Origin of the sequence: Neorhizobium petrolearium, assembly GCF_017873175.1 — a bacterium.
Taxonomy (GTDB): Bacteria; Pseudomonadota; Alphaproteobacteria; order Rhizobiales; family Rhizobiaceae; genus Neorhizobium; species Neorhizobium petrolearium.
Genome location: NZ_JAGGJW010000022.1, coordinates 1 through 54,461, shown reverse-complemented (window position 1 = coordinate 54,461; position 54,461 = coordinate 1). Strand labels below are relative to the sequence as shown.

The following is a 54,461-nucleotide window of genomic DNA, read 5'->3' as shown; positions in this document are numbered from 1 at the left end:
CGATCGAACATGCGACTATCGCTATCGACTGGAATGACGAAGCGGAAGCATGCAGCCTGTCCCAATTCCCTGTCCCGACGGGCCACGCGCATGGGGATGGACACGACCATGACAATGGCCATGAGCACGTCCACGCCTAACAGGAGCATGAGCATTGAAACAAGCCCCATCCTTGACGCAGCACGACGTAACCGTATTGGCAGAGACTTTCCGCCTGCTGGGCGATCCCACAAGACTGAGAATTCTGCTCTTTTGCCTGCCAGGTCCAAGGTCTGTTGGCGAGATTGTTGAGAATCTGGAGCTATCGCAGACGTTGGTCAGCCATCATTTGCGGCTGCTCAGAGGTGCAAGGCTCGTCAGAGGGGAGCGTCGGTCAAAGCAGGTCTTCTACGAAGTGGCGGACAGCCATGTAAGCGACATGCTGATCGACATGGCGTTCCATATCCACGAAGACCATGCTGATGACTAGGTAGAAATCAGCGGAGCCATCCGAAACACGATGTGAATTCGGCACCTGCGTCCTTGGCTCCGCACGGCTAACTCATCGCCTCGCTTCGTGTCTGAGCCGTACTACGAAGATTGAACTCGCCGCGTTCAGTCCGGCGCGCGAGCTTGGGTCGGCTTGCCGGGAATCAGATGAAATCGGGTCTTGACCTTCCAACCATTGGAGACCGCACAGTTCTGTCTGAGGCCCGATTGACGAAGGTAAGGAGACGGTAATGCACGCTTTGGTGAAGAACAACTTGTCGGTTGAAACGAAATCCGGCCCGCCGGTCGAAGGCACGACCTGCGTGCGCTTCGACGCGGTCCAATTTGGGCCGGCCGAGCGCGAATTTTTCACCAGCCAATAGGATCGCCATGGTTTCGATCCTCGTCAACCGGACATATCGTAATCTCTTCGCCGCGCAGGTCCTTTCCCTGATCGGCACGGGTCTCACCACGGTCGCCCTCGGCCTCCTCGCCTATGATCTGGCTGGCACCGACGCCGGTCAAGTGCTGGGCATCTCCCTCGCCGTCAAAATGATCGCCTATGTCGGCGTCTCGCCCTTCGCGGGCGCGTTGGCGGGCCGGGTGCCGCGCCGCGCCTTTTTGGTGACGCTCAATGTCCTGCGTGCCGGTATGGTGCTGCTACTGCCGTTCGTCACGGAGGTCTGGCAAATCTATGCGCTGGTCTTCCTGTTCCAGTCCTGTTCGGCTGCCTTCACGCCGACTTTCCAGGCGACCATTCCCGACGTTCTTCCCGACGAAAAGGAATATACCGCCGCGCTTTCCATGTCGCGGCTGGCCTATGAACTCGAATCCCTGCTCAGCCCACTGCTGGCCGCCCTTCTGCTCACGCTCATCAGCTTTCATTGGCTGTTCCTCGGCAATGCCATCGGCTTCATCGCCTCGGGCCTGCTGGTCCTTTCGGTCGCCCTGCCGGTCGCCAAGACGGTGCAGCGCCCCTTCCTTGAACGGCTGACACGCGGAAGCCGGATCTATTTCGCGACGCCGCGCCTGCGCGGGTTGCTAGCCCTCAGCTTTGCCTCGTCGGCGGCGGGCGCGATGGTGATCGTGAACACGGTGGTCATCGTTCGCGCAGGCTTCGGGGGCACGGAAGGCGATGTTGCATGGTTCTTTGCTACTTATGGGGCGGGTTCCATGGTCGTCGCCTTCGCCTTGCTCAAACTCCTCGAAGGCAGATCACCGCGCAGCGTCATGATCACGGGCTCAGTAGCTTTGCCGGTGTTGCTCGCGATTGCCGCGTTTTACCAGAGCTGGTGGTCCATTCTGGTTCTCTGGTTCTTGCTGGGCGCCGCCGGTTCCGCTGTCATGACGCCAGGTGGAATCCTGCAGCGTCGCTCCGCACACCCGGAGGATCGGCCGTCGCTCTTCGCCGCGCAATTCGCGCTGTCGCATGCTGGATGGCTCGTGACCTATCCGCTGGCGGGTTGGCTCGGAGCAGGTTTCGGGATGACGACGGCTTTCGCGGTGCTGGCCATCGCGGCTGGGGCTGGCGCGATTGCTGCCGTGCGACTCTGGCCCGCACATGATCCCGATATCATCGAGCACGATCACCACGAAATCGAGCACAGCCATCCGCTTGAAGCCGGGGTCGATCATGCGCCGCCTCTCTCCGGCGAGGCCGACGCGAAGCGCGGCCATCGCCATGGGCCGGTCCGTCACGCCCACCCTTTTGTCATCGATGACCATCATCCAATCTGGCCAAAGGGGTAGGAACGATGTGGCGGTGGAAGCACAAACATGTCTCCCCCGGCCGGTCGCCTCACCTGACCGGAGACCGGACTCCTATGGCCGCCTTGATCCCAGCGCTCCCGGTCGCCAAGCGCCAGCGACGGCGAGCCTTCCGAACGGACCACGCGGCTCCGAGCTGTCTTCGCTCGGCCATCGCCCAGCCGTCATGGTGCAAGGAGGGTGTGTGATGCGGGAGGTGACGAAGTATCCCGATTCAATAGAACTTCGCCACCTCCGCTATTTCGTGGCTGCGGCCGAGCACGGCAGCTTCCGCAAGGCGGGAACTGCCCTCGGGCGATCGCAGGCGGCAATCAGCCGATGCATCGCCGACCTCGAGGACCAAATCGGCGCGTCCCTGTTTCATCGGCATACATGGGGCGTATCGGCGACCTATGCCGGACAGCGCTTCCTGCGGCGAGCGCGCAAGGCCATCAGGACCATCGGCGAAGGTGCATATGACGTGGCCTCGGCGGGCCGATCCGAGAACGGGCGCGTCCGGATCGGCATCTACTCTTCCATCGCCTCGGGCTTCCTGGCCGACCTGCTGCGTGACTACAGCGAACGACATGGCACGGTCCGGATCGAACTGATCGACGGCAACCCCGACGAGCACGTCGCGGCCATCCGGCAATTGCGCCTCGACGTCGCCTTCATCACGGGGACGAGGGATTGGCTGGCCTGCGAACGCGCGGCGTTGTGGTCGGAGCGGATCTTTGCGGTGCTGCCGGATCACCACCACCTCACGGCTCGCTCCGAGCTCGCCTGGCAGGATTTGATGGATGAGCCCTTCATCGTGACTGAGGCGGCGCCGGGTCAGGAGATCCATGACTATCTGGTGCGGGAGCTGGCCGGGCTCGGCCAGCATCCCGAGATCCAGGTGCAATCGGTCGGTCGGGACAATCTCCTGCCGCTGGTGGCGATCGGGCGGGGTTTGACGCTGGTGAGCGAGGCGATGACCGTCGCACGGTTCCCAGGTGTGGCCTACCGGCCGATCAGCAACGAGGATCTTCCCTTCTCCGCGGTCTGGTCCGCCAGCAACGACAATCCCGCCTTCAGGCGATTCCTCTCCATGGCGAGAGCAATGGCCGTCAGACTTGCGCCGTCGACGATTGCGTGGAGCGCCGAGCTTTCGCAAAGCCCCGATCTGTCGAGATGAACCTCTCCAGCATGGGCACGATGAGCCTCACGGGATCGGCGACGGGCTGGCCGGTCTCTCGGGCCAGGATTTCGGCATAGGCCACAAGGTTACGATGCAGTTGTGCAGGTAGGTCTACCGTCACCTTGACGGGCCTGTCGTCGACGATCGGTCCGAGTTTCAGCTTTGCCATGGTCAGCCTCTATAGGGTTCGAGGACAAGATCGCGGGTGACCATAACGCGGACGGGGAAGCCCGGTCGGATGGTCAATGTCGGCGCAACCTGCAACTGGCGCCGGACGATCTGCTGGCCGGCGTCGTTGATGGTGTCCTGTGCTCCATCACGGATGGCGCGCACCAAGCGGTCCTCGTCGCTGACCGCCAGTTCTGTGCCGACCGCGAGCAGCGTGGACAATCCCGCCGCCTTGGCCAGATCCCACCAGTGGTAATCGACGCCATCTTCAAGGCCAGCATAGCCCTGGGTATCGGCGCCCGGCTGACGTTCGAGCACGATGGAACGGCCGTTCGGGAAGATCAGCCGGTTCCAGACCAACAGCGCTCGTCTCTGCCCGAACTGCACGTTGTTGTCGTACTGGCCGATAATCCGGGTGCCCTGCGGGATCAGAAGCAATCTTCCGGTCGGGCTGTCATAGATGTTTTCCGTCACCTGCGCCGTGATCTGGCCAGGCAGATCGGAACGGATGCCGGTGATAAGCGCGGCGGGGATCACCGCTCCTGCCTGAAGGATGAACGGCGAAGCCGGAGCCACGACCCGATCCGACGATGTGGTCCGGCGATCGGCGGGCGCATTCAGAAACGCAAGCTGCCGATCCTGCGCGGTCTGCTGTCCGAGTTGCCCGGTCAAGCCGGCGAGATCGAAGCCGGAAACGTTTGGCGTGGTCGCGCCACCGGGCGTCCCGGGTGTCGCACTTGGCTGGGTCTGGAAGAAGACGCGGCTGGTGCGGGCCGCCTCTTCTTCGGCTCGACGGCGTTGTTCGGCTTCGTCGACGGTCGGCGTCGCGATCGTCGGCGGAACAACGGGCTGGCCCCTGTTCTGGGCGTCAAGAATCGGTCGCCCAAGATCACCGGGCAGCGGCGGACCTAGCACAGGTCCGGTATAATCGCGCGGCAGGCCGGCGAGGCCATCTGCGGTCTGGCGGTTGTTGGTCGAGTAAAGTTCCTCTCCGCCCTGACCTCCGCCGCGGGTCTGGAGGGCGTAGATCAGCGCGCCGCCGATGCCGACGAGCCCGACGGCCGCAACGCTTGCCAGCACTTTCCGCGAAAGGCGGGTAACGCCCGGTGCCTCGGCGCGCAGACGCATGGAAGATGCAGTGTTAGTTTTGTCCTCACTCATGATGCGGGTCTCCGGTCGGTGCGGACAATTCTGACGACCTGCTGACGGTCGCCGCCGCCGAGCCGCAGCTCCGCCGCGCCGAACAAGCGATCGACGATCAGGATGTGTTGGTGGATACGACTGTTGACGAGCTGCGCTTCGCCGTCCGGACCGATGACGAAGATCGGCGGCATTTCGCCCTGGACGATCCCGCGCGGGAACTCGACGTAAACCCTGCGGCCGTCATCATAGACGGAGACGGGTTTCCAGGGCGGATTCCCGCCGGTCAAACCGTAGCGGTAGTTGCGCGCCGCGACGACCGGGATGACCGGCGTCGCCGGGATGCTCTGGCCTTGTCGGGCGCGCGGCCGCGGATAGGACCATGCGACGGAGGGCATATAGGGCTTCGCTCCGGAACGCAGCTCGATCATGTAAACGCGCCGGTCGGTGGTCACGACGAGATTGGTCGTGATGTCCGGCCTTGAAGGCTTCACGAGGATGTGGACGCGCCGCGTTGTGCCGGTGCCGCTCTCGGTGTCCCCGATGATCCATCGTGCGGTATCGCCAGCCGCAATCGGCCCGGCCCCTGTCAGCGACTCGCCGGGTTCTAGCGCGATATCGGTGATCTGCCCGGGAGCTGCATAGACCTGATAGAGCGCCCCTTCCGACCAGGGGTAGATCTGGATCGCATTGAAGTACCCCTCCCGGCGCGGCTGCACGCGAGCGGCAGCGTTGGCGTTCTCGACGCGAGCGATTGGTGTGCTGGCCGCCGTGCCGCCCTTTGCCGGCGTCCAGGCCGGAGGGATGTGGATCGGACGGGGCCGATCGTCCGTCACCGATACGGGAACGGCAGGCAAAGCCGGAACATCTCGATCGTAGCTGATCTCGGGCGGCTTTTGCGGCGTGGCACAACCAGCCAACGCGGTGGCGGAAAACAGCAGAACCGGAAGTACGGATTTACGGAAAACCGGAATGGCGGGGTTACGGAAAGCCGATCTCATTGGCTCATCTCCCGCGACCAATTGATGGCGTTGATGTAAATTCCGAGCGGATTGACCTTCAGCCGCTCGGCATCGCGCGGAGGCTGGATGACGATGGTCAGGATCGCGGTCCATCGCTCGGTCGCACCGAGCTGACCGTTCTCGAAATGCCGTTCCGTCCACGCGACGCGGAAGCTGTCTGGAGAAGCGCGGATGACGCTGGAGACTTCGACAGCAACCTGCTGCTTGCCGACCTTGGTGAAGGGATCGTTCGCGCGAGCATAGTCGTTGAGGGCAGTCGCGCCCCGATCAGTCGTCCATTCATAGGCCCTGAGCCAGTTCTGACGGACGATGATCGGGTCGGCGGGAATGCTTCTCGTCTGCTCGATGAAGCGCGCGAGATGCCAGGCCACCTGCGGATCGGTCGGTCGATAATCGGCAGCGGCCGGCGCAACGGCCTGCGCCTGACCGAGATTGTCCACCTGGACAACCCACGGCACGACCGTCCCACGAGCGGACTGATAGACCAGCGCTGAGGCGAAGCCCGCCGACAATATCAGCGAGCCAAAGGCCATGTAGCGCCAGTTCCTGGCTTGCACCCGAGCGGAGCCGAGGCGTTCGTCCCAGACCTGTGCGGCCTTCTGGTAGGGTGTTTCAGGCTCAGGGGTCTTGCCGTAATGCACGGCCGGTCGTTTGAAGAGGTTCATGAGCGGTCACTTTCAGAGAGATTGACGGATGCGCCGGACCCATGGCTGTCGCCAGAGCGCACGGCATGGGCGGCGGCGCTGACGCCGTGGGAGACATTCCGGCCGCGCTTGATGCGCTGCGCCCATGCCGGAGGTTGGTCGGATGTGGCTGCGGGACCAACAGAAGCGCGTTCGGATTCGCCGACGTCTGCGCTGGCCGTGAAGGAACCGCCGGTGGCGCTGACGCCTGCGCGCGCGCCGTTGGAGAAGCTGGACTTCATGCTTTCGGAGGCGCGGGAAGCGGCACGGCGCAACGGGGAAATGGAGGCTGATCCGGCGGCGCGCGCTACGCCTCCCAGGCCGGACGCGACGCCGGATGCTCCCGACTGGCCCATGGAGCCAAGGGTGTAGGCGGATGATGCTGCGCCGGCCGCCGCAGCTCCACCACGCGCGGCAGCGGCGCCGCCGGAAAGAAGAGCAGCTCCGCCCTTGGCAGCCAGCATTGCGCCACCGCCGGCGGCAAGTGCCGCACCGCCGACAGCAAGGCCGGTGCCAACCGCGGCGCCTGCGCCAAGTTGGGGACCGCCGCTGACAAGACCCGAGGCAATGCCGGGACCGAAAATGCCGAGGCCGACGAGTGAAAGTGCCGCAAGGACGATGGCCATGGCGTCGTCGATGCTCGGGGTCTGACCGCCGAAGCCCTGCGTAAACTGGCTGAACAATGTTGAGCCGATGCCGACGATGACCGCCAGGACCAGCACCTTGATGCCGCTGGAAATCACGTTACCAAGCACGCGCTCGGCCATGAAGGCGGTTTTGCCGAACAGGCCGAAGGGGATCAGTACGAAGCCGGCGAGCGTGCTCAACTTGAACTCGATCAGCGTCACGAAGAGCTGGATCGCGAGAATGAAGAAAGCAAGGATGACCAGCGCCCAGGCAAAGAGCAGGCAGACGATCTGGATCAGGTTCTCGAAAACCGCGATCCAGCCCATCAGGGGCGATATCGCGTCGAGCAAGGGACGCGCGGCATCGAGGCCGGTTTGCGCAACCTTACCTGGACGGAGGAGATCCTGAGCGGTGAAGCCGGTGCCTGCGGCCTTCAATCCGAGACCGGAGAAGCTGTCGAAGACGATCTTGGCGAGGTTGTTCCAATTGGAAATCAGGTAGGCGAAGACGCCGACAAACAGGGTTTTCTTCACCAGCCGCGCGATGATGTCGTCATCGGCGCCCCAGCTCCAGAAGAGAGCCGCCAGCGTCACGTCGATGACGATGAGCGTGGTCGCGATAAATGCCACCTCGCCACCGAGTAGGCCGAACCCGCTGTCAATATAGCGGGTGAAGGTTCCGAGGAATGTATCGATAACGCCGGAGCCACCCACGGTTCACCGCCCTTCGCTGGAGGATGGCGACGCCGGCGCAGCCGGGCGGCCGAGGAACCGATCGCGCGTTTCCGCCCAGACGCGCAGGCACTCGGCATCGCTCGCGGCCTGCTGGCCAAGCTGCTGGCACCGGCGCTGTCTCTCGCGCAGCGGATCGCGCTGGGGTTCGATAATGCGCGTGGAGAAATCCTCTGACGGCTCCTCCTTTCGGGTCAGTTCGACGACCGCCGCCGTGATGGCGACGGCGACGAACACGACAGCGCCCAGTCGGGCCAGCATCTTGCCGTCCATAAGCCCGCCCTCAGTTGCCGTTGAACATCTGCGCGTTGCCCGGCTGGTAGCCCGCGCCCGGCGTCAGGAAGCGGCGGCGCTGTTCCCGTCCCTGCTCGGCCGCAGCCGTGCGCTCGGCTTCGGTCAGCGCGCCGGCACGCCCGTTAGCCGCAAGTAAGGCCACCAGATCGGAGAGCTGCTGCGACTGGAGCGCGAGGAGCTGGTTGCCGGCCTGCGTCGCCTGGAGTGCGCCGGTCGCGCCCTGGCTCTGGTTCACCAGTTCGCTCATTTGCGTGCGATTGGTGTCGATATTGCTGACGACACCGGCCTGGACGCGCATGGCGTCCTGCAGGCCGCCGACCGTGTTCTGCCAGCGCGAGCGCGCGTCGGAGACGAGCTGCTGATCCGTGGCCGACATCGAGACGTTGCCGTACTGCTGCTGGAACGCCTGATCGATCCGCTGCACGTCGAAGGCGATGTTCTGAGCCTGGGTCAGAAGCTGCTGCGTGCGCTGAACGTTCTGCTGAAGCGTCTGGAGCGAGGAGAACGGAAGGCTCGCAAGGTTGCGCGCCTGATTGATCAGCATCGTCGCCTCGTTCTGAAGTGAGGTGATCTGATGGTTGATCTGTTCGAGCGTGCGCGCCGCCGTGAGCACGTTCTGCGCGTAGTTGCTCGGATCGAAGACGATTCTCCAGGCGTAGGCAGGCGTGGTCACCACCGGCGAGACCGCCAGCGGCATGGCAAGCATGGTCGCCGCGAGAAGGACGGCAGGAGAGCGGACAGAACGGGTCGTCATGATTCAGTTTCCTTTTCGGCTTCGGGGACGAGGGTCGGAAAAGTCGAGATGAGATCGGCGGCCCAGCCGGCATCACGAGCCTTGAGCCAGGCCGCGAGAAAGCCTTCGCGGCCATGCTCAGCGACGAGGTTGGCGATCAGGGTCTGGTCGGATTTCGAGGAAGCGGCGCAGAGCGCGAGCCCGACTTCGGACAGGCCCAATTCGAACAGGCGATTGCCGCGCCGCGACTGGCAGTAGTAGTCGCGCTTGGGTGTCGCCCGCGCGAGGATCTCGATCTGACGGTCGTTGAGGCCGAAGCGGCGATAGATGGCCGTGATCTGCGGCTCGATCGCGCGCTCGTTCGGCAGAAGCAGTCGCGTCGGGCAGCTTTCGATGATTGCCGGCGCGATGTCCGAATTGTCGATATCGCTGAGCGACTGGGTGGCGAAGATGACCGAGGCGTTTTTCTTACGGAGCGTCTTCAGCCATTCGCGGAGCTGGCTGGCGAAGCCTTCGTCATCGAGCGCGAGCCAGCCCTCGTCAATGATGAGCAGCGTCGGTCGCCCGTCGAGCCTGTCGCCGATGCGATGAAAGAGATAGGCGAGTACAGCCGGGGCCGCGCCCGTCCCGACCAGCCCCTCGATCTCGAATGCCTGTACGTCCGCCGAGCCGAGATGTTCAGCTTCGGCATCCAGCAGCCGACCGTAGGGGCCGCCGACGCAGTAAGGCCGGAGCGCCTGCTTGAGATCGTTGGACTGAAGAAGAACGCTGAGGCCAGTGATCGTGCGCTCGCCGACCGGCGCCGAGGCAAGCGAGGTGAGCGCCGTCCAGATATGCTCCTTTGCCTCCGGCGTGATCTTGATGCCTTCCCGCATCAGGATCGCGACGATCCAGTCGGCGGCCCAGGCACGTTCATAGGTATCGTGAATGCGGGCCAACGGCTGGAGCGATACCGAGGCGTCCGATCCTTCGGTCAGTCCGCCGCCGAGATCGTGCCAGTCACCGCCCATGGCGAGCGCGGCGGCGCGGATCGAGCCGCCGAAGTCGAAGGCGAAGACCTGGCTGCGGAGGTAACGGCGGAACTGCAAAGCCATGAGCGCGAGCAGCACGGATTTGCCCGCGCCCGTCGGGCCGACAACGAGCGTGTGGCCGACGTCGCCCACATGCAAAGACAACCGGAACGGGGTCGAACCTTCGGTTCTACCGTAAAGCAGCGGGGGCGCATCGAAGTGTTCGTCCCGTTCCGGCCCCGCCCACACGGCAGAGAGGGGGATCATGTGGGCGAGATTGAGCGTCGAGATCGGCGGCTGTCGCACATTCGCGTAGACATGGCCGGGCAGACTGCCGAGCCAGGCGTCGACGGCGTTCACCGTCTCGATCATGGCGGTGAAGTCGCGGCCCTGGATGACCTTCTCGACCAGCCGCAGCTTTTCGTCGGCAAGGCGCGGGTCGGCGTCCCAGACCGTGATGGTCGCGGTGACATAGGCCATGCCGGCGACATCCGCGCCGAGTTCCTGCAAGGCCATGTCCGCGTCGGCTGCCTTGTTCGCGGCGTCAGTGTCCACGAGCACCGATTGCTCGTTGGTCATCACCTCCTTGAGGATCGCGGCAATCGACTTTCGCTTGGCGAACCACTGCCGCCTGATTTTGGTCAGCAGCTTCGTCGCGTCGGTCTTGTCGAGCAGGATCGCGCGCGTCGACCAGCGATACGGGAAAGCTAGCCGGTTCAGCTCGTCGAGCAGGCCCGGTGTGGTCGCCGTCGGGAAGCCGACGATAGTCAGCACACGCAGATTCTGGTCGCCAAGACGCGGCTCCAAACCGCCGGTGAGTGGCTGGTCGGCGAGCAGCGCGTCGAGATAGACCGGCGTTTCCGGCACGCGGACGCGGTGGCGCTTTGTCGACACGCAGGAATGCAGGTAGGTCAGCGTCTCGCTGTCATCGAGCCAACCGCAGGACGGCATGAAGCCGTCGAGCAGCGCCAGCACGCGGTCGGTGCGATCGGTGAAGGCGCGCAGGATCTCGTGGGGGTCGACGCCCGAGCGCTCACGGCCTTCGTAAAGCCAGGACTCGATGCGCGCGGCTTCCTCCGCCGGCGGAAGAAACAGGAAGGTGAGGAAATAGCTCGATACGAAATGTGCGCCCGCCTCTTCGAAGTCGGCCTTGCGCTCGGCATCGACCAGACCTGAAGCCGGATCGGGAAAGACGCTATCCGGATAGGTGGCGGCCTCGTGCCGCTGTGCTTCGACAAATATGCTCCAGCCCAGGCCAAGGCGGCGGAAAGCGTTGTTGATGCGGCTCGCAACGGCAACCAGCTCGGCCGCGACGGAGGAATCCAGATCCGGACCCCGAAAGCGGGCCGTGCGCTGGAAAGAGCCATCCTTGTTCAGCACGATGCCGGGCGCGACCAGAGCGACCCAGGGCAGATAGTCGGCGAGGCGAGCGGTAGTGCGACGATATTCGGCGAGATTCATCATGGCGGCCTCCTCACACCGCGAGGAAAGCCGGAATGCGCAGATGCCTGCGCCCGACCTCGACAAAGAGCGGATCGCGACGTGCCGCCCAGACGGCCACGAAATGACCGATTGCCCAGATGGCGAGGCCGACGAGCCAGAGGCGCAGGCCGAGGCCCACGGCCCCGGCCAGCGTGCCGTTCATGATCGCGATGGAGCGCGGCGCACCGCCGAGCAGGATGTGCTCGGTCAAGGCGCGATGGACGGGCACCGAAAAGCCCGGCACCGCGTCGAGCTGTTCGAGGACGGCCGCCATCAGACAAGCACCCCGCCGCCGAAGCTGAAGAAACTGAGGAAGAACGAGCTGGCCGCGAAGGCGATCGACAGACCGAATACGATCTGAATCAGGCGGCGGAAGCCGCCGCTGGTGTCGCCGAAGGCGAGTGCCAGGCCGGTGGCGATGATGATGATCACCGCCACGATCTTGGCGACCGGCCCCTCGATCGACTGGAGGATCTGCTGAAGCGGCTGCTCCCACGGCATGGAGGAGCCGGAGGCATGGGCCGGCGGCGTGGCGGCCAGCATCATGATGGTGAAAAGCGCGGTCGAACTGGCGAGACGCTTGTAGCTGCCGCGCATGATGAAGCCGGTGGGCAGCTCCGGATCGACGGGCACCGTCGTCAGGACGGGCGGATTGGTCACATTCGGAATGATGGGCGAATTCATTCAGCTTCTCCGTTCGGGGTGGTTGTTGGGGGTGATGCGGTAGTCGCCGGTGGCGGGGTCGATGCCGTCGACGTGCGCGAGTTCGGCCAGCCGGCGCGACGAGCCCCGGCCGGAGAGAACCGCGACGAGATTGATCGTCTCGGCGATCAGTGCGCGCGGGACGGTGACGACAGCTTCCTGGATGAGTTGCTCGAGACGGCGCAGGGCGCCGATGCCGGAGCCGGCGTGGATGGTGCCGATGCCGCCCGGGTGGCCGGTGCCCCAGGCTTTGAGGAGGTCGAGGGCTTCTGAGCCGCGGACCTCGCCGATGGGAATGCGGTCGGGCCGGAGGCGAAGCGAGGAGCGGACGAGATCGGAAAGCGTGGCAACGCCATCCTTGGTCCGCATCGCGACAAGGTTCGGGGCTGCACATTGCAGCTCGCGGGTATCCTCGATGATGACGACGCGATCCTGCGTCTTCGCCACCTCGGCGAGCAGCGCGTTGGTCAGCGTTGTCTTGCCGGTGGAAGTGCCCCCAGCAACGAGTATGTTGGCGCGGGACTGGACCGCTGCGCGCAGCTTCACCGCCTGGTCGCCCGTCATGATGCCGGCGGCTACATAGTCGTCGAGCGTGAACACCGCGACGGCGGGTTTGCGGATGGCGAAGGTCGGCGCGGCGACCACGGGCGGCAACAGCCCCTCGAACCGCTCGCCGCTCTCCGGCAACTCGGCCGAGACGCGCGGGCTGCGGGCGTGAACCTCCGCACCGACATGATGCGCGACCAGGCGCACGATGCGCTCGCCGTCGGCGGCTGTCATCGTCTCGCCGGTGTCGGCCAGACCTTCGGAAAGCCGATCTACCCAAATGCGGCCATCGGGGTTCAGCATCACCTCGACCACGGCCGGGTCTTCCAGAAACCGGGCGATAGCCGCTCCGAGCGCGGTGCGCAGCATGCGCGCGCCGCGCTGGATCGCTTCCTGCCTGTGGTGAGTGGATGCCATGTTGTCCCCGTTTCTCGTGGGGACGCGACAGATGATCCCCGGATCGGGGATGATTAAAAGAGCCCTAAATCAGGCCGATTCAACAAGTTTCGGTCGTAGTAGTAGTGTGGCGTGCAAATACAGGAAAATGGCGGTGGCGTTGTTCATTCAGTATGCGAGGAAGCGGCCTGCAAACACCACCCCTGTCCAGGTGGATGCTGACAGTACTGAGGCAATTTTCGCCCGAATCGGAGTGGGTGTTGCGAGATCCCATTGCCGCACGGTTCGATAGATCCCGCCGTGAAAGGCTGCGATGTTCAGCCCGGCCAGGATGATGAGGCCGAGTTTCCACGGCGCGGCCGCGCTCATTCCGACTGTGAGGGCGACGCCCGAAAACATCGTCAGGCCGGTCAGGGCGACCACCGCGAAGCCGACGTGTGAGATCGGCAGGAGATAGCGCGTGACGACCGTGACGGGAACAACGTTTCTGGCCACGCCCAGCAGCCGCAGGTCGACGGCGATAGCCGGCCCGACAAGCAGAGCGATGCCGACGACATGCAGGCTCATCAGGATCGGGTACAGGTGCGGCGTCAGCCGCACCCATTCCCCGAATCCCGACCGTTCAATCGTGGTCAGAAGGTCCGGAAACCAGCTCGTGTCCATCATTCCGTCACCGGCTCCGGTCGGTCGGGAAAGGCCGTGAGCTGCTGCCAGACGCCCTGGCCGTTTTCGAGCCAGAACATAACCGGGCGAAGCTGTACACTTTCCGCCGTGCTGAGAAAGCCGACTGCTTCAATCTTCTCGCCGACGCGCAATTGGCGGTCCAGTCCCCAACGTGCCATCCAACTCGGCCCAGCCAGGACGAGGTGCAGTTCCTTGTTTTCGCCGCCATAGGGACGGGCCGATTGCATGGTCGCGCGGCCGTCTTCCTCGTTGCCACCTTGCGGAAGCGGTCGTTCCTTCCAGTTAGCCGGCAACGCGGTCTGTTCGACGCGGATATGGACCTCGCTATGCGGGTTGCCCCATCGAACATAGGTGACAGTACCGGCAGCGAAATAGGCATGCCGCGTATCGAACGATGCCCATCCGTGGTGAGCAAAGGCGGGACTACCCGCGATGTTAGCCATCAGAGCGACAGCGGCCAGACTGGTTCCTTGTAGCAGCACTTTGCGGCGTGCCGGCGAGAATGGCACATTTCGTGAGGGAACAGGCATGGCTTTCCTTTCTCTGTTTCACTTGGTCATGCGGGGACGGAACGTTGCATCAGTCGAACAGCGATCCCGGCCGTGCAGAAGACAACGATGGCGCTGGCAAGGAAGACCGCGCCCAGTCCGACGTGGTCTGCAATCCAGCCGAGTACCGGGCTTCCGACCGCCATCGCGACGTCAAGGAACGCGGTATAGATGCCCATGGCGAGGCCGCGATTTTCAGGGGCCGTACCGCGCACGGCTTCGACGCCAAGGCCAGGATAGACGAGCGAATAGCCGAAGCCGGCAACGGCCGCTCCGACCGAGGCGAACATGACATTGCGCGACAGCCAGATCAGCAGGAGACCGCCGGTCTGGACGAGCACGAAGATCAGCGCCACCCTGGCGCCGCCGAACTTGTCGGGCAGATGGCCGGCAATCAGGCGCGCGACGATCAGAGCCACGCCGAAGGCGGTGAATGCCAGCCAGATGGGATGCCAGTTCTGTTGCGAATAGAACAGGGAGCTGAAGGCAAGGATCGCACAATAGCCAATGCTGGCGGTAGCCGCCCCAAGTCCTGGCAGCCATACCGAGCCCAACACAGATTTCAAGGCAGAATGCGCCCTGGGAGGCAATGGTGCGACGGCAGGCATTCGGAGAATGGCAATAAGCACCAAGAACGGAAATGCGACTGTCGCCACCGCAATCGAGGCGAAACCATATGAGTTGAACATCGTGGTTCCGAAGGGGCCTCCGAGAGCCATTGCGGCGAACATGGCGGTTCCGACCCAAGCGATCACCTTGCCAGCATGCTCCCTGTCAACGAGACCAAGCCCCCAACTCACGCCGGCTGTGATGATGAAGCTTTCCGCACCGCCAAGGATGGCACGGCCAACGAGCAGGAAGGCGACCGACAGGACCGGAGCGTTGATGAAAGCGAGCGAAAGCAGATAAAGCAGCCCGGACATGACGGCTGCGATCAGGCCGACGATGACACCCTGCTTTGCGCCATGCTTGTCCGAGAACGAACCTGCCCACACGCGAGACACCAAAGAGGCGGCGAACTGCGCCCCGGCGACCAGACCGACAACGAAGGTTCCAAAACCGAGATCGTTTTTGACGTGCAGCGGCAGGACGGGGAGCGCGAGGCCGATAATCAGAAAGCCGGCGAGCACCGCCACCATGATCGGCAGCAGCGTGATGGCGGCGGATTGCCCGGATTGCGATGAGCGAGCAGCTTGCGGCATGTTATCCGTTCTCGTGTGGTCTGCGTCCACCGCTATTGCTGTGGACGTTTCTCAAAAACGGAGCGGACAACGGAGGACGCCGAAAAGGCGTTCGGCCAGCCGGCATAGTAAGCCAGATGGCTGACCATCTCGGCCGCTTCCTCACGCTTCAGACCGTTATCCATGGCCTTGTTCAGATGGAAGGGAATTTGCTCGACTTGCGCCGTTGCGATCAAAGCAGTGACGGTCACGAGACTGCGATCGCGTGGAGCGAGATCGGGGCGAAGCCACAAATCCTTAAACAGCACGTCCCCCGTGTCGCGCACCAGACCGGGCGACGCCGGCCCGGTCGATTCTTCGACCCGCGCAGCCCGGTCTGCTTCCGCCTTCTCATCGAGCGGCAGCAATTCGACGGATGCCTTGGGAAGCTGGTCCGGGCCGATCCCGCGCTCGGCGAACACGTCTTTCGTGATCGCCGTGGCGGCGATGGCGTTGCCCCATCCGGCATAGAAAGCCAGATGCGTTATAATCTCCGAAATCTCGGCAGGCTTCACGCCATTGTCGAGGGCGAGCTGCAGTTGCTCCGGCAGCAACACCGTCTGATTGCGTGCAACGACGGCCGCCACGGTGATGATGCTGCGATCACGCGGTGCAAGGCCGGGACGTTTCCACAGGCCATTTGCCAGCGTATCCGTTGCGTATCCTTCGAGGGCCGGAGAAACAGCCTGCACGTCTTCACGAGACAGGCTGCCGGTCTGTGAACCAGTTTGCGCAGTGGCGTCAACGGCCCCCATGGTAAGTGCGAGGGCAAGAAAGGTGGAAGTTTTCATGAAGAAGCCTTTCGATCTGATGTCCTGTTAGCGGTATTGCTCATCGGAGACCGGCTCCAGCCAATCGACGTTCTTGCCATCCACGACGTAGGTCATGGCGATGTGGGCCATCGGGCTTGTCGCGGTCGCGCCATGCCAATGCTTCACACCGGCCGCGAACCATACGACATCGCCAGCATTGACGGTGCGGCGCTCCTTGCCCTCCTCCTGGACCCAGCCCTGTCCCGACGTGATGAACAGCAACTGCCCGGCTGGATGTGTATGCCAGGTGGTGCGCGCACCCGGCGCGAAGGTTACAAGGCCGGCATTGGCGCGCGTCGTGTCATTCGGCGGGAACAAGGGCGTGATGACGGTATGGCCGGTGAAATTGTCAGGGGTCTTGCCGATCACTGAAGGCGTGGCGCCGTTGGGACGGATTTCGATGCCTTCCGCGCCGGCCGACACCGCGCCCATCGTGCTCATGGCTGCGGCTGCAAGTATCTTCTTCATGTGACTGCTCCTGTTTTTGGCGTCCGAGAGTTTTTCCTGCCTAATCGGATCGATGTTCGCGCGGCTTCGAACATCCGCGCTGCTTAGGCAAACCCTGCACAATCAAGATAGTGCAGGACAGACTGTGCTATTAGATGCTAGAACGCGATTGAACCAATAAGGAAAACTTCTAAATGGCTGGCGAAAGCCTGAACGATCTTTCGGCCTTCATGGTCGTCGCGGAGGAGCGCAATTTTACGCGGGCCGCCAAGCGTCTTGGTGTTTCCCAGTCCGCATTGAGCCAAACTGTCCGCGCTCTTGAAGCCCGGCTCGGCCTGCGGCTACTCACACGTACGACCCGCCGTGTCGTGCCGACGGAGGCCGGGGAACGGCTCATTCGCAGCATTGGACCGCGGATCGCCGAGATTCGCCGGGAACTCGACGGCTTGAGTGAACTGCGTGAGAAGCCCTCTGGCACAATTCGGCTGACAGCATCCGAGCACGCGGCCGAATCCATCCTGTGGCCAGCGGTCGCCGGACTCGTCGACGCCTATCCGGACATCAAGGTGGAGATCGTGATCGATTACGGCTTGACCGATATCGTCGGGGAACGCTTCGACGCGGGCGTGCGGCCGGGCGAGACAGTCGCCAAGGATATGATCGCGGTTCCGATCGGACCGGCCTTGCGAATGGCGGTGACAGGTGCGCCTTCCTATTTTGCAAGACGTCCACCACCGAAGACACCGCAGGATCTGACCGGTCACAACTGCATCAATCTGCGCCTGCCGGTCCATGGCGGCCTTTATGCCTGGGAATTCGAGAAGAAAGATCGTGCGCTCAACGTGCGCGTGGACGGGCAGCTCGTTTTCAACACATCAAGCCTCATGCTAAAAGCCGCGCTGGAGGGACATGGCCTGGTCTACCTGACAGAGGGTCAGGTGGCGCCCTACCTTGCCGATGGGCGTCTCGTTCGCGTCCTTGCCGACTGGTGCGAGCCGTTCTCCGGCTATCACCTCTATTATCCCAGCCGCCGTCAACCGACGCCGGCCTTTGCTCTTCTGGTGGAGGCTTTGCGCTACAAAGCGAAACAGTAAGACGGTGGGCCAACCGCCGAATCTCTTGTGCGTCTAGTCGTTCGTAACAGTGGGTTCCACATCTTCCGAAATCTCCTGACGGAGTTTCGGCCCCTGCGCCAGGCGCCGTCCGAGGGCGGTGATGAACGCCTCGTAACGCTCGCTCGCCTTGGCACGCGCTGCCTGCGCGGCAGGCTCCGGCAAGGCGGGCGTCGTGGTGATCCAGAAGCGGATGAACACCGCAAGGGTCTCGACGGCGATTCCCACGTCCCGTTCAAGCCGCGTCATCCGACGGTCAAGCTGATCGAGGCGTTTGGCAACAACCGCCTCGCGCCGCTCAGCATCATCCGGCGAGAGAAACGACGCGATGGCCGCCTCCGCGATCATGGACTGCGACTGGTCGCGGCGCGCGGCGAAATCCGCCAGCGTCTTCTCGACGTCAGGGTCCAGATAGATCGTGGTCTTTATCTTCTTTCGGCGAGTGGTCATGGCGCCTACAGCTCCATGCCGTCATTCGGATCGAGTGCGACCTGCCGTGCGACACCCTGCATCTGGCGGATCATGCGCCGATTGCGAATGGCGTCCTCATCGACATCGTCCGGCGGCTCGAACTCGAATTCATTCTCAATCGGCGCCTTCTTCTCCACCGGCTTCGCACGGCTGAGTTCGGGTTGCAGCCGCCGTTCGGATTCGGTCGGGTCTTCATCATCGGAGCGGCCCGCCGGCGGCGCGTCGAGCGCTTCCGGCCGCGCCGGGATCGGCAGGCTGCTCCAGTCATCCGCGCGAACCTGATCCGGGCGTTTCAGGTCAGGCGGGGACAGCAGGCGTTCACGGAAGCGGGCATCCTCATAGTAGCGTGCCTTCTTTGCCCGGATCGGCGGAATGCCGGCGACCATGACGATCTCGTCGGTCGGCGGGAGCTGCATGATCTCGCCCGGCGTGAGGAGCTGGCGGGCGGTCTCCGAGCGCGACACCATCAGATGTCCGAGCCAGGGCGACAGCCGGTGCCCGGCATAGTTCTTCATGGCCTTCATTTCGGTCGCGGTGCCAAGCGCATCGCTCACCCTCTTCGCCGTTCGCTCGTCGTTGGTCGCGAAACTCACGCGAACGTGGCAATTGTCGAGGATCGAATTATTCGGCCCATAGGCTTTCTCGATCTGGTTCAGCGATTGCGCGATCAGGAAGGACTTCAGGCCGTACCCGGCCATGAAGGCCAATGCACTCTCGAAAAAATCGAGCCTTCCGAGCGCGGGAAACTCGTCCAGCATCAATAGCAGGCGATGCCGGCCGCCGCCCGATTGCAGATCCTCGGTCAGGCGCCGACCGATCTGGTTCAGCAGGAGACGGATCAGCGGCTTCGTACGATTGATGTCCGACGGCGGCACCACGAGATAGAGCGTGGTCGGGCGCTCGCCGCCTACAATATCGCGGATCCGCCAGTCGCAGCGCCGCGTCACCTCGGCGATGACGGGATCGCGGTACAAGCCCAGAAACGACATGGCGGTCGAGAGAACGCCGGAGCGCTCATTGTCGGATTTGTTGAGCAGCTCGCGGGCTGCACTGGCGACGACGGGGTGCGGTCCGGCCTCGCCGAGATGGGCGGTCTTCATCATGGCGCGCAATGTCGATTCCACCGGGCGCTTCGGATCGGAAAGGAAGTTGGCGACGCCGGCCAGCGTCTTTTCCGGCTCGGCATAGAGGACATGCAGGATCGCGCCGACGAGAAGTGAGTGGCTGGTTTTTTCCCAGTGACTCCTTTTGTCCAAAGACCCTTCGGGATCGACGAGGATATCGGCGATATTCTGGACGTCGCGGACCTCCCATTCGCCGCGGCGGACCTCGATCAGCGGATTGTAGGCCGAGGATTTCGGATTGGTGGGGTCGAACAACAGCACGCAGCCATGGTGTGATCGGAAGCCGGAGGTGAGCTGCCAGTTCTCGCCCTTGATATCATGCACGATGGCCGAGCCCGGCCAGGTCAGAAGCGAAGGTACGACCAACCCGACACCCTTGCCCGAGCGTGTCGGTGCGAAGCACAGTACATGCTCCGGTCCGTCATGGCGCAGATACTCATGTTCGTATCGACCGAGCACCACACCGTCGGGGTCGAGCAGCCCGGCGGCCTTGACTTCGGCCTTTTCTGCCCAGCGGGCGGAACCATAGGTCGCAACGTTCTTCGCCTCGCGTGCGCGCCAGACAGACATGCCGATGGCGACCGCAATGGCGATGAAGCCGCCCGAGGCGGCGATCATCCCGCCCGTCGCGAAAATGCCTGGCGCATAGGCGTCGTAGAAATACCACCACCACATGATGGCGGCCGGAAAGTAGATCGGCACGCCGAGCAGCGTGAACCACGGCTCGCCGAGCTGCGCCTGGTAGCCGAGGCTCCATGCGACATACTGCGTTGCGCCCCAGGTGGTCGTGAGGACGATGAGGAAGATGATCAGGATCTGTCCCCAGAGGATTTTGGTCGCGGACATGGGCGAAGCTCCTTTCTGATTGCGCCTAGAGGCCGAGCCCGCGCTTGCGCCCGAAATCCCAGTCAATGCCGCCGTCGTCGCGCGCGACGCCGGAGACGTGACGACCGATCTGCTTTTCGAGAGAGGGCGACCAGGGGACGAGCTGGAAGCCGAGGCCGTCGTCGATCATGGCGAAGCGGCCGGAGGCGAGCGTGAAGCGCTGGCGATAGGAACCGGCGACATATTCCCCGCCGCCGGCATGATTGAATGGCAGGCCGGTCTCGGCGGCAAGCTTCTCGCCGAGCGCACCGACCTCGCGCTGGCGAAGCGTGTTGAGGAGCCGCCGTGCGAAGACGACACGCCCGCCCTGCCGCTCGGCTAGACCCTCGCCGATGAGGTGCTCGGCCCGTTGGTCAAGAGCCTGCTGCACCTCGGCGCCGAAGCCACCCTCCGACAGCGCGATGGGCTCGCGGGCAACCGCCTGCCGGTCGAGCCAGGTCGCGCCCGTTGCGTTGACCTGCGCGTGGATATCCAGATCGGAGCGGACGGCGAGCGCGACACGGCGCTGGCCTTGCGAATCCTCGTAGGCGCGCAGCTCGACGATCGATCCGGGCGGGCTGTCGCCGGCGGCGTCGAGATGCGGCAGCTTGATATGATGGGTGCGGCCGTCCACGCCGTCGACCACGGCGAAGGCCGTCCCCTTCAGCTCATCATCGAGACCGCGTTCGAGCAGACGGCCGACAACGGGCACGTCGAGGCTTTCGCCGGCCAGCACATAACTCGCCGAGCCGCGCTCGATGCCGCGTTCGGCGAGCGCGCGGTGCATGCGCTTGATGATGTCGCCGCGCTCGCCAAGTTCGCGCAGGACGCTCTCCGCCTCGGGCCTGATGAACCACTGCGAATGACCGACCTGTCCCGCGACGCCAAGAATTTCCAGCGTCCGCAGCCGGCCCACCTTCAGCGCATGGAATTCGTCTGGTTGGCGGTCGGCGTGCGGCGCAAGGTCGATGATGCCGGACTTGCCGGCATCACGGACAAGCTGGCGGTCGAGCTGCGTCCAACGTTCGGTCTCGATCTGGCTTTCGAGCGAGCGGCGGATGTCGAGGTCGGTGCGCGGCCCCAGTTCTTGGGTGATGAGATCGCGTGCCCGGTCGCGCATACCTTCCTTGATGTAGTCGCGCGAGATCACGAGATCCTGGCCGTCATCGCGCACGCCACGCACGATCAGGTGGATATGGGGATGCTCGGTGTTCCAGTGATCGACGGCCACCCAGTCGAGCCTCGTGCCGAGATCCTTTTCCATCTGGCCGACGAGATCGCGGGTGAAGGATCTGAGGTCCGCCATGTCGGGCGCGTCGTCAGGCGAGACAATGAAACGGAAATGATGCCGGTCGTCGCCGCAGCGTTCGGCGAAGGCGCGGGCATCGGCATTCTCGGTTCCCGGCCCGAACAGCCGCGCCTTTTCCCCGTCACGGGTCACGCCGTCACGGCGCAGATAGTCGAGATGGGTTCCGAGCGGCGCGGATCGTGGGGAGTGGCGGACCACGCGCACCTTGACGACAGCGCCGCGCGTGCGCGACGTGATGAGGCGGTTGGCCTGAATGCTGGCGCGTTGACCGCGCCCGAATCGTGAGCGGTTGCCGGAGGTGACGCGGCCCGATCGCGAGACGCCGCCGCCTGCCTTCTTCGCAGCGGCGAGCGCCTGTGCGACGAAAGGCCGGGCCTGCTGCGCGCGGGTTGATCGGATGCGCCCCGGACGGATGCGGAACTCGCTGTCATCGGACATGACGTGACCCCGCACCGTGCAAAACTCGAAGGCAAATCAGGAGGATGGACGCGGAGCGCACGGTGCGCGCCAGCGCTGCACGGTGCGGAACGCGCCGAAAACATGAACAAAAACAACCGACCGACCGAAGCGCACCGTGCGCCTTTTTATCCTGCCATCGTCCGGTTGCTGCGCCTGCCGCCACCCCCGGCGCTCTCCATGACACGCCAGCGCACGATGGGATGCGAAGTACCGCAGGGCCGCTCATGGCCGGTCCCCAGCGGCATTCCGGGCGACGAACAGCCCTTCTGGCTGTGCGGCGACAAGCATCTGCGGTGTCGCCGTGACGGGTGAATGGACGTCGTCCGGCGAGCGGTCCGCGGCCGCGGGATCGGCGCTGGAAGTGCCGCCATCGCGCGCGACGAAGATCGCCGCCTCGCGCCAGTCAAGCGGCCGAGTGATCGCCGAACCGCTCTTCGAAGGGCGCTCGCCGCGCAGCGCGGGCGCGAGCGAAGCGACGTAAGCGCGCGTCTCGGCGGGCAGCGGGCGACCCTTCGCACGATGCTCGTCGTAGCGTGCGGGTCCGGCATTGTAGGCCGCGAGCATGGCGGTGATGTCGCCATAGCGATCCCACATTTCGCGCAGGTACGCAGTACCCGCGAGGATGTTATCGCGCGGATCGTAGGGATTGCGGCCGAGGCCGTGGCGGATGCGAAGCTCGGCCCAGGTGTCCGGCATGACCTGCATCAGCCCCATCGCACCGGCCGAGGAGACGGCCCGCACGTCGCCCGCGCTCTCGGCGCGCATGACGGCGACGATCCATGCTGGCGGAATGCCGAAGCGGCGCGATGCCTCGGCGATATGCGCCGCATGCGGATGGGCGGCGACGGTGCTCGTAGGCGACACGCTTTGCGCCAAAACCGTCGGCGTTGCGGCCAGGGTGAAGAGCAGGCCGGAAAGGAGAAGGAGCGCTGAGCGCCGGACGGTGGAAAAACGTCCGGCGCAGGCGCGGTCTCGGGGCGCCGCCATTCAGTCCTCCTGCCGCTTCTTGGAGGGCTGGACGGTGGTGAGCACCCAGGCAGAACCGTCGTCACCGGCGCGGAAGAGATTTGCGCGAAACGTGCCGCCGAGTAGCGGGCTGTAGATCGTGATCGAGACGAACTCGCCGGCCCGTTCGCCGACATGTATCCAGCCCGCGCCGATATCGAGGCCGTCTTCGTCACCGAGCAGGACGCGGTATTTCGGGGCGTTCTCGGCTTCCGACGGCTCGGCGGGAACGAGGGTCATTTCCTCGTCGATGCCAAGCGTCCTGAACCGTCCCTCGAATCCGGATTCTGTGCGGGTGAAATGTCCAATCTGGGCCATGGTGATGGTCTCCTGTGCTGCGGTGGGATTGCGAAGGATGCGCGCTCACCGCGTCGGCGCGCGCCAGACGAAGCGGCCGTCGCCGTCCTCGTCGGTGAAAAGCGGGGTGGCCCGGCCGATCACCGCGGAGGCGGGAAACGGGCCGAAGTACCGGCCGTCGAGGCTGTCGGCGGCTTCGAGGTTCATGAGGAAAAGTTCGCCGCCGCCGATCACGCGGCAGCCCCGCCAGGCCGGCAGGTCGCGGCCACGGCTGTCGCGGTCGCGGGCCTCGCCGAGCGGAACGTCGTCGACCGTGATGGCGCGGCCATCGCGGCACACGCGCTGCCCCGGCAGGCCGACGATGTGCTTGAGGATCGGGACGTCGCGGCCGACATAGCCGCGTCCGACCATGAAGGAGGCGAACGGCTCCGGCGGCATGACGGCAACGAGAGCCGGCACTTCGATCCGCCCGGCCGGCGATACCGTGTAGAAGCCGACCGGCGCGCTCGCCGTCGCGTTCCAGATGAGTTTCATCGGCATGGCGCTGGCTGCGGCGATGCCGAGCACGGCGACGGATGTCGCCGCGAGGTAGCCGAGCCGCATCATCGCCGGATCTCCCGCCGCCGGAGCCACGCCTGATGGCGCTCGGCTGTGTATGGGCGCGGCGTCTCGCCGGCATTCATCCAATGCGCGACGTGCCGCCAGTGATCGGGATCGGCGTCCGCGGCATCGATGCCGAGGGCCTCGATGCCGTCGACGTGACGAAGCACCTCCTCGACCTTCGGCCAGCTCTCGACCTTCAGCAGGATTTCGCCGCCGGGGCGCACGAAGGGTAGTGTCTGGAACAGCTCACCACGGTCGACGGCGCGCACGATATCGAGGCGCGAGATGATCGTTCCGTAATCGTTTGCCGCCCAACGGACGAGGCAAAAGATCGTGCCGGGCGCGAAGCCGACGACCCTGTGACGGCGGTCGAGTTTCTGCTCGTAGCTTTCGCGCCCGAACCTGATCCAGTTCTCGATGCGCTTCTCGATCCATGTGAGTTCAACGAGCGTGGTGAAGGCGGCGGGACCGTCCGGCAACGGACGGCCGCCGATGCGGAGCGCCGCATTGCCGGTCATGGTGTGTCTCCTTGGGTGTCGGGGAATTCGCGCTCGAACAGCTCGCGCAGCATGTCGGCGACGGTGACGCCGCGACCGTAGGCGGCGATCTTGATCCGGCCGCGCAGCTCAGGCGTGATGTCGATGGTGAGGCGGGCCGTGAAGGTCACGGCTGCGCCATTGCGTGGCGGAGGCGTGTCGGCGGCCTTGATCCATCCATCGGGATCGGCGGGGCGCTGCGCGAAGCCGCGCCTTTCGGTGCGCGCCGTCATGACGGACCTCCGTCATGGAACGGCAGCACAGTGGCGATACGCGCGCGGGCGCGCTCGGCCATGTCCGCGTCGATCTCGCAGCCGAGGTAGCGACGGCCGGAGAGCCGGCAGGCTTCCCCGGCCGCGCCCGATCCGGCAAACCAGTCACCGACCAGACCGCCCGCCGGGCAGCTTGTGCGGATCAGGATTTCGAGGAGCGACGACGGCTTTTCGGTCGGGTGGATCGCGCGGCCGTGGCAGTTGCGCACGTAGATGACCGAGCGCATGAGGCGCGGCCCGCCGTCGTGGCTGACGTAGTGGCCGGCGTCGATCTGGCCGGTATGGGGAGGACGCTGCTTGCGCCGCACGGTGCGGACCGTCGCATCGGGCGTGGTTTGGACGTCATTGTAGATGTCGCGCCACGGCGTCTCGGCCGGGTAAAATTGAACGGCGAGTTCATGCACGCGCTTGAAGCGGTCGGCATGGAAGCCTGTGCCGTTCTGCTTCTCCCAGACGATCTCCTGGGCGATCCGGAAGCCCGCATCTGCGAACCGGATTGCCGTTACCATGAAGCTGCGCAAAGAGCCGAAGACCCACAGCGAGCCGGTCGGCTTGAGGGCGGCCCGCGCGAGCGGAAGCCAGCCCTCGACGCGGCGGTCCCAGGCGAGCGATGTGCCGCCGTAAGGCGGATCGGCGAGGATCATGTCGAATGGGCCGCGATGCGGCATCAACTCGCGGCAGTCGCCGGTGAGGACCATCATGTCGCAGTCCTCCCCGCACGGAGGCGCTCGATCTCGGTGGCCAGCGCCGCGATCTCGCGCGCGGCGGGCGAACGGCGGTCGATGTCCGAGGCGAGCCGCCCGGTCTGCGCGGCGTCGGCAAAGACGACGCGCTGGCCAATCGTTGTGGCGAGCAGCGGCGGATCGTGGTCGGCCAGGGTCTCGGCCGTCTCGCGAGCAATGACGGTGCGGGCACCGCAGCGGTTCAGCACGAAACGGGCGGCGAGCTGGGGCCGGTAGATGCGCGCCTCCGTCAGGAGCGCAAGCATCTCGGCGGAGGCCCAGCCGTCGAGCGGCGACGGCTGCACAGGGATCAGCACGAGGTCGGCGGCGAGCAGCGCGGAGCGCATGAGGCCGGCGACACGCGGCGGGCCATCGATGACAACATGATCGACGTCGCGCGCGAGTTCGGGTGCCTCGCGATGCAGCGTATCCCGTGCCAAGCCGACGACGCCGAAGGCGCGCGGCAGGCCCTCACGCGAACGTCGCTGCGACCAGTCGAGCGCCGAGCCCTGCGGGTCGGCGTCGATCAGGGTGACGCGTTTGCCGCGCATCGCCAGCTCGCCGGCGAGATGCAGCGCGAGCGTCGTCTTTCCGACGCCGCCTTTCTGGTTGAGAACCGCGACGATCATCGGCGTCCTCCCGGTGGATCGAGAGGAAGCCCAGGCATCGCCGAGTCGGTGGAAACGGAGGAGCCCGCGCGATCGTGCGTTTCTGTGCGAAGGGGCTTGGCTGGTTGGACCGGCGCGCTCTTCTTCGCCGTTACGCTGAGGCTTCTGGCGGCGTCGCGGACGAGGTTTTCCACATCGCGCGCGCGCTCTTCAAGGTTAGAGTCTATGTTAGACTCTAAGTTAAGGGCGCGATTTCGTGTGGAGTTTCCGTGTCTTACACCGTGTTTGGGTTCCTGATAGCACGAGCCTCGGGTTCCCGATAGCACGATAGTCCGGGTTCCCGATAGCACGAGGCCGTCCACAGCTTGTCCACAGGCGGGCATCGGCTCGAACGCGAGCAGCAAACGCCCGCCGATCTCGGCTTCGAGAAAGAGCCTGTAGCCTGGCAGCGGCTGGCGCCGAATGATGTCGCGCAGTTCGAAGGCGAAGCGTTTGAATGGCGACAGGCTGCCGGATTTCTGGTGAAGGTGACGGAAGTCGAAGCGCCAGCCATCGCGCTGGCGGCCGCCATGCTTGCGCACCAGGCGGTAAAGCCAGCGGTCGAGGCCGCCCGTCAGGTTGAAATAGGTCCGGTCGATGGTGAGCACGAGCGCATCGTCGAGGACGGCCTGGTAGAACCAGTCCGGCACGATCAACTCGATGCCCTCCGGGCGGCCGTTGCGGTCGGTGCGCTCCTGCCATTCGTTTATCCACGAGAAGCGATGACGGCGGCCTTCAGAAGGTTGTCGGATCGAGGTGGAAACGGTGGTCGATTGCAGGCGGTCGAGCGCAGCTTTCAGGCGCTGATAGTCGCGCGAGCTGGTGCCCCGGCCGACATAGGTGAGAATTTCATAGGGCGTGGCGGCCATCAGCCGCGAGGTGCGAAGCCCGTTGTCGCGGGCTTCGACGATCTGGCTTGCCGCCCAGATCAGGATGTCGGCATCCCATATCGTGGCCATGCCATGATCGGGAACCGCCTCGACCCGGATCGTCACGTTGCCGGCGACGAAATCGATCGGGGCGACGCGATGGGTCTTGGATAAGGAGAAGAAGGGATAGGCCATGAGATCCTGCGCGTCTCGTGGCGCGAAGTCGCCGGGAAGCGCTCGGAACAGATCGAGTTGCCCGCGCTCCGAAAGGGATCGACGCCGCACCGCCATGAAGGAAGCCGGCCGCGGTCAGCGGGCGTAGCGGGCGTAGCGGGCGTAGCGGCCGGCGTGGACCGGCTGGGCTGGCGTGTGGCGCTTCGCCGGCAGCACGGAGCCGCGCGGATCGGACGTCGACGTCACCGCGCCGCGAGCAGCCCAGGTTTCGAGATCGTCGATGGCATAGACGACGCGGCCGCCAAGCTTTCGGTAGGCCGGGCCGGTTCCGTAGGTCCGGTGTTTTTCGAGTGTGCGGGCGGAGAGGCTGAGAAACTCCGCCGCTTCCTTGGTGCGAAGGAAGCGCGGCGGGAGAACGACGGGTTCATGTGGCATGGATCGGACCTCCGTGGTGTTGGGGACGGCCGTCGCGGATCAGCGGCGGGCAAGGACCACGGTGGCGGAGGAAAGCCGGCGAGTTGCAGGGCGAAGTTGGGGGGTATCGAATTCGCCCACCACGGAGGGGCGCGACCGCGCTAGGATTGGCGGCGATGACGAAGGAGCTTTCGATAGCCGCCCGCGATCGTGGCGCGGGCATCGCGCAGGAGCGCCTTGATGGCGTGGCGTATGGAAGACGCCTGCCAGTCGTCGCGATCGAGATGATCGATGTGAAAAATGACCTCGGCGATTTCCTGCTGTGTCGCGCCGGCGCGATAGCCGTCGAAGGCGCGCAGCATCCGGCGCTGGCGGGCGCGCTGCTGACGTGTCAGGCGCGTGTCGGGAGGAATAGCGCGGCCATGCAACGCCGAGAGAAATCGATAGACGGCCTCGATTCGATCGAAGCCGTCTATGCCGAGAGGAATGACCGCAACGGCATCTGCTTTTCCGTCAATGGCTTGGTCGATGATCTGGATGCACTGACCGTTCGCAAGGGCAAAGCGAAATGCAGGGTCTTCATCACCCATCGGCAGGTCTCGCCGCCACAGTTCGGGACCATCGCTCGTGATGCTGGAGCCGAGGTCAACTGGTGCCTCGGTGAGCACGACAACGCTTGTGTCATCCTGCGGAAGCCAGAAGACCGGCGCTTCCGGCGGAGGTGTCAGGGGGTCGACCGGGAAATCGCAACCCCCACCGCTGTCGAATGCGCTCGGTCAGTGGTTCGGGAGTTCCGGGAGCCGAGGCCGGCCCCTGAAAATCCGCGTCATAAGCGTCGTTACGGCGGAGCCATTCCCAGGCCAGATCGGACGCTGTCAGCGCGTCCAGATGGTCATATTCCGAGGAACGCCAGATCGATGCGTCGGGTGTCATCGCTGATCCTCCCAAGTTTCTGTCTAAGTATTTGGGGGATTCACGATTCCCGTTTCGGTTGATCTGCGGAAGTCAGTCGCACCTCAACGGGTGATGCGTCCCGCGCATCACGATGGTGACCGGCGCTGGTCTTCACGAACCAGTTCGCGATAGCCGTGCTCCAACATCCACCGCCCGCGCGCCAGATGCGCATCGTGAATAGAGCGGCAGCGCTTGGGATCGCGATCGGGATCGAGGCCGAACAGGATATGCACCGCTTCGCGCCAGTCGGCGCCGTCACGGTTGGCGTCGACCAGCCGCATGTAGAGTTTCATATGTTTGCGATCATAAGATGTGATCGTTTCGCTGAACGGTGGTTCGTCCAGAAATGTTTGCGTCTCCTGTCCCATCGGGCCACCATATTCACGCGCGCTACGTCCGTTAACCATCTCGCTCAGGAGATAGCCCCTTTTTTTGACAAGGGTTTGGTAGCTCGGTGCCCGGCGACTACCGGGACGAATCGCTCCTGTCATGCAGAAGCAAAACTCCTTCGCCCTTGTCTGTCGAAAGGAGAACAATCCCGGCCGCTTCGAGAGCCCGGCGCACCTGATCACGCGTCGATTCGAACACTTCGAGACCGTTTTCGGATTCGAGGCGTTTCAGTGCGGTCAATGCTACTCGGGCCCTGTCAGCGAGCGTCTCCTGCGTCCAACCCAGCAACGCGCGCGCGGCCCGTGATTGTCGGGCGGTGATCATGCATGACCACCTCCCATTCGGACCTGTGCGCACTCCAGAACTACGACTAATTTAGTCGTTCTTGGCTCGTTTCACCAGCATGAAATGCCTGACCGACAGTGGAATCAGCTTTCCTATGGCGACTGATTCGGTCGTCTCGGACCATGGCCGACCTGTCGGACGGCCAGTTGCCGCGATCCGGCCCGACCATGAAAAACCCGGCGGCTTACGCCGCCGGGGTTCAGAGGTTCCCGCTCAAAACGGGATGTCATCGTCGTCGATGAACTTGCCGTCGTTGCTTTCGGTCTGCTTCGCCCGGCTCAGGAAGTCGACCGTCTCGGCGATGATCTCGCATCCGTAGCGGTCGTTGCCCTGCTGGTCCGTCCACTTCGAGTAGTGGATGCGACCGCGAACCAGAACCTTCATGCCTTTCTCGCAATATTCCTGGATTGTCCTGCCGAGGCCGTTGAAGGCGGTGATGCGGTGCCATTCCGTGTCCTGGACCCGGTAGCCCTTCTCGTCCCGGACGACCTTGCCGTCGGAATAGCGGGGGCGCGAGGTGGCCAGCGTGAAGTGGGTGATCCGGGTGCCGCCCTGGAGCGTGCGGGTTTCGGGGGCCTGACCGATGTTGCCGGCGAGAATGACGATGTTCTGCATTGTAAGTCTCCGTTGCTTCTCGGAGGGACCATTCCCTCCGACGAGACCCGGCCAAGGCCGTCGGGAGACTCCCGCAACTGCCGAACCTTTCGGCAGCTCGCCCCTAAGGCCCCAGGTGGGGCGGGCAGCCGCGCTTGCGCGGCAACACGGCTGGGAGCCGCGGGGGTTGCTGGTGGAAACCGAACGGACTTAGGGGATCAGTCAGTCGGAGGGATTGGTGCCTTTGAAAGCAGGAATACGGAGACGCGCAGCAGAACCATTGTCCTTGCCGGTAACAGCGACCAGGCAGGCTCACGGACCTGCATGCTTCGGAGCGATACCCAACCTTCTCCCCTTCCGGCCACCCTGCGTCTTCGCCGCTCGGACGGACACATGGGCGGAAGAAGAATGAGGCGGCTGTCGGGCTCTAAGGACACGGAACAGCACCGCATCACCGTCTTCGACGGCGGAAAGGCCCGATTCAGCCAAATTGCGAGAAAGGCATGAAGGTTCTGGTTCGCCCTCACGTCCCCCACCACGAAATGGATGGTCTGGCGGGCATCGATTGCCCACGGCATGCCGATCTCAAGCCGTGACCGGCTTTCCAAGCCGAGCGAAGCAGACCGAAAGCAAGGACGACAAAGGCGGCGTTGACGCGACAACCTCGACTGCGTGTGAACCGCGAAACCCTGCGGTGCAAGCCGCAGGGTTTTTTCATGGTCGCGCCGGATCGCGGCCGACCGATCAGCGCGAGAACAACGACACGCCGAGGGCGTTCAGATTGACCATGGCCGCGATGCCGATGAACAGACCGGCGCTGCCGGAAAGCAAATTGAGCATCAGGCCGGGATCGATGGCGTTCTTCGCGATGCCGTGGATGAGTGCATATCCGGCGATGACGGCGGGTACGGCAAAGACGGCGAGAGCGATCAGCCGCAGAGCCGGATTCCTGGCGAAGCCAAGAACTGCGATGACGAGGCCGATCGAAAACAACGCCGCGCCGGCGGCGGCCAGTCCGGACAGGAAAATGCCGGCTCCAGCACCCCATGCGTATTGGGCGGCCGACAAACCAACCATGAAAGGCAAAGCGTAGATCGCAAGATTGTAGGCAAAGATGCAGAACGCGATCGTCAAGGAGATGGCGAGTAGGATGAGCGACATGGAAGCCTCCACATGATCGGTTGAGGATCACGACAGGCTGCCTGTAGATACGCTCCGCCTGCGACTATGCTACTGTTCCGGTTCTGCAAAGATGTTTCATAAGAGCCATCAACCTCTCCGCTAGTCAAGTATTGGCGGCGGGAACAGCCGCTAGGCGGCGGCGCTTACGCGCCGCCGTCGAACTTCATGACGGGGATGCCGAGCTTGCGGGCCTTGTCCGCAAGGTTCTCCTGAATGCCGGTGCCGGGGAAGACGAGGACACCGACCGGCAGGACGTCGAGTATTGCGTCGTTGCGCTTGAAGGGCGCGGCCTTCCCGTGCTTCGTCCAGTCGGGCCGGAAGGCGACCTGTGACACCTTGCGGTGGTCGGCCCAGCGGGAGGCGATCAGTTCAGCGCCCTTCGGCGTGCCGCCGTGCATTAGCACCATGTCGGGGTGCTTCGCATGGACCTGATCGAGCTTCGCCCAGATCAGGCGGTGGTCGTTGAAGTCGGCGCCTCCGGTCAAGGCAACCTTGGGGCCGGCGGGCAGCATTACCTCGGTCTCGGCCCGGTGTTTCGCGGCAAGGAAGTCCCGGCTGTCGATCATCGCGGCGGTCAGGTTGCGATGGTTGACCATCGAGCCGGTACGGGGCCGCCAGGCGCTGCCGGTGTGGTGCTCGAAGGCTTCCGAGGCGACGTCGCGGAAGAGTTCCATGCTGTTGCGCCGCTCGATCAGGGTCTGCCCTTCTGCCGTCAAGCGCTCAAGCTCTACCGACTTCACCTCGCTGCCGTCCTGTTCACGCTGGAGGCGGCGCTGCGCCTGCTCGTTGTCGTCGAGATCGCGTTCGACCCGGCTCGCGGCGCGGTGGAAGAGATTGACGGTCCCCCAGAGCAACTCGTCGAGGTCGGGTTCGAGGCGGGTGTCGCCGAGCGTCGCGACGAGGGCGTCGAAGATATCTGCGACGGCTGCGGCGACTGCGTTGCCCTCCGGGAGCGGCCTGGGATCGGGTTCGTCCTGATACGGCCGCCAGCCGTAGAGCTGGAGTTCGGTGAGGAGATGATCGGTGGGGGACGAGGTGTGGTCCGGCTCGAAGCTCAAGTTTTCGTTTTCGTTCGTCATCGGAGGCGTCCTTTGTCTGGAGACCGCGCCCATCGCGGCCTTCGCAGGCGTCGAAAGCCCACGGGCGGACTGGACTGGCACCCTCGCGCCCTCGCGAGGGCTCCGATGGCCGGGTTCGGGCTATTTTGTTTCGCGATGCAAAGGCGGGCTTGCCCGCCGGCGGAAAATAGCCCGAACGCGGCCATTACCTGTCCGGGCCGTTTGTGGGCCGATCGCCCTCTCAGAAGGCCGTGGGCGCCGCTCTCTCCGACTTCAAAGGATGCCTCAGATGATGAATGGAGACGGCAGGTGGAGATACCCCGACCGCGCCTTGTCCCCCACCGATCACCTTCTCACCCTTCCACGAAACGGTGGACGTCATCGGGATGGAGTTGCTCCATCAAGGTCGCCCGCAGGGCGTCGATGCCGCGCCAGCGCAGATCTTCGTTGAAGTCCTTGGCGATCGGCGACACAGAAATCGCCTCGATCCCGACGCTCCTTGCTCTGGCGACCAGGCTGTCTCTTGCGCCGTCGCCGGCCGGATCGCGATCCCGGAGGACATAGAGCCTGCGCAGCGTCGCCGGGAACAGGACGGCAGCGAGGTGCGCCGCGGAGAGCGCCGCCATCATCGGCATGTGGGGCAGAACCTGACGGGGCGACAGCACGGTCTCGATACCTTCGCCGGCCGCGAGCACCTCATTGGCAACACCGAATCGGACGCCATGCCCGAGAAGGTCGCCCATTGCCCGCCGCGGTGACTCGACGGGCGCCTTGCCCGAACCATCCGGGGCGATCCAGGTGCGGTGCGCGCCGGTCTGGTTGCCGTGAAGATCGGTGACGGCAGCAACGATCGCCGGCCAGATCTCGGTGGGCGTATGCTCATCGGGCTTGTAGTAGCACCGCGGATGGTAGCGTAGCGCGGTGGTTCCCGCGAGGGAGGTGATCGCCCGACCGTTGAGGTAGATTTCCGCGAGCGTGCCGCCGATCGGCTGCGACATGGCAAAGAGCCGCCGCGACGCTTCGGGCGAACCGACAGCGATGTTCGACATCCTGCCGGTCGGTGTCCTCGACCTCGAAGGTTCGGGATGCGGGAGAGCGAGGAAACGGCGCGCTTCCTCGGCGACGTCCTTGAAGTCGATGAGGCCGTGCGTTTCGCGGATGACGTCGAGCAGATCGCCATGTTCCCCCGTCGATGCGTCGGTCCATTTCCCGGCAGCGCCCTTGCCGGATTCCGACCCGATCAAGCGCACGAACATCGAGCGGCCGGGGTGGTTCTGAACGTCGCCGACGACCCAGTATCGTCCGGCACGGTGGCCGGACGACAGGTAGTGGCGGCAAACCGCCTCGGCATTGCGGCCGAGACGGGATGCCAGTTCGGAAGCGTCGTGACGGGCCATCACGCTGCCTCTTTCTCGCCGATGCGCTCCACCGGCCAGCGGTCGAGCACCTTGGCAAGAACCGCGGGACCACTGGCATCGACGGGCACGAACATGCGCAGCTTCCACGAGATGATCTCGTGGAACAGGCCGTGGGCCGTGAGGCGCTCGCGCATCGTGTCATCGAAGCCCGACAGCTCGATGCGGTTCGCGCCCATGACGCGAACACGGCGAAGCTGAAGTCCTTCAGCGAGGTCGAGGATGGTGCGACCGTCCATTAGGGCGGTGAAGGCATCGTCCGGCGTAATCGCGGCTGAGCCGGTCGTGGTCGCATTGGCGGCCCAGGCCGGCGAGACCTTGCGGCCGATGATGCGCTCGCCTTCATCGGTCTGGAGACGATAGACGCGCGTCGAGTCGTTCAGCAGCCGCTTCCAGATGGGCAGAAGCAAGCCCGTAACCATGTGGAGCGTCGCGTCCGTGAACTCTGGCACATCGGCGATCTCGGCGTTCCAGGCAGACGCGAAAGCCTCCTGATCAGCTTCGACCCAATGGGTCTCGCCCATGGAGCGTATCGGAATGTTGTGCGCCTCGGTCGGCCGGATCAGCCGGACGCGGCGCTCGACCTCGCCGTCGTCGAGCATAATGCTGCTGGCCGGGATCTGAACGGCAGCACGCCTCGAGCGCTCGTTGACGAGCAGCCTGGCGCGCGGATCGCCGAGTTCGGCGAGAGCAGCGTCGAGCGTCACCGGACGATTGCGCCTGCGCTCGTTGATCGTGAGCAGGCTGGTTTCTGCGCCAGTACGCGGATGCGTGTAGATCGTCTGGCGCTCGATGACGACGAAGCTTTCGGCGCGCAGCGTCTCCAGCCCGGCGTCATAAGTTCCCGACGCAATCGCACCCTCGATGCGCGCAGTCAGGAGTTGCTCGAAAGCCGTGAAGAGGATGCCCTGAAGCTCGATGGTGAGCGCGAGCAGCCTGTTGAGGAACGTCGTGATCGGCGGCAACTCGTCCTTGATGCCGGTCGAGTCCATCAGCTTCAGGCCGGTGGCTTCCTCGAAGCGCTCGAGCGAGCAGCCTTCGACCTTACCACGCACCAGCAGCATATAGAGCTGACGAAGTGCGTCGCGGGCGTAATGGCTCTCCAGATTGTCCTCGGGGCGGAACAGCCCCTGACCGCCGGTCTGGCGCTGGCCGCGCGTTATCGCGCCCAGCGTGTCGAGACGGCGGGCGATGGTGCTGAGAAAGCGCTTCTCCGCCTTCACATTGGTCGAGATCGGCCGGAAGAGCGGCGGCTGCGCCTGGTTGGTGCGGTGCGTCCGGCCGAGCCCCTGAATGGCGGTGTCGGCTTTCCAACCCGCCTCAAGCAGGTAGTGGACGCGGAGCCGGGTGTTCTTCGCCGACTTCTCGGCATGATAGCTGCGGCCGGTGCCGCCGGCGTCCGAGAAGACGAGGACGCGCTTGTGGTCGTCCATGAAGGCTTGCGTCTCGGACAGATTGGCCGCGCCGGCGCGCGTCTCAACCACAAGCCGGTCGATGGTGACGCTGCCGCTGCGCTTGCGGACGATGCGGCGCGACCGGCCCGTCACCTCGGCAACCATGTCCGTTCCGAAATGCTGGATGAGCTGGTCCAGCGCGCCCGGAACCGGCGGCAGGCTGGCGAGCTTCGCGATGAGCGCATCACGCCGCGCGACCGCCTCACGGCTTTCGACGGGCTGGCCGTCACGATAGACCGGCCGCGACGACAGATTGCCCTCGCTGTCGGTGTATGGCTCGTAAAGTTGGACCGGGAAGGAATGGGCGAGGTAGTCGAGGACGTATTCGCGCGGGGTGATGTCCACGCGCACGTCGTTCCATTCCTCGGTCGGCAGTTCGGCCAGCCGCCGCTCCATAAGCGCCTCGCCGGTCGACACGATCTGGATGACGGCCGAATGACCCGCCTCCAGATCCGCGGCGATCGAGCGAAGCAGGGTCGGCGTCTTCATGCTGGTCAACAGATGGCCGAAGAAGCGCTGCTTGGCGCTTTCGAAGGCCGAACGGGCCGCAGACTTCGCCTGCTTGTTGAGCGTGCCCGAACCACCTTCACCGCCTCCGGTAATGTTGGCGGCCTGCATGGCCGCATCCAGATTGTTATGGATGATGGCGAATGCGCCCGCATAGGCATCGTAGATGCGGACCTGCTGAGGCGTCAGTTCGTGCTCGACCAGCTCGTATTCAACGCCGGCAAACGAGAGCGAGCGGGCGGTGTAGAGGCCGAGTGCGCGCAGATCGCGGGCGAGCACCTCCATGGCCGCCACGCCGCCGGCCTCGATCGCCTCGACGAACTCGGCGCGCGTGGCGAACGGGAAATCCTCGCCGCCCCACAGGCCGAGCCGCTGCGCATAGGCGAGATTGTGGACGGTGGTCGCGCCGGTGGCCGAGACATAGACGACGCGGGCATTGGGAAGCGCGTGCTGGAGGCGCAGGCCGGCGCGGCCCTGCTGCGAGGCGGCGACGTCACCTCGTTCTCCCTTGCCGCCAGCGGCGTTCTGCATCTGGTGCGCCTCGTCGAAAATTACCACTCCATCGAAGTCGGAGCCCAACCATTCGACGATTTGCTTGACCCGCGAAACCCTCTCTCCGCGGTCGTCGGAGCGCAGCGTGGCGTAGGTTAAAAATAGGACGCCCTCGCTCAGCGTGATCGGCTTACCCTGCGCGAACCGCGACAGCGGTGTGACCAGCAGACGCTCCATGCCGAGCGCACCCCAGTCGCGTTGCGCATCTTCGATCAGCTTGTCCGACTTGGATATCCAGACGGCCTTGCGCCGGCCCTGAAGCCAATTGTCGAGGATGATTGCAGCGGACTCCCGGCCTTTGCCGACACCAGTGCCGTCGCCGATCATGAAGCCCTGGCGCAGCCGGATAGCGTCCTTGGCGTCCTCAGATGCAGCGGTCAGCTTGTCGAGGGTGTCGTCCACCGTCCACGCACCGGCGAGGAAATCCGAATGCGCCTCGCCGGCATAGATCACCGTTTCGAGTTGCGCGTCGGACAGGAGATCGACGACATTCGCCGGCAGCGTCGGGCGATAGCTCGGCTTCGGCGGTGCGACGCTCGCCATGGCCGCCGATTGCACGAGTTGGGTCGGATGCGCTTGCGCCCCCGAAATCCGGATGGTCTGGAGCCCGTATTCCTCATAGATCGCATCGGAAAGGCGACCGGCATCCGCGGGCCTCCAATCAACGGTTTCGTAATCGAGCGGAGCGCCCTCCGGCTCGGCATGCGCCGCGACGGGCGCAGCCTTGGCCACCCGGTTTACGTAGGCGCGGACGGTTCGAGGCGCGACCACAGGGACGGAGACGGACGGATCGACCGGCAGGCGTGCCGGGAGGTGCTCGGCCAGCCATCCAAGCAGAGTGCCCACATCCGGCGCGACGCCGGGCGCAGTGGGGAACACGGACGGGTCGTCGGCCGGCAGCTTGTCGATGATGGTCAGCCGGGTCGGATAGGTCGTGCCATGCTTCGCATAGACCGAGCCGTCGACCGCTGCGGAAAAGACGACGCGGCCGCGTTCCTGTAGCCGTGCATAGGACGCGGACCAAGCCGGAGCGTCGGGGGCGAAATTCGCGCCGGTGATGGTGACGAGACGGCCGCCGGGAGCAAGACGCGCCAGCGCCGAGGCGACATGGCGGAAGGCGGCGCCGGCCATCCGGCCCTCGACATTGGCCATGACGGAGAATGGCGGGTTCATCAGCACGACGGACGGCAGAATGCCGGTGTCGAGATGGTCGTCGATCTGCGCCGCATCGAAGCGGGAGACGGACAGGGCCGGAAAGAGAAGAGAAAGGAGACCGGCGCGGGTCTCGGCAAGCTCGTTGAGCACGAGCGAGCCGCCGGCGATCTCCGCCAGAATGGCGAGAAGCCCGGTGCCGGCCGACGGTTCCAGCACGCGGTCGGCCGGTGTGATCGCCGCTGCCGTCACGGCCGCGAGGCCGAGCGGGATCGGTGTCGAGAATTGCTGGTAAGACTGTGCTTCCTCCGAGCGGCGCGTATGCGTCGGCAGGAGGCTGGCGATCTTGGCGAGCTGCGGCAAAACCGTCACCGGAGAAGCGGATTTACGGAAAAGCGCCTTGCCGTATTTACGCAGGAAGAGAACGGTCGCCGCTTCGCAGGCGTCATAGGCCGTTTTCCAGTTCCAGACGCCGGTCGCGTCGGAGGCACCGAAGGCAGCCTCCATCGCGCCGCGCAGCATGGCGGCATCGACGCGCTGGCCGCGCTCGAGATGAGGCAAGAGGAGCTGCGCCGTGGCGAATACGGCGGCAGGAATGTCGGTGTCGGGGACAAGCGAAAGCGGCGCGGCGGCGGATGCCGCCGCAGGCGTGGAAATCATGTTCATGGGAGAAACCTCGGAGGAGCGGGACAGAACCAAACCCGCGCAGCGCTCTCTCGACCGCACAGGCTCGAACCCGTCCCGGCCTTCCTCTCCCTCTAAAAGTACGTTCCGTAGCAAAAAAAAGCGCCACTGCCTTCAGGCGGGGCGCTTGTGTGAATCAGCCGAACCTGCGGCCTGTTTCGGTAAAGGTGTATTCATTGGCGATGATCGTCTCATCGATCGCCAAGTCCGAGGAAAGGTATTCGTATTCGCGCTCCAACTGGCGATAGAGCCAGCGAGCGAGATCGCGCAACGCCTCGATGACGATCTCCTCGGCGTCGGCGGTCATGTCCTGATAGGTGGGGCTGTCACGCTCGACCGAAATCGACATGCAATATTCGTGATAGTAATGCCCACGATGGCTGGCCTCGGCGCGAAGCTGATAGAAGTTGCGGCGCTGGATCGCCAGCAACGCATCGGCGATCTCATGCAGCTTGATGTCCCGCGGCGCATAGGATCGGATCTCGGCCGAGGCATTCCTCCGGTAGGAATAATAGCATTCGAACGATGCGCCATCGCCCTGGGACCAGAATCCTGTAAAGGCGATGCGAGGCTCCTGACGTGTACCGCCGCCCATGAGGCGGACGGTGCGGGTCTTGAAGCGGATTCCGAGGATTTCCACGATCCGCTGGAAATCCTCATAGACGAAATCGTACCAGTCGTAGTCGAAGCCGCCTTCGCGATACCAGGCACGGGCCTTGCCCTTCGCGGCATCGGAAAGCCCGTTGGACCGGTAAACCGTGGTTTCGATGATCTCAGGCATCGGGATCACCTCCATCCAGCACTTCGGCAAGCCAGCCGTCGGTATAGGTCCAGGCGACGGTTTCCCCGGTGGCGAGATCAAGCACATGAGCGCCGCCGCCGAAGCCGTCGACGCGCGGCTTCGAGCAGGCGCTGGCATACTGAAACCCCCAGCGGCCGGTCAGTCCGAATTCGGCGGCGCAACGCTTCACAAACTGAATCAGGCGCTCCGGATCGCCGGTGACATCATCGCGCATCCAGAGTTTGGTGCCGCCATGCTCGGGCTGGATCGACAGGAGGAAACCGTCGGACGGCGGCTCTTCCGAAGCGCCTTCTTCGGAAAGCTGATTGTAGAGATCGAGGGCGCGAGCGGCGTTGTCGGGCGTCCCCACATCGAGCAGGCAGGAAAAATGTGTGAAGTATTCAGCCATGTCAGTCTCCTGAAACGACAAAGCCCGGCGCGAGACCGGGCTGATTGAAGGACTTGGGTGATCGGGTCAGGCCGCTGGCGCGTGTTGGCCGTCAGGATCGCGAGCGCCGGCAATGATCGCCTCTCCGCGTGCGACAGCCCAGGCAGCGCGGCCGACCCATTCGTCCAAAGGCGGCCGCGCGCTCTGAACATCCGCGAGCAGCAGCTTCAGAAGGCCAAGCAGGATTTCGAAGTGCTGCGCCTTGCGCTGGATCGTTTCACCGAACTGCGAGGGAATCGGAATAGGCGGCCCGGCACTGGCCGTATCGGGGGCTTTCCAAATGCCGGCAATGAAGGTCTCGCCAGCACTCTCGTAGCTCAGCTTTTCGCCATCCCAGTCGTTGTCATCGATGGCAAGGCGGCAAGCTTCCGCGATGGTATCGGCGGAATAGGTGCGAAGCCGGTAGGCCGGCACATGGTATCGGCTCTCGATGGTGTAGTCGGGCATGTAAGCCTCCTGAAACGGCAAGGCTCGGCGCGAGGCCGGGCTGACTGAAGAAAGGGAATGGGATCAGGCCGCCTGCGGCAGCCGGAGCAGCTCTGCGGCGGTCTCGCGCCAAAGCGGATCGACCAGCCGCGCTTCCAGCAACGCCGCCCCGAATCGCAAGACGCGGGCCGCCGTATGATCGCGTCGGCCGGAGGCAGCGAAGGCCATGCCGCGCTTTCGGCTGGCTTCGATGACGATGCGGCGGGCCTCGCTGTCGTTGGCCACCGGCTGCTGCCAGAGGATGATCCCGGCACGGATTTCACCGGCGAGAACCAGGCCGAGCGCGCTGTCCTGAATGACGATCAGACGTGGCTCGAAGCGCAACCCGGTGTCCTCGCAGGGGCCAACGTCGCCGCGCGAGACGCGGAGCGCGGCAAGAGCGATGGCGGCTTCCGGCGATTCAGCCTCGCCAAGCGAGACGCTGCGGTCGCGGTAATCGGCATCGGTGGCCCCGGCATAGCTGACTGTGCCGAGGCAGGAGATACGCAGCGGCAACTTCTGCGTCCGCTGAAATTCGGGCAGCACCCGATCGGCGAGAATCCGCCCGATCGGGGCGCAGTTGGATTGGCTGGCATGGGTCATCGGGATCGCTCCGCGACGGGCGCGAGAGCCTTTCTCTCAGCATCTAACCCGTCACGGCCAAAGGCCCGACCTCTCCCTCTCTTGCCGAAGGCGTCCGCCTCGGCGCTGTTTCCGGCGATGGGCCGACCATCGCAAGGCGGAAGGCCCGGACGCCTCCTGAGCGTTCCGGGCCGTCGGGAATGAGGCGCTCGCGCGCCTCAGCTCCATGGGTCGAGTTCCAGTTTCACCATCTCGTCGTCGCCGTCGAATTCGTCGGCGGGCATGGCGCCGTGGGTTCCGTCTCCGGCCTGAAACACGATGATCGAGACCATCAGCGTGGTGGCGAGGCTGGCGGCGAAGGCGGTGGCATCTGCGTAGGACATGGATTCCGGCTCCTGTCTCTGGAGGCGGGGGACCATCCCCCGCGCGACAGGCGCCCGAAGCGTCTGAACGGATCTGCAATCACCCTCGCGCGTTCGGGCATGTCCCGAATCCGCGAGGGCGGCACGCTCGCGTAAGCCGACCCCTGGTGGGTTGATTGACAAGGAGACGGCTCAGACCAAGGTCAGCGAATGGAAGCGGGGATGGTGTTCTGCCTCTGACAGGATGCCGAAATCCCATCGCAGGTGCCGTGCCGGCCAGCCACTCCTTCATGCCGGTCTCAACCGGATCGATATTTTTGGCCGGGGACGGAAACCAGCCCCACACGATATCGCAAGAATGGCGGATGCTGGCGAAACCGAAACTCGACCGGGATGACGGTCAGCTCCAATTCCCCTCGGCGATCTCGCGGACTATCAGGACGCGGGCCTTTAGAAGCAGGTCGTCGCCACAGGTATCGATATGGCCATAGAACCGGGCGCGCGCACCGCACCGGCTCCAGTCTGCATAGTAGCAATATTCGCGGGCATCGAGACGGAAGGCCCGCAAGTCCTCGGCCCAATGCGGCTTGGGTTCGACGACGACGCTGATCCCGTCGCGCGTCTCCTCCCAGGGCAGCGACCGCTCGGCCGGAGAATTTTCGCGGTCGACCCGAAAGATGAAGTCGATGTGATCAGCCATAACGGCCTCCATAAAAAATGCCCGGCGCGATGGCCGGGCGAATTGAAGAACGATATGGGGCGGCCTGCGCCGCCCCATATGAGGTCATTCCGCAGCGACGAGATGCTGCCGGTCTTCTTCGTCTTCAGCCGCGGCTTCCTCGTCGTCGCTGTCACCGGCGAGGAAGTCGGGCAATGCTTCGACCTCGCCATCGGTGTCGGTAGCGTCACCGTCGAGATCGACGAGGCGCAGCGGTTCGGGCAGCCAGCCGGTGTCGGCCAGGAGACGTTCGGCTTCCTTGGCCATGTCGCCCTTTTTCAGATGGTCGATGAGCTGGGCCGCCCGTTCGCCAGCGCCCTCGCGTACCGCAGCGAGGATCTGGGTCTTGGTCACACGACCCAGATAGTTCTCGATCGTGGGCCGCCATCCCGCATCGAGAACCATGTCCAGGCCGGTGGCGCGTGCGATCCGGTCGGCCCCGGCGAGGCGACGATCAAGACCATGTTGCGAGATGCCGGAGGCGCTATGGATATTCGGCCGCTCGTAGAGCGCGTTGATGCCATAGCTGACGCAATGGGCGAGAAGCGCCATGCGGCTCGCCTCGTCAAGCGCAGCGATCCAGTCCCAGAGCGCCGCTTCGTCGGACGGGAGGTCCGACTTCCAGGCATTGTTGCGTTCACGGATCGCCTTGGCGGAAGGGCTGTCGCCGAGATCGGTGCCCTGCGTCCAGGAGAGCTTCTGGCGGACGAAGACCTCCAGGCATCCGGTCGGCGCGGAGTAATGATAGCGCTCCGTCACCAAGCGATGCAGAAGCGCCGTCATCGCGACATGGGGACTAGCAGCAAGCGCTTCCTGAAGCGCGAGGGTGCGGTGGGCGGTCAGTTCGACGACGAGCCGTTCCGGCAGCGGCTTGACGGCATCATCGTCATCGTCGTCTTCAGTTTCGACGGGTTGGCCGCCGATGGTGATGACGGCGCGCTGCACGTCACCGTCATTTCCGGCGGCGGCGACGGCGTTTTCGTTCTCGCCGTCCTCGGTATCGGCCACCGGCTCGTCCTCGGGCCGGACATAGCCGCGCTCGATGACAGGTTCGCCGTCACGGTCGATGCTGATGAAGACGCCCGCGCGGGCGATCTCGGCAGGATCATAGATGACGGGGCGCTGTTCGAAGTCCTCCAGAGCGGCCTCGATCTCGCCGAGACGCCGATCAATCTCCTCGGGCAGTTCGTCGTGCTCGGAATATTCCGATTCGAGATCGTCGTACTCGTTGCGAAGTACATCGCGCGCGGCGCGCTCCTCATCGGTGAGATCGGCGAAGCTGCCGGTGATTTCACGAAGGCCGTTGTCGTATCCGTAGGGATGGCTGGTTTCGACAGCGATCCATTTCCAGCCTTCGGCCGCTACGTCATCGGCGATCGCCTTCAGCTTTTCCGAGACCAGACGGTCAAGAAGCCCCACATCCTCAAGCCAGCCGCCGTCATTCTCGGAGAAGAGATCGCGCAGCATCGTGCCGCCTGCCTGCTCATAGGCTTCCACGCCGACGAAGCGCACGCGCTTGTCGTCGGTTGGAACGGTGGTCTCGGTGAGGAGCTGGCGGATCTGCCAGGGCTGGACATTGTAGGAGCGCTGCACGGCCTCCCAGACCTGTTCCTGGCGGGCATGGTCGGGATTGACGGTGAACGCTTCCAGCATCGCCAGCGGCATGCCGTTGCGCGCATAGACTTCCAGAAGTGCCGGCGAGACCGAAGCCAGGCGCATACGCTGCGTGATGTAGCGCGGCGTGGTGCGATAGGCGTCGGCGATCTCCTCCTTCGTCATGCCCTCGTCGAACATGCGCTTGAACGCGCGGAACTGGTCGAGCGGATGCAGGCCGAGCCGCAGCATGTTCTCCGCGAGCGAGTCGTCGACGGCCGAGGTCTTGGCGTCGGCCTTCTTGACGAGGCAGGGAACGAGGCCATCGGCAGGGAAACGCCCGGCTTCGACCAGACGGGCGATCGCCCGGAAGCGGCGACCGCCGGCCGGGGTTTCGAAATCTCCGGTCTCGTTGCCGTCGGCATCGAGGATGGCGCGGACATTGATGCCCTGCACGATGTCTTCTCGCCGGTCGATGTCATGGGTGAGATCGTCGAGACCAGCCTCGACGTCGGTTTCGCGGACGTTGCTGTCCGAGAGGCGGATGCGATTGAAGGGAATGTCACGCGAGCGCGAGAAGACGATCATCGCAACGGTGGGCTTCTTCGACTTCCTGGCAGCTTTGGCCATGGTGGTTTCTCCGTGACGGGCGGCCGAGACCCTCTCTCGACCTTCCAACCCGTCACGAAATCACCAGCCCCTCTCTCACTCTCGACCGGGCCAAGGGCGCGACACTACCAGTCGAAGCGCTGCGGTCGCTCCGCGTTCACCCGGTATTTCCGGCGCAGCGCCATGATCGCCGCCTCCTGCCGGTCGATCTTGCGTCGAAGCCGGTCGAGATCCGGCCCCGCATCCAACAGGAGGCGATCGAGCACGCGCTGATATTCCGCCTCGTCCGCTCCGGTCCACCGGCTCATGCGCCGATGGTAGTGCCGGGATTTCGGACGAAGACGGATCGTCTCGCCCTCGGCGCGATTGCTGAGTGCGCGTTCGGCAAGGGCGAGATTGCGCCGCGTATCCGCAAGCGCGTCCTCCATGCGCGCCAACATCGAGCGCAGACGATCAGGAGGCATCATCACGCTGCCTTCCGTCGTCAGACGGGCCGGGATCGAGCATGTCCAGAAGGAAGCGCGGCGGGATGTTCTCCTCCGACCCCTGCCAGGCGATGCGGCCGTTCCTCCAGATCGTGACGAATCCGCCCCCGGTCGAGCGGACGGGGGGCGGCTTCGCCTCGAAGTTGAGGCATCCGAACTCGGCCGAGGTGGCCGAGAATACGGTGCTTTTGCGACCGGGAAGAAGCACGCGATCGCAGGTGCCGGACGGGCGCTTCACGCGGCGCCGAGAAAGGCCGAGACGGAACCATTCATAGGCGCGCTGTTCGTTTTCCGGCGGCGCGTCCCAGTGGATGCAGTGCTTGCACTGGCCGGAGCGCCGGTCGACGGGTTCGTCGAGCGGCGGCCCGCCATTGTGCCCGCGTTTCGTCGGCCCGGTCATGGCTGGCCTCGCATGACGATACGCTGGACCACGACGGGCCGCGTCTCGGTCGCTTGCGCCAGGCGCTCGATCAGCGCCAGCTCGGCATCCGAGCACGCGCCGCGCACCTCGATTTCGAGCCGCTGGGCGGCGCCGGGGTGATGGCTCGCGGCGATGTGGACATTTTCGCCCGCTTCTACGGAGCGCAGCCGCGACCGGAGAAACAGGATGCCGGAGCCGAGATTGCCGCAGTAAAGCGACTCGTCCACGTCCGGCGCGCTCGGCCCGATACCGGCCTTGCGGCCTCCGATTCGGCGGAAGGCTTCGCCGAAGGTCGACGGATCGCGGGTAATCCGCGCGGTCCGCTCGGGATGGAATTGCCAAGGCGGGCGCCACGGATCGAGCTTGCCAACCGCGATCTGGTGCAGGAAATCGGCGAAGCTCGCCGGATCGGCCGGATAAGGGCAAGTCCGCCAGATCTCGCGGACACGGGCGCGCAGCCTGTCGGGCAGCGCGAAGAGCCGGACGCGGCCCCTCCGCCACCACATGGCTCGCTGGTCGCGACGTTCACGTTCGGCCTCGTCCCACCAAGCCGAACGGCGGGCCATTTCCTCGTCGACGCCGTGCTGACCGGCGGCGATCTCTCCGGCGAAGAGCGGCAGCGCCTCGCGTTCGAGGCGCTGCTTGCGGAGAAACGCCGCGCGCTTGCGCGACGTGTCACCATAGGGTTCGGGTCTATGCCAGCGGCGGAAGCGCATCAGACGCCCTCCCGCCGCGCATGCGCCGCGGCATAGATGATCCGTTCGGCGCGGCGGATGCTGCCGGCTTCTCGTGCAGCCTCAGCCCAGACCGAAATCGGAAAGTCGCCGGAAAAGAGAATGTCGCGCTCGATGCCGAGTCCGAACGGCAGGCGTACCGACGCCATCTCCTCCAGCGAGAAGTAGCCAAGTTCCGGCTCGCCGAGATCGGCCAGGCCGAAGAGGATGTCGCCCCCGGCATCGAGTTCGGTCGCCAGCCAGACGCCTGCGCCGAGAGGGTTGAAGAATTTGACGACCGGCACATGATCAGTGTCGCGCCGGCGGCCATTGGCGAGAAGCTGCGCGCGCAGCTCGTCGGTCACGAGGATCATGCTGCCCTCCTGTCGATGGCGCTTTCGGGCGCGGCTGGCCGCTGCCCGTCTTCCGGGAGGAAGGACAGCAGCCAGTCGGCCGCCTTGCTCGCCTGCGAGGCCGCGCGCACGATGGCGCGGGAATCCTCGCGCATGACCTCCAGCCAACTGCCGATGTAATCGGCGTGACGCACCGTCGGCACGATGCCGAGCGCGGCGCAGCTAAAAGCCGAAGTCTGCTCAGCGATCAGCTCTTCGAAGGCATATTTCTTCGAGCCGAAGGAACCGGTCAGGTCACGGCTCAACCGGCTGTGATGGCCGCTGGCGTGACCGAGCTCATGCAGCGCCGTCCGGTGCCAGTTGATCGGCTCGAAATACGCTTGGGGCGGCGGGACCATCACATAGTCCTGGGACGGGACGTAGAAGGCCCGGTTGCTACCGATGCGGAAATCGACGCCGGTCGCCTTGATGAGTGCCTCGACCCTCGGCTCGATCAGGCCGGGCGGTGGCGGTGGCACGACGGTGGCGATGTCGTCGGGCAGCCCATCGCATTGCGCCACGTTGAAGACGGTGAAGCGCTTCAGGAATGGGATGGCGTGCGCTTCCTCGCCAGTCTCGCGGGCGCGGCGCTTCTCGTCCTCCGGCGTGAAGCGATCAGCATAGACGACGGTGGTGCCGCGCTCACCCTTGCGGACATGGCCGCCAAGTGAAAGCGCCTGCCGGAATGTGAGCCAGCCCTGGCAGGGAAAGCCGTGCTCGATGACGGCGCCCCATAGAATGAGCACGTTGATACCGCTGTAGCTGCGGGAGGTAGCGGCGTTCCTCGGCAAGCCAAGCGGCGCCTTCGCGGCCGACGTGCCCCAGGGCTGCACCCACGGCACGCGACCGGCCTCCAGCTCGGCGATGATTCTTGTGGTGATTTCGTCATAGAGATTCGTCCGGTCCGAGCCGGCGCGAACGCTTCGATCATATCTGGACATCGCGGTTCTCCGCGACGGGCGCCGGAAGACTCTCCTCCGGCCCTCAACCCGTCACGGCAAACCCCGTCCGCACTCTCACTCTAAAGGGGGCGTTGCGGGGTCTCCCCGCAGAAGGGGGTGTGCCGGCGACCCCGGCGCCGGCCAGGGGGAAGGCTTTCCCCATTGGCGCAGGCACCACTCCATATGTTATGCGGCGAGATGCTGGTTGAAGAAGCTGGTCAGCTTGTCGAATGGGATCACGTCCACCTTGTCATAGAGATCGACGTGGTTGGCGCCGGGGACGATCACCAGTTCCTTCGGCTCGGCCGCGGCTGCGAACGCCGTTTCGCTGAAATAGCGCGAGTGAGCCTTTTCCCCGTGAATGAGCAGGACCGGGCGCGGCGAGATCTCCTTGATGTAAGTGAGCAGCGGCATGTTCATGAGCGACATCGGTGTCGTGACCGTCCAGGCATTGCCCGAATTGACCGCACGCTTATGGTATCCGCGCGGCGTCATGTAGTAATCGTGGTAATCGACGAGGAACTGCGCCTCGCCGCCCTTCAGCACGTTATAGGCTGGCTGATAGGCAGGAGCGCCCTTTTCGGCGTCCGCCCAGCGCTGGCGGCTCATCTGCTCCAGCGCCTGCCTGCGCTGTTCGGGCGTCATGCTGTCATTATAGCCCTTCGACATGACGCGGCTCATGTCATACATGGTGCTGGCTGCGACGGCCTTGACGCGCTTGTCGGCGGCGACAGCGTTCAGCGCCATGCCGCCCCAGCCGCAGATGCCGATGACGCCGATGCGCTCGCGGTCGACGGAGGTGTGCAGGCCGAGAAAATCGACGCCCGCCATGAAGTCCTCGGTGTTGATATCCGGCGAGGCGACATTGCGCGGCTCACCGCCGCTTTCACCCGTATAGGACGGATCGAAGGCCAGCGTGACGAAGCCGCGCTCGGCCATGGCTTGCGCGTAAAGGCCGGACGACTGTTCCTTGACGGCGCCGAACGGACCGCTGACGACAATGGCCGGCAGGCGTTTTGCGGCGCGATCCTTCGGCAGATAGAGATCGCCGGCAAGCGTGATGCCATAACGGTTCTTGAACGTGACTTTCTGGTGATCGACTTTCTGGCTTTTGGGGAAAATCTTGTCCCATTCCTGTGCCATATTCTGAGCCTTCGCGTTGGAAATATCGAAAAGTGACGCCGCGCCGAGGGCGGCCATGCCGACGCCCGTCAGCTTGAGCAGGTTGCGGCGGCCGGCGTCGGGCGCGTCCCGATGCAGGGCTGCATTTGCAGATTCCAAATTCTGTTTCATTGCAGGGTCTCCTTGCGGTTTTCAGACGGTTGGCGCCCTCAAGGGTGCGGCGTCGCGCGTCAGGACGACGCTTCAATGCGGAGCGGGAATTCGCCGCGCACGAGGAGAGGCTTGGTCCCGTTGTCCAGCCAGCCGAGCCGGATCAGTCCGCGCGACCAGCGGTAAGGGCCGTGGAACATCGCCAGGTTGCCCCAGGGCGCGTAGTAGCAAAGGTCGCCCACCGCCTCGTTGCCGAAGCGGTCGCTGCCTTGTTCGGTCAGCTTGCGCGGCAGATAGGCGATCTTCTCGTTGGTCGCGTAGTCGTCGATCATGAGATCGAGCGGCAGCATCGAGAACAGGTCGCGTGCCGAAGGATTGTCCTCCAGCGTTGCCGTGAAATCCTGATCGGCAAAGGTCAGTCTGAGGCGCATAGCGGTTCCTCCCTGCGCTTGGGCTCTCTGCGTCAACGCGGGACCAAGAGCGGGAACAACGAGGCTCGCAACACCCGTTGCCAGCAATCGACGTCGAGAGATCGGTGCGAACGGCCTCATGTCAGACCGCCTCCGGCTTCAGCATCCGCTGACCGTTGCCGATCAGCATGAGCGCCAGGACCGCGAGGACGATGCTGCCGATGAAAGTTGCCTGGATGGAGATGCCGTCGAGCAACAGCCCGCCGACCACGGCCCCGAGCAGGATCGATGCCTGGATCGCTGCGACCATCAAGCTGCCGGCGGCCTCCGGCGCGTCGTCGGCATTCTGCGACATCCACGTCATCCAGATCACGGAGAACATGGTGTTCATCGCGCCCCAGATGGCCATGAACAGGCCGGCGGCGACGATCGAGAATCCGAGCAGCAAGAGGCCGACGGTGGCCCCGCCCATGACCAGGGCCGGCAACTTCAGGAAGGGGGCGACGTCGCCCTTCAGGAAGCGCCCCGCCGCCCATGTTCCGACGAATCCGGCGCATCCCAGAAGCAGCAGGAGAGCCGATAGCGTGGCGACATCCACCCGCGTCACCTGCTCCAGAAATGGACGCAGATAGGTGAACATCGTAAAGGCCGAGCCCCAGGACAGCATGCAGGCCGCCAATCCGCGCAGAAAATACGGGCGCTTCAGCAAGGCGAGCATGGACCGGAAGTCCTGCCTTTGATGCGCGGGCAGCGACGGGAGCGCCGCGACATGCCAGGCGAGATTGATCGCGACGATCGGCGTCAGCGCCCAGAACACCTCGCGCCAGCCGAACAGGCCGCCAAGATAGCTTCCGACCGGCGCGGCAAAGGCCGCAGCAATGGCTTGGCCGCCATACATCAAGGCCAGCGCGCGGGGCACGTCCTGCGCCGGCACCAGCCGCATGATGACGGCCGTGGCCAAGGCCCAGAAGCCGCCGATGCAGACGCCGAGAAGGGCGCGGCCGAGCATGAGGACCGCGAAGTTCGGCGCGGCTGCGACGAGGACCAGCGAAGCCAGCATGAACGCGGTCATTGCCACCAGCACCCATTTGCGATTCAGCGTGCCGGCGAGCGTCGTGACGAGCAGGCTGGCGACGACGGCGAAAAGGCCGCTCACCGAGATCGCCTGTCCGGTCTGTCCCTCGGTCGCGTGCAGTCCTTCGGCCATCGGCGTCAGCAGGCTGACCGGCATGAACTCCGAGGCGATGAGCATCGCCACGCACAGCGCCATCGAAAGCACGGCGCCCCAGGCAGCGGGTGTGCTGCCGGCATTTTCCTCGGCGGAAACCATCGTCCGCATACTCCTGACTATCCGTTTTCGATGCGGATATAGCCAATTCAGGATGGAACGATTAGTCGTCGCAATTTGATTGGATCAATCGATGGTATCGATTAATCTCATTGGACGAGCACTATGAGGGCCTATGGAGAAGACGGATTTCAACCAACTGACCTGGTTCAGGATCGTCGCCGAGGAGCGTAGCTTTACCAAAGCGGCGGCGAAGATCGGCGTCGCGCAATCGACCCTCAGCTACGCAATCAAGCAACTGGAAGCGGGCATGGGTATCCGCCTCCTGACGCGGACGACGAGGAACGTCACGACGACGCCCGCAGGCGAACGGCTGCTCAAGACGATCACCCCTCGCATGGCCGAGATCGAGGACGAGATTGCCGCGCTGATGACGTTCCGCGACAAGCCATCGGGCTCGATCCGGCTGACGCTCTCCGATCACGCGCTCAAAAGCGTGGTCTGGCCGAAGCTGAAGCCGGTGCTGCGCGACTATCCCGACATCGCCGTCGAACTGATCCTCGACAGCACCTTCCGCAACATCGTCGAGGAACATTTCGACGCGGGCGTCCGGCTGGGCGAGAGCGTCGGAAAGGATATGATCGCGGTCCGGATCGGGCCGGACTGGCGGCTGGTGGCCGTGGCCTCGCCGGGCTATCTCGCCGAACATGGCGTGCCGGGCCATCCGCAGGATCTCGTCCGGCACCGCTGCATCAACATGCGCCATGAAAGCACCGGCGGCCTTTATGCTTGGGAATTCGAGAAAGAGGGACAGGAGCTGCGCGTCCGCGTGTCTGGCCAGCTTACCTTCAACAACTCCTACGCCATGATCGACGCTGCGGTGAACGGCTATGGCATTGCCTATGTGCCGGAGAACATTGTGGAGCGGCACGTCGCTTCCGGCGATCTGATCCAAGTTTTGGACGCTTGGTCGCCCTTCTTCGACGGTTATTTCCTCTACTATCCCAGCCGCCGCCAAAACCTTCCGGTGTTCAAAGTGATCGTCGATGCACTAAAGTATCGTGGTTGAAAGCGGCCGTTTCGCGATTGGACGGTACATTGAGGCTCATCGAACCATGACCTGCGTATGACCGCGGACCACGGCCCCGGTCCGAGCCAATGGTCGTTGCCTTCAGATCGCCCAAGCCATTAATGTATAGCGAAGGGCGTTTCGGGAGTTGCACTGTCAATTCGAGAGTTCCGGCTATCGCTTCGGCGCAACCAGGAGCCGGCCCAAAGGGCGACGCCCAAGTTTCCATGCCACGACAAATCGGCAACTCAATCGTCTATATTCCCGAACAGCGCCGTGCTCTGCTCGACCACGAGCTTCCGGAATTCCCCGTAACATTTGGACAAGCGAATGCACTGGGTTTTCAGTTCTGCTACCACGGCTTTCAGCTTGAGAGGGCTCGTTCCCCCGACGCCGTAGGATGGTTTGTCTTCGCCTTTAGCAAGAAGACGTTTCACCGGCTGGGTGATCCCAAGTTCGACCCGCGGAGTGAAGCGGTGCGTGTGCTTGCTGCGGAAGTCATCCGTCGCTGTCCTGTAGTCAGCATTATCGACGGTCTCCAGCGCCCTGATCAGCTTCTTCCAAGCGCGCCACGGCTTTGCCAATCTGGCCGCCTCATCCCCCTTGATTTTCCGATCATCGGGAAGGGTCGTGCTATCATCCACCCACCCCTCGCCCTGACGCGCGCAGTTGGCTTGATGCGACAAATGCGCGATCGCGAAATAGAACCGGGCCTTGAGGGTGTAAGGACTTAAGATCGCCGTTGCCGCCAAATCCTGGACGAACTCGTGCAGGAGTTGGAACTTCTGCTCGGTATCGAGCCCATCGATAACCTTGCCCCAAGCTTCAAGGCGCATCGTGAGGACGATCAGGTGATTGATCCCGTTCGCCAGATCTCGTGCTGCCTCGCTGGCCAAGTCCCCATACGCCATCTGCTGTAGCCCGAACTCCCCATCGAGCCTGATGGTCTGCGGGGATTTGAACCAGCCGAACGGCATGAGAGGCGTGAACCTCTCGATCTCGCTGAGCGCCTGACGATATTCGATGTATTTCGCGGTGAGAAATTCGTCTTCTTGATTCATCGATATACTATTCTGCTTGGCTCACGCCTCGGCCAACGACGCGGCAATATCGGCGACGGAGCGCAAGAGGACGAGCGGATCATCCTTCGACGGCAAGAAGCCACGTCGTTTCCAGAAGCGCGCGGCTTCATCATCGACAGCATTGACCATCAGCGCTCGCCCACCCACGAGATTGGCCGCCTGAACGCAGCGCTGCAGCGCGTGTTTGACAAGGCCGGTCCCGATCCCTCGCCCCGCCCATCCGGTATCGGTGGCAAGCTGGCCGAGAAGAAGGCAGGGAACGGGGTCGGGCGGCTGGCCCGTGCGGATCGAACGCGGCAGGACCGACGGCACCACGGCCGTCGGCGCCAGACCATAATAGCCCACGACGCGCCCCGCCTCATGGACCACGAGAACTGCGGTAAAGCCTTTCTGCTGATTGGAAAGGGCGCGCGTCTTCAGCCAGTGATCGAGCGTCGGCTTGCCGCAGGAGAATTCGGACACATCATGCGCGGCGGTGAGCAGTTCGGGAGCCGATAGCGCCACGACTTACCGCTTCGGCTCGTAGCCAGCTTCCCATGGCGCCGGCCGTTTCGCCAGCTCGACCATTTCGGGAACAGGCGCTGCCGGGGCGGCGAGAACCTCTGTGAACGCATCGAACCCTTCCGGGCTCATGCGGATCAGGCTTTGCTCCATCACGACCTCCTCGGCCGCGCGCACGGCGGCATCACGCACGAAGTCGGTGCGCGAGCGGCCGCGCAGCGTCGCCGCGCGATCGATCATCGCGACATCCGCTTCCGGCAGTCGCATCGAGATAGGATATTCCTTGCGTTCCGCTGTGCTGGCCATGAGTCGTCTCCTTGCAGGCAAGATAGGGGATTGTATCGCAAAACGCAATACGATATTATCCCATTCATGGTCAGCAATCTCGAAACAGCGGCGTCGATGCGCCCAACCATCGACTCGGAGGCAAGAACCCATAGGTTATTTCGCTATGCCATGGCGCGCGCCTGTGCGCTGGACTACGCCGCCGTGCGCCGCGCGACACCAATCAACGCCGAATATTCTATCGTGTTTTCAGTTGCTTATACTGAAATACGGGTAAATTCTGGCAAGCATGACCTTGCGAGCACCCCAAGATCCGTTGAAGATGACAAGGAAAGAGCGCGAAGAGCTGCTCGAAGCTTTGTTGCTCGACGAACCGGAACTGACCTTTACGCCTCGCGGCAAACCCGACCCACGCCTTTTGCGTCTGGTCGACTTTCTGGCGCGGCAGGCAGCGCGGGAGTGCTACGCAGAAGAGGTGAAGATGATGCGTCGACGGAGGAAGCGCACCTCCTGAAGCCGAAGGGAGAGGCACATTGAAGGTCGCGATCTACGCCCGTTATTCCTCCGACAATCAGCGCGATGCCTCGATCGCAGACCAGTTCCGCATGTGCCGCCTTCATGCCGAGAAGCAGGGCTGGCAGATCGTCGAGGAATATTCCGACCACGCGATCTCCGGCTCATCTCTGCTGCGCCCCGGCATCCAGGCCCTGATTTCCGACGCCACGCGCGGCCGTTTCGACCTGATCCTCGCCGAAGCCATGGATCGGCTTTCGCGCGATCAGGAGGACATAGCGGGCCTCTTCAAGCGCATGTCCTATTCGGACGTGAAGATGTTCACCCTTTCCGAGGGTGAAGTCTCGCACCTGCATGTCGGGCTCAAGGGCACGATGAACGCGCTGTTCCTGAAGGATCTGGCCGACAAGACCCGGCGCGGACAACGCGGCCGGGTCGAGGCGGGCAAGTCGGGCGGCGGCAATTCCTACGGCTATGACGTGGTCAAGAAACTGGACGCTAACGGCGAACCGATCCGCGGCGACCGCACGATCAACGAAGCTCAAGCCGAGGTCGTGCGCCGCATCTTCCGCGACTATGCCGCCGGCAAGTCGGCCAAGACCATCGCCTTCGCCCTGAACCGGGACGGCATCCCCGCCCCGTCCGGAGGCGATTGGGGCTTTAGCACCATCAACGGCAACCCGAAGCGCGGGAATGGCATCCTCAACAACGAGATGTATGTCGGCAAGATCGTCTGGAACCGTCAGCGCTTCGTCAAAGACCCGGATACCGGCAAGCGGCAAGCCCGGCCCAACCCGGAAACGGAATGGGTCATTCAGGACGCACCCGAGTTGCGCATCCTCGACGACGACCTCTGGAACGCCGTGAAGGCGCGGCAGGGCGAGATGCGGACCGAGCGGGACGAGAGCGGTATCGCCGACGTCCGCAAGATGAACCACCGCCGCCGCCCGAAGTACCTGTTCTCCGGGCTGACCAAATGCGCCTGCTGCGGGGGCGGCTATTCGGCGATCTCGGCGACCCTGATCGGCTGCTCGACGGCCCGCAACAAAGGCACCTGCGATAACCGGACCAATATCCGTCGCGAGGAACTGGAAACGCGTGTGCTGAACGCCTTGCGCACCAGGCTCGTCGATCCGGAGATGTTCGCCCGCTTCTGCGAGGTGTTCACGCAGGAGATGAACCGGCTGCGCATGGAAGGTCGCGCGGGGATCGCTTCGGCCGAGGCCGAGATCGCGAAGATCGACCGCGAACTCGACACGCTGCTCAACCTCATTCTCAAGGGCGGCGCCGCGGACGCGATCAATGCCAAGATGGTGCTGCTGGAACAGCGCAAGAAAGAACTGGTCCTGTTCCTGAGCGAAGCCGAGGAGCCACCTCCCCTGCTACACCCCTCGATGGCGCTGCAATACCGCAAGCGAGTCCAGCAGCTCTATGAAGCCTTGCAGGACGAAGAGGAAGAGAAGCGGATCGAGGCGGCGGATATCCTGCGCTCGCTGTTGGACAAGATCGTGCTGACCCCTGTGGAAGGCAAGGTGGAAATCGACGTTCAGGGCGATCTCGCCGGCATCCTGACGATTGCCGCACAAACGCAAAACCCCGCAGCGGGTAAGGCTGCGGGGTCGCAAGTAAAGATGGTTGCGGGGGCAGGATTTGAACCTGCGGCCTTCAGGTTATGAGCCTGACGAGCTACCGGGCTGCTCCACCCCGCGCCAAGCGTAAATCCCTTT

Annotated in this window: 64 protein-coding genes and 1 tRNA gene (1 of these 65 running past the window's edge); 9 read left to right on the top strand and 56 right to left on the bottom strand. The window is 64.2% G+C overall.

Features of this window, described 5'->3' with window-relative positions; genetic code table 11:
• The 5 genes from J2046_RS30370 to J2046_RS30355 form a co-directional block, all read left to right on the top strand.
• Window positions 1–140, top strand: partial view of a cation diffusion facilitator family transporter gene (locus tag J2046_RS30370; protein WP_210058208.1) — the 3' end only. The gene continues 874 nt to the left of window position 1, outside the view; the window shows 140 of its 1,014 coding nt (coding positions 875–1,014); its start codon lies beyond the left edge, outside the window; it ends in the stop codon at window positions 138–140.
• Between the two features lie 14 nt (window positions 141–154).
• Window positions 155–469: an ArsR/SmtB family transcription factor gene (locus J2046_RS30365; protein WP_036743019.1), complete on the top strand. Its 315-nt coding sequence runs from the start codon at window positions 155–157 to the stop codon at window positions 467–469.
• A gap of 250 nt (window positions 470–719) precedes the next feature.
• Complete coding sequence (locus tag J2046_RS34185; protein WP_267950880.1) at window positions 720–851, top strand: hypothetical protein; 132 nt, start codon at window positions 720–722, stop codon at window positions 849–851.
• A gap of 7 nt (window positions 852–858) precedes the next feature.
• Window positions 859–2,217, top strand: a complete 1,359-nt coding sequence (locus tag J2046_RS30360) for an MFS transporter (RefSeq protein ID WP_210058206.1) — start codon at window positions 859–861, stop codon at window positions 2,215–2,217.
• 205 nt (window positions 2,218–2,422) lie between these two features.
• On the top strand, window positions 2,423–3,391 hold the full coding sequence (locus J2046_RS30355; RefSeq protein ID WP_036743017.1) for a LysR family transcriptional regulator: 969 nt from the start codon (window positions 2,423–2,425) through the stop codon (window positions 3,389–3,391).
• On the opposite strand, the gene J2046_RS30350 is transcribed toward J2046_RS30355, so the two are convergent.
• The 16 genes from J2046_RS30350 to J2046_RS30275 form a co-directional block, all read right to left on the bottom strand.
• Window positions 3,324–3,563 (bottom strand): DUF2274 domain-containing protein, encoded by a 240-nt coding sequence (locus J2046_RS30350; protein WP_122002204.1) that lies wholly within the window; start codon window positions 3,561–3,563, stop codon window positions 3,324–3,326. The genes J2046_RS30355 and J2046_RS30350 overlap by 68 nt on opposite strands.
• 2 nt (window positions 3,564–3,565) lie before the next feature.
• Entirely contained in the window at window positions 3,566–4,723 is a 1,158-nt protein-coding gene (locus J2046_RS30345) for a TraB/TrbI/VirB10 family type IV secretion system protein (protein WP_210058204.1), read from the bottom strand.
• Entirely contained in the window at window positions 4,720–5,703 is a 984-nt protein-coding gene (gene trbG, locus J2046_RS30340; protein ID WP_210058202.1) for a P-type conjugative transfer protein TrbG, read from the bottom strand. The genes J2046_RS30345 and trbG overlap by 4 nt, the downstream gene beginning before the upstream one ends.
• On the bottom strand, window positions 5,700–6,389 hold the full coding sequence (gene trbF / locus J2046_RS30335) for a conjugal transfer protein TrbF (protein ID WP_210058201.1): 690 nt from the start codon (window positions 6,387–6,389) through the stop codon (window positions 5,700–5,702). The genes trbG and trbF overlap by 4 nt, the downstream gene beginning before the upstream one ends.
• On the bottom strand, window positions 6,386–7,747 hold the full coding sequence (gene trbL, locus J2046_RS30330; RefSeq protein WP_210058199.1) for a P-type conjugative transfer protein TrbL: 1,362 nt from the start codon (window positions 7,745–7,747) through the stop codon (window positions 6,386–6,388). The genes trbF and trbL overlap by 4 nt, the downstream gene beginning before the upstream one ends.
• 3 nt (window positions 7,748–7,750) lie before the next feature.
• Window positions 7,751–8,038 (bottom strand): putative entry exclusion protein TrbK-alt, encoded by a 288-nt coding sequence (trbK-alt, locus tag J2046_RS30325; protein ID WP_210058197.1) that lies wholly within the window; start codon window positions 8,036–8,038, stop codon window positions 7,751–7,753.
• Window positions 8,039–8,048: 10 nt separating this feature from the next.
• Window positions 8,049–8,813: a P-type conjugative transfer protein TrbJ gene (gene trbJ, locus J2046_RS30320; RefSeq protein ID WP_210058195.1), complete on the bottom strand. Its 765-nt coding sequence runs from the start codon at window positions 8,811–8,813 to the stop codon at window positions 8,049–8,051.
• A complete protein-coding gene (trbE, locus tag J2046_RS30315) occupies window positions 8,810–11,266 on the bottom strand; it encodes a conjugal transfer protein TrbE (RefSeq protein ID WP_210058193.1) in 2,457 nt (818 codons plus the stop codon). The genes trbJ and trbE overlap by 4 nt, the downstream gene beginning before the upstream one ends.
• A 10-nt stretch (window positions 11,267–11,276) precedes the next feature.
• The gene (locus tag J2046_RS30310; protein WP_100653002.1) at window positions 11,277–11,558 is read right to left on the bottom strand and encodes a VirB3 family type IV secretion system protein; all 282 of its coding nucleotides are present in this window, start codon (window positions 11,556–11,558) and stop codon (window positions 11,277–11,279) included.
• On the bottom strand, window positions 11,558–11,881 hold the full coding sequence (locus J2046_RS30305; RefSeq protein ID WP_095447993.1) for a TrbC/VirB2 family type IV secretion system protein: 324 nt from the start codon (window positions 11,879–11,881) through the stop codon (window positions 11,558–11,560). Before J2046_RS30305 ends, J2046_RS30310 begins: the two co-directional genes overlap by 1 nt.
• Window positions 11,882–11,968: 87 nt before the next feature.
• Complete coding sequence (gene trbB / locus J2046_RS30300) at window positions 11,969–12,949, bottom strand: P-type conjugative transfer ATPase TrbB (protein WP_210058191.1); 981 nt, start codon at window positions 12,947–12,949, stop codon at window positions 11,969–11,971.
• A 147-nt stretch (window positions 12,950–13,096) separates the two neighbouring features.
• Window positions 13,097–13,594 (bottom strand): hypothetical protein, encoded by a 498-nt coding sequence (locus J2046_RS30295; RefSeq protein WP_233470392.1) that lies wholly within the window; start codon window positions 13,592–13,594, stop codon window positions 13,097–13,099.
• Complete coding sequence (locus J2046_RS30290; protein WP_210058189.1) at window positions 13,591–14,142, bottom strand: DUF6152 family protein; 552 nt, start codon at window positions 14,140–14,142, stop codon at window positions 13,591–13,593. Before J2046_RS30290 ends, J2046_RS30295 begins: the two co-directional genes overlap by 4 nt.
• 26 nt (window positions 14,143–14,168) lie before the next feature.
• Window positions 14,169–15,362 carry an arabinose transporter gene (locus J2046_RS30285; RefSeq protein WP_210058187.1) on the bottom strand — a complete coding sequence of 398 codons (1,194 nt, stop codon included), beginning with the start codon at window positions 15,360–15,362 and terminating at the stop codon, window positions 14,169–14,171.
• Between the two features lie 32 nt (window positions 15,363–15,394).
• The gene (locus J2046_RS30280; RefSeq protein WP_233470391.1) at window positions 15,395–16,135 is read right to left on the bottom strand and encodes a carboxymuconolactone decarboxylase family protein; all 741 of its coding nucleotides are present in this window, start codon (window positions 16,133–16,135) and stop codon (window positions 15,395–15,397) included.
• A gap of 63 nt (window positions 16,136–16,198) precedes the next feature.
• Window positions 16,199–16,660 (bottom strand): (R)-mandelonitrile lyase, encoded by a 462-nt coding sequence (locus J2046_RS30275; RefSeq protein ID WP_210058183.1) that lies wholly within the window; start codon window positions 16,658–16,660, stop codon window positions 16,199–16,201.
• Between the two features lie 173 nt (window positions 16,661–16,833).
• Here J2046_RS30275 and J2046_RS30270 point away from each other — a divergent pair, with 173 nt between their 5' ends.
• On the top strand, window positions 16,834–17,733 hold the full coding sequence (locus J2046_RS30270) for a LysR family transcriptional regulator (protein ID WP_210058181.1): 900 nt from the start codon (window positions 16,834–16,836) through the stop codon (window positions 17,731–17,733).
• A gap of 33 nt (window positions 17,734–17,766) precedes the next feature.
• On the opposite strand, the gene J2046_RS30265 is transcribed toward J2046_RS30270, so the two are convergent.
• The 36 genes from J2046_RS30265 to J2046_RS30095 all read right to left on the bottom strand — a co-directional run bounded on the left by J2046_RS30265 (window position 17,767) and on the right by J2046_RS30095 (window position 49,335).
• Window positions 17,767–18,201: a CopG family transcriptional regulator gene (locus J2046_RS30265; RefSeq protein ID WP_210058179.1), complete on the bottom strand. Its 435-nt coding sequence runs from the start codon at window positions 18,199–18,201 to the stop codon at window positions 17,767–17,769.
• A gap of 5 nt (window positions 18,202–18,206) precedes the next feature.
• On the bottom strand, window positions 18,207–20,192 hold the full coding sequence (locus tag J2046_RS30260; RefSeq protein ID WP_210058177.1) for a conjugal transfer protein TraG: 1,986 nt from the start codon (window positions 20,190–20,192) through the stop codon (window positions 18,207–18,209).
• Window positions 20,193–20,217: 25 nt separating this feature from the next.
• Window positions 20,218–21,957, bottom strand: coding sequence for a relaxase/mobilization nuclease domain-containing protein (locus J2046_RS30255; RefSeq protein WP_210058175.1), 1,740 nt, complete (start codon window positions 21,955–21,957; stop codon window positions 20,218–20,220).
• A gap of 243 nt (window positions 21,958–22,200) precedes the next feature.
• Complete coding sequence (locus tag J2046_RS30250; protein WP_459213538.1) at window positions 22,201–22,842, bottom strand: lytic transglycosylase domain-containing protein; 642 nt, start codon at window positions 22,840–22,842, stop codon at window positions 22,201–22,203.
• Between the two features lie 123 nt (window positions 22,843–22,965).
• Entirely contained in the window at window positions 22,966–23,301 is a 336-nt protein-coding gene (locus J2046_RS30245; protein ID WP_210058172.1) for a DUF736 domain-containing protein, read from the bottom strand.
• A gap of 45 nt (window positions 23,302–23,346) precedes the next feature.
• Window positions 23,347–23,886 (bottom strand): S26 family signal peptidase, encoded by a 540-nt coding sequence (locus J2046_RS30240; protein ID WP_210058170.1) that lies wholly within the window; start codon window positions 23,884–23,886, stop codon window positions 23,347–23,349.
• Window positions 23,883–24,401 (bottom strand): DUF2840 domain-containing protein, encoded by a 519-nt coding sequence (locus J2046_RS30235; protein ID WP_210058168.1) that lies wholly within the window; start codon window positions 24,399–24,401, stop codon window positions 23,883–23,885. Before J2046_RS30235 ends, J2046_RS30240 begins: the two co-directional genes overlap by 4 nt.
• Entirely contained in the window at window positions 24,398–24,652 is a 255-nt protein-coding gene (locus tag J2046_RS30230) for a hypothetical protein (RefSeq protein WP_210058166.1), read from the bottom strand. Before J2046_RS30230 ends, J2046_RS30235 begins: the two co-directional genes overlap by 4 nt.
• Window positions 24,649–25,392: a DNA-methyltransferase gene (locus J2046_RS30225; protein ID WP_210058164.1), complete on the bottom strand. Its 744-nt coding sequence runs from the start codon at window positions 25,390–25,392 to the stop codon at window positions 24,649–24,651. The genes J2046_RS30230 and J2046_RS30225 overlap by 4 nt, the downstream gene beginning before the upstream one ends.
• Entirely contained in the window at window positions 25,389–26,042 is a 654-nt protein-coding gene (gene parA, locus J2046_RS30220; protein WP_210058162.1) for a ParA family partition ATPase, read from the bottom strand. The genes J2046_RS30225 and parA overlap by 4 nt, the downstream gene beginning before the upstream one ends.
• Window positions 26,039–27,220: a replication initiator protein A gene (locus J2046_RS30215; protein WP_210058160.1), complete on the bottom strand. Its 1,182-nt coding sequence runs from the start codon at window positions 27,218–27,220 to the stop codon at window positions 26,039–26,041. Before J2046_RS30215 ends, parA begins: the two co-directional genes overlap by 4 nt.
• A gap of 18 nt (window positions 27,221–27,238) precedes the next feature.
• On the bottom strand, window positions 27,239–27,538 hold the full coding sequence (locus J2046_RS30210) for a helix-turn-helix transcriptional regulator (RefSeq protein ID WP_210058159.1): 300 nt from the start codon (window positions 27,536–27,538) through the stop codon (window positions 27,239–27,241).
• Window positions 27,539–27,678: 140 nt separating this feature from the next.
• The gene (locus J2046_RS30205; protein WP_325169806.1) at window positions 27,679–28,185 is read right to left on the bottom strand and encodes a DUF2285 domain-containing protein; all 507 of its coding nucleotides are present in this window, start codon (window positions 28,183–28,185) and stop codon (window positions 27,679–27,681) included.
• 13 nt (window positions 28,186–28,198) lie between these two features.
• Window positions 28,199–28,450, bottom strand: a complete 252-nt coding sequence (locus J2046_RS30200) for a transcriptional regulator domain-containing protein (protein WP_210058157.1) — start codon at window positions 28,448–28,450, stop codon at window positions 28,199–28,201.
• Between the two features lie 107 nt (window positions 28,451–28,557).
• Entirely contained in the window at window positions 28,558–28,962 is a 405-nt protein-coding gene (locus J2046_RS30195) for a DNA -binding domain-containing protein (RefSeq protein ID WP_411828570.1), read from the bottom strand.
• Complete coding sequence (locus tag J2046_RS34010; RefSeq protein ID WP_233470390.1) at window positions 28,937–29,185, bottom strand: helix-turn-helix domain-containing protein; 249 nt, start codon at window positions 29,183–29,185, stop codon at window positions 28,937–28,939. The genes J2046_RS30195 and J2046_RS34010 overlap by 26 nt, the downstream gene beginning before the upstream one ends.
• Before the next feature lie 234 nt (window positions 29,186–29,419).
• On the bottom strand, window positions 29,420–29,821 hold the full coding sequence (locus tag J2046_RS30190; RefSeq protein WP_210058156.1) for a single-stranded DNA-binding protein: 402 nt from the start codon (window positions 29,819–29,821) through the stop codon (window positions 29,420–29,422).
• Between the two features lie 723 nt (window positions 29,822–30,544).
• Window positions 30,545–30,961: a hypothetical protein gene (locus J2046_RS30185; protein WP_210058155.1), complete on the bottom strand. Its 417-nt coding sequence runs from the start codon at window positions 30,959–30,961 to the stop codon at window positions 30,545–30,547.
• Window positions 30,962–31,125: 164 nt separating this feature from the next.
• Complete coding sequence (locus J2046_RS30180; RefSeq protein ID WP_210058154.1) at window positions 31,126–32,061, bottom strand: DUF2493 domain-containing protein; 936 nt, start codon at window positions 32,059–32,061, stop codon at window positions 31,126–31,128.
• Window positions 32,062–32,393: 332 nt separating this feature from the next.
• Window positions 32,394–33,437 carry a DUF7146 domain-containing protein gene (locus tag J2046_RS30175; protein WP_210058153.1) on the bottom strand — a complete coding sequence of 348 codons (1,044 nt, stop codon included), beginning with the start codon at window positions 33,435–33,437 and terminating at the stop codon, window positions 32,394–32,396.
• Window positions 33,437–37,786: a strawberry notch-like NTP hydrolase domain-containing protein gene (locus tag J2046_RS30170; RefSeq protein ID WP_210058152.1), complete on the bottom strand. Its 4,350-nt coding sequence runs from the start codon at window positions 37,784–37,786 to the stop codon at window positions 33,437–33,439. The genes J2046_RS30175 and J2046_RS30170 overlap by 1 nt, the downstream gene beginning before the upstream one ends.
• A gap of 154 nt (window positions 37,787–37,940) precedes the next feature.
• Window positions 37,941–38,585: an antitoxin of toxin-antitoxin stability system gene (locus J2046_RS30165; protein WP_210058151.1), complete on the bottom strand. Its 645-nt coding sequence runs from the start codon at window positions 38,583–38,585 to the stop codon at window positions 37,941–37,943.
• Entirely contained in the window at window positions 38,578–38,994 is a 417-nt protein-coding gene (locus tag J2046_RS30160; RefSeq protein ID WP_210058149.1) for a hypothetical protein, read from the bottom strand. Before J2046_RS30160 ends, J2046_RS30165 begins: the two co-directional genes overlap by 8 nt.
• Before the next feature lie 66 nt (window positions 38,995–39,060).
• The gene (locus tag J2046_RS30155) at window positions 39,061–39,480 is read right to left on the bottom strand and encodes a hypothetical protein (RefSeq protein ID WP_210058148.1); all 420 of its coding nucleotides are present in this window, start codon (window positions 39,478–39,480) and stop codon (window positions 39,061–39,063) included.
• Between the two features lie 63 nt (window positions 39,481–39,543).
• On the bottom strand, window positions 39,544–40,101 hold the full coding sequence (locus J2046_RS30150) for a hypothetical protein (RefSeq protein ID WP_210058146.1): 558 nt from the start codon (window positions 40,099–40,101) through the stop codon (window positions 39,544–39,546).
• 197 nt (window positions 40,102–40,298) lie between these two features.
• Window positions 40,299–40,463 carry a hypothetical protein gene (locus J2046_RS30145; protein ID WP_210058144.1) on the bottom strand — a complete coding sequence of 55 codons (165 nt, stop codon included), beginning with the start codon at window positions 40,461–40,463 and terminating at the stop codon, window positions 40,299–40,301.
• A gap of 379 nt (window positions 40,464–40,842) precedes the next feature.
• Window positions 40,843–41,142, bottom strand: coding sequence for a hypothetical protein (locus tag J2046_RS30140; protein ID WP_210058133.1), 300 nt, complete (start codon window positions 41,140–41,142; stop codon window positions 40,843–40,845).
• An 84-nt stretch (window positions 41,143–41,226) separates the two neighbouring features.
• On the bottom strand, window positions 41,227–43,383 hold the full coding sequence (locus tag J2046_RS30135; RefSeq protein WP_210058131.1) for a ParB/RepB/Spo0J family partition protein: 2,157 nt from the start codon (window positions 43,381–43,383) through the stop codon (window positions 41,227–41,229).
• A gap of 104 nt (window positions 43,384–43,487) precedes the next feature.
• Window positions 43,488–43,829 carry a hypothetical protein gene (locus tag J2046_RS30130; protein WP_210058129.1) on the bottom strand — a complete coding sequence of 114 codons (342 nt, stop codon included), beginning with the start codon at window positions 43,827–43,829 and terminating at the stop codon, window positions 43,488–43,490.
• The gene (locus J2046_RS30125) at window positions 43,816–44,247 is read right to left on the bottom strand and encodes a hypothetical protein (RefSeq protein WP_210058128.1); all 432 of its coding nucleotides are present in this window, start codon (window positions 44,245–44,247) and stop codon (window positions 43,816–43,818) included. Before J2046_RS30125 ends, J2046_RS30130 begins: the two co-directional genes overlap by 14 nt.
• Entirely contained in the window at window positions 44,244–44,984 is a 741-nt protein-coding gene (locus J2046_RS30120; protein WP_210058126.1) for a hypothetical protein, read from the bottom strand. Before J2046_RS30120 ends, J2046_RS30125 begins: the two co-directional genes overlap by 4 nt.
• On the bottom strand, window positions 44,984–45,355 hold the full coding sequence (locus J2046_RS30115; protein WP_210058124.1) for a DUF2958 domain-containing protein: 372 nt from the start codon (window positions 45,353–45,355) through the stop codon (window positions 44,984–44,986). Before J2046_RS30115 ends, J2046_RS30120 begins: the two co-directional genes overlap by 1 nt.
• Window positions 45,352–46,314: an ArdC family protein gene (locus J2046_RS30110; RefSeq protein WP_210058122.1), complete on the bottom strand. Its 963-nt coding sequence runs from the start codon at window positions 46,312–46,314 to the stop codon at window positions 45,352–45,354. Before J2046_RS30110 ends, J2046_RS30115 begins: the two co-directional genes overlap by 4 nt.
• A 186-nt stretch (window positions 46,315–46,500) precedes the next feature.
• Window positions 46,501–47,607, bottom strand: coding sequence for an alpha/beta hydrolase (locus tag J2046_RS30105; RefSeq protein ID WP_210058120.1), 1,107 nt, complete (start codon window positions 47,605–47,607; stop codon window positions 46,501–46,503).
• Window positions 47,608–47,666: 59 nt separating this feature from the next.
• Window positions 47,667–48,137, bottom strand: coding sequence for a cyclophilin-like fold protein (locus J2046_RS30100; RefSeq protein WP_210058118.1), 471 nt, complete (start codon window positions 48,135–48,137; stop codon window positions 47,667–47,669).
• 1 nt (window position 48,138) lies between these two features.
• Window positions 48,139–49,335: an MFS transporter gene (locus J2046_RS30095; protein ID WP_233470389.1), complete on the bottom strand. Its 1,197-nt coding sequence runs from the start codon at window positions 49,333–49,335 to the stop codon at window positions 48,139–48,141.
• A gap of 124 nt (window positions 49,336–49,459) precedes the next feature.
• On the opposite strand from J2046_RS30095, the gene J2046_RS30090 reads away from it, so the two are divergent.
• Window positions 49,460–50,353 carry a LysR family transcriptional regulator gene (locus J2046_RS30090; protein WP_210058116.1) on the top strand — a complete coding sequence of 298 codons (894 nt, stop codon included), beginning with the start codon at window positions 49,460–49,462 and terminating at the stop codon, window positions 50,351–50,353.
• A 248-nt stretch (window positions 50,354–50,601) separates the two neighbouring features.
• Here J2046_RS30090 and J2046_RS30085 read toward each other — a convergent pair whose 3' ends face one another.
• The 3 genes from J2046_RS30085 to J2046_RS30075 are packed head-to-tail and all read right to left on the bottom strand — an operon-like array spanning window position 50,602 to window position 52,242.
• Window positions 50,602–51,414, bottom strand: coding sequence for a hypothetical protein (locus tag J2046_RS30085; protein WP_210058114.1), 813 nt, complete (start codon window positions 51,412–51,414; stop codon window positions 50,602–50,604).
• Window positions 51,415–51,435: 21 nt separating this feature from the next.
• Window positions 51,436–51,939, bottom strand: coding sequence for a GNAT family N-acetyltransferase (locus tag J2046_RS30080; protein WP_210058112.1), 504 nt, complete (start codon window positions 51,937–51,939; stop codon window positions 51,436–51,438).
• A gap of 3 nt (window positions 51,940–51,942) precedes the next feature.
• Window positions 51,943–52,242, bottom strand: coding sequence for a type II toxin-antitoxin system TacA family antitoxin (locus J2046_RS30075; RefSeq protein WP_210058110.1), 300 nt, complete (start codon window positions 52,240–52,242; stop codon window positions 51,943–51,945).
• Window positions 52,243–52,543: 301 nt separating this feature from the next.
• On the opposite strand from J2046_RS30075, the gene J2046_RS30070 reads away from it, so the two are divergent.
• Window positions 52,544–52,735, top strand: a complete 192-nt coding sequence (locus J2046_RS30070) for a hypothetical protein (protein ID WP_233470388.1) — start codon at window positions 52,544–52,546, stop codon at window positions 52,733–52,735.
• A gap of 19 nt (window positions 52,736–52,754) precedes the next feature.
• Window positions 52,755–54,410, top strand: coding sequence for a recombinase family protein (locus tag J2046_RS34420; protein ID WP_210058225.1), 1,656 nt, complete (start codon window positions 52,755–52,757; stop codon window positions 54,408–54,410).
• Here the strand turns inward: J2046_RS34420 and J2046_RS30060 are convergent.
• Window positions 54,367–54,443, bottom strand: a tRNA-Met gene (locus tag J2046_RS30060). The two genes, J2046_RS34420 and J2046_RS30060, sit on opposite strands and share 44 nt — an antisense overlap.
• Window positions 54,444–54,461 lie beyond the last annotated feature (18 nt).

Bases quoted from the DNA above. Each gene is read 5' to 3' on its own strand.
- J2046_RS30075 (WP_210058110.1), bottom strand. From the start codon at position 52,242: ATGGCCAGCACAGCGGAACGCAAGGAATATCCTATCTCGATGCGACTG.
- J2046_RS30155 (WP_210058148.1), bottom strand. From the start codon at position 39,480: ATGCCCGACTACACCATCGAGAGCCGATACCATGTGCCGGCCTACCGG.
- J2046_RS30110 (WP_210058122.1), bottom strand. From the start codon at position 46,314: ATGTCCAGATATGATCGAAGCGTTCGCGCCGGCTCGGACCGGACGAAT.
- J2046_RS30130 (WP_210058129.1), bottom strand. From the start codon at position 43,829: ATGATGCCTCCTGATCGTCTGCGCTCGATGTTGGCGCGCATGGAGGAC.
- J2046_RS30285 (WP_210058187.1), bottom strand. From the start codon at position 15,362: ATGCCGCAAGCTGCTCGCTCATCGCAATCCGGGCAATCCGCCGCCATC.
- J2046_RS30265 (WP_210058179.1), bottom strand. From the start codon at position 18,201: ATGACCACTCGCCGAAAGAAGATAAAGACCACGATCTATCTGGACCCT.
- J2046_RS30100 (WP_210058118.1), bottom strand. From the start codon at position 48,137: ATGAGGCCGTTCGCACCGATCTCTCGACGTCGATTGCTGGCAACGGGT.
- J2046_RS30235 (WP_210058168.1), bottom strand. From the start codon at position 24,401: ATGACCGGCAATGCGGCGCTCCGCATCGGCGGCCGTCCGTTGCCGGAC.
- J2046_RS30180 (WP_210058154.1), bottom strand. From the start codon at position 32,061: ATGACGAACGAAAACGAAAACTTGAGCTTCGAGCCGGACCACACCTCG.
- trbE (WP_210058193.1), bottom strand. From the start codon at position 11,266: ATGATGAATCTCGCCGAATATCGTCGCACTACCGCTCGCCTCGCCGAC.
- J2046_RS30200 (WP_210058157.1), bottom strand. From the start codon at position 28,450: ATGACACCCGACGCATCGATCTGGCGTTCCTCGGAATATGACCATCTG.
- J2046_RS30135 (WP_210058131.1), bottom strand. From the start codon at position 43,383: ATGGCCAAAGCTGCCAGGAAGTCGAAGAAGCCCACCGTTGCGATGATC.
- J2046_RS30240 (WP_210058170.1), bottom strand. From the start codon at position 23,886: ATGATGCGGCTCGGCTACCTCGCGGCGACATCCGTCGCCGTGCTCGGC.
- J2046_RS30275 (WP_210058183.1), bottom strand. From the start codon at position 16,660: ATGAAGAAGATACTTGCAGCCGCAGCCATGAGCACGATGGGCGCGGTG.
- J2046_RS30245 (WP_210058172.1), bottom strand. From the start codon at position 23,301: ATGGCCCAGATTGGACATTTCACCCGCACAGAATCCGGATTCGAGGGA.
- J2046_RS30360 (WP_210058206.1), top strand. From the start codon at position 859: ATGGTTTCGATCCTCGTCAACCGGACATATCGTAATCTCTTCGCCGCG.
- J2046_RS30170 (WP_210058152.1), bottom strand. From the start codon at position 37,786: ATGAACATGATTTCCACGCCTGCGGCGGCATCCGCCGCCGCGCCGCTT.
- J2046_RS30195 (WP_411828570.1), bottom strand. From the start codon at position 28,962: ATGACAGGAGCGATTCGTCCCGGTAGTCGCCGGGCACCGAGCTACCAA.
- J2046_RS30260 (WP_210058177.1), bottom strand. From the start codon at position 20,192: ATGTCCGCGACCAAAATCCTCTGGGGACAGATCCTGATCATCTTCCTC.
- J2046_RS34010 (WP_233470390.1), bottom strand. From the start codon at position 29,185: ATGATCACCGCCCGACAATCACGGGCCGCGCGCGCGTTGCTGGGTTGG.
- J2046_RS30190 (WP_210058156.1), bottom strand. From the start codon at position 29,821: ATGCAGAACATCGTCATTCTCGCCGGCAACATCGGTCAGGCCCCCGAA.
- trbG (WP_210058202.1), bottom strand. From the start codon at position 5,703: ATGAGATCGGCTTTCCGTAACCCCGCCATTCCGGTTTTCCGTAAATCC.
- J2046_RS30280 (WP_233470391.1), bottom strand. From the start codon at position 16,135: ATGGGGGCCGTTGACGCCACTGCGCAAACTGGTTCACAGACCGGCAGC.
- J2046_RS30345 (WP_210058204.1), bottom strand. From the start codon at position 4,723: ATGAGTGAGGACAAAACTAACACTGCATCTTCCATGCGTCTGCGCGCC.
- J2046_RS30085 (WP_210058114.1), bottom strand. From the start codon at position 51,414: ATGAATCAAGAAGACGAATTTCTCACCGCGAAATACATCGAATATCGT.
- J2046_RS30225 (WP_210058164.1), bottom strand. From the start codon at position 25,392: ATGATGGTCCTCACCGGCGACTGCCGCGAGTTGATGCCGCATCGCGGC.
- J2046_RS30125 (WP_210058128.1), bottom strand. From the start codon at position 44,247: ATGACCGGGCCGACGAAACGCGGGCACAATGGCGGGCCGCCGCTCGAC.
- J2046_RS30215 (WP_210058160.1), bottom strand. From the start codon at position 27,220: ATGGCGGTGCGGCGTCGATCCCTTTCGGAGCGCGGGCAACTCGATCTG.
- J2046_RS30090 (WP_210058116.1), top strand. From the start codon at position 49,460: ATGGAGAAGACGGATTTCAACCAACTGACCTGGTTCAGGATCGTCGCC.
- J2046_RS30290 (WP_210058189.1), bottom strand. From the start codon at position 14,142: ATGCCTGTTCCCTCACGAAATGTGCCATTCTCGCCGGCACGCCGCAAA.
- trbB (WP_210058191.1), bottom strand. From the start codon at position 12,949: ATGGCATCCACTCACCACAGGCAGGAAGCGATCCAGCGCGGCGCGCGC.
- J2046_RS30230 (WP_210058166.1), bottom strand. From the start codon at position 24,652: ATGACGGCGCGCACCGAAAGGCGCGGCTTCGCGCAGCGCCCCGCCGAT.
- J2046_RS30295 (WP_233470392.1), bottom strand. From the start codon at position 13,594: ATGATGGACACGAGCTGGTTTCCGGACCTTCTGACCACGATTGAACGG.
- J2046_RS34185 (WP_267950880.1), top strand. From the start codon at position 720: ATGCACGCTTTGGTGAAGAACAACTTGTCGGTTGAAACGAAATCCGGC.
- J2046_RS30165 (WP_210058151.1), bottom strand. From the start codon at position 38,585: ATGCCTGAGATCATCGAAACCACGGTTTACCGGTCCAACGGGCTTTCC.
- J2046_RS30305 (WP_095447993.1), bottom strand. From the start codon at position 11,881: ATGCGCGGCAGCTACAAGCGTCTCGCCAGTTCGACCGCGCTTTTCACC.
- trbJ (WP_210058195.1), bottom strand. From the start codon at position 8,813: ATGACGACCCGTTCTGTCCGCTCTCCTGCCGTCCTTCTCGCGGCGACC.
- J2046_RS30120 (WP_210058126.1), bottom strand. From the start codon at position 44,984: ATGCGCTTCCGCCGCTGGCATAGACCCGAACCCTATGGTGACACGTCG.
- J2046_RS30185 (WP_210058155.1), bottom strand. From the start codon at position 30,961: ATGTCGCTCATCCTACTCGCCATCTCCTTGACGATCGCGTTCTGCATC.
- J2046_RS30150 (WP_210058146.1), bottom strand. From the start codon at position 40,101: ATGACCCATGCCAGCCAATCCAACTGCGCCCCGATCGGGCGGATTCTC.
- J2046_RS30140 (WP_210058133.1), bottom strand. From the start codon at position 41,142: ATGGCTGATCACATCGACTTCATCTTTCGGGTCGACCGCGAAAATTCT.
- J2046_RS30105 (WP_210058120.1), bottom strand. From the start codon at position 47,607: ATGAAACAGAATTTGGAATCTGCAAATGCAGCCCTGCATCGGGACGCG.
- J2046_RS30270 (WP_210058181.1), top strand. From the start codon at position 16,834: ATGGCTGGCGAAAGCCTGAACGATCTTTCGGCCTTCATGGTCGTCGCG.
- J2046_RS30115 (WP_210058124.1), bottom strand. From the start codon at position 45,355: ATGATCCTCGTGACCGACGAGCTGCGCGCGCAGCTTCTCGCCAATGGC.
- J2046_RS30355 (WP_036743017.1), top strand. From the start codon at position 2,423: ATGCGGGAGGTGACGAAGTATCCCGATTCAATAGAACTTCGCCACCTC.
- J2046_RS30175 (WP_210058153.1), bottom strand. From the start codon at position 33,437: ATGGCCCGTCACGACGCTTCCGAACTGGCATCCCGTCTCGGCCGCAAT.
- J2046_RS30350 (WP_122002204.1), bottom strand. From the start codon at position 3,563: ATGGCAAAGCTGAAACTCGGACCGATCGTCGACGACAGGCCCGTCAAG.
- trbF (WP_210058201.1), bottom strand. From the start codon at position 6,389: ATGAACCTCTTCAAACGACCGGCCGTGCATTACGGCAAGACCCCTGAG.
- trbK-alt (WP_210058197.1), bottom strand. From the start codon at position 8,038: ATGGACGGCAAGATGCTGGCCCGACTGGGCGCTGTCGTGTTCGTCGCC.
- J2046_RS30160 (WP_210058149.1), bottom strand. From the start codon at position 38,994: ATGGCTGAATACTTCACACATTTTTCCTGCCTGCTCGATGTGGGGACG.
- J2046_RS30310 (WP_100653002.1), bottom strand. From the start codon at position 11,558: ATGGCGGCCGTCCTCGAACAGCTCGACGCGGTGCCGGGCTTTTCGGTG.
- parA (WP_210058162.1), bottom strand. From the start codon at position 26,042: ATGATCGTCGCGGTTCTCAACCAGAAAGGCGGCGTCGGAAAGACGACG.
- J2046_RS30145 (WP_210058144.1), bottom strand. From the start codon at position 40,463: ATGTCCTACGCAGATGCCACCGCCTTCGCCGCCAGCCTCGCCACCACG.
- J2046_RS30095 (WP_233470389.1), bottom strand. From the start codon at position 49,335: ATGCGGACGATGGTTTCCGCCGAGGAAAATGCCGGCAGCACACCCGCT.
- J2046_RS30070 (WP_233470388.1), top strand. From the start codon at position 52,544: ATGACAAGGAAAGAGCGCGAAGAGCTGCTCGAAGCTTTGTTGCTCGAC.
- J2046_RS30255 (WP_210058175.1), bottom strand. From the start codon at position 21,957: ATGTCCGATGACAGCGAGTTCCGCATCCGTCCGGGGCGCATCCGATCA.
- J2046_RS30210 (WP_210058159.1), bottom strand. From the start codon at position 27,538: ATGCCACATGAACCCGTCGTTCTCCCGCCGCGCTTCCTTCGCACCAAG.